This is a genomic window from Pseudomonas sp. 22072 (assembly GCF_052046095.1).
In the GTDB taxonomy this organism is placed as follows: Bacteria; Pseudomonadota; Gammaproteobacteria; order Pseudomonadales; family Pseudomonadaceae; genus Aquipseudomonas; species Aquipseudomonas paracarnis.
This window is the reverse complement of record NZ_JBQEQE010000030.1, coordinates 1-56,911: the sequence shown is the minus strand read 5'-3', so window position 1 is coordinate 56,911 and position 56,911 is coordinate 1. Positions and strand designations below refer to the sequence as shown.

Annotated in this window: 49 protein-coding genes; 28 read left to right on the top strand and 21 right to left on the bottom strand. The window is 61.7% G+C overall.

Translation table 11 applies throughout. The annotated features are described in order from the left end of the window. Positions 1 to 170 precede the first annotated feature (170 nt). Complete coding sequence (locus ACTJLA_RS23475; RefSeq protein ID WP_440842235.1) at positions 171 to 1,664, bottom strand: CoA-acylating methylmalonate-semialdehyde dehydrogenase; 1,494 nt, start codon at positions 1,662 to 1,664, stop codon at positions 171 to 173. Between the two features lie 39 nt (positions 1,665 to 1,703). Further along, positions 1,704 to 3,053 carry an aspartate aminotransferase family protein gene (locus ACTJLA_RS23470; protein WP_054918734.1) on the bottom strand — a complete coding sequence of 450 codons (1,350 nt, stop codon included), beginning with the start codon at positions 3,051 to 3,053 and terminating at the stop codon, positions 1,704 to 1,706. A gap of 126 nt (positions 3,054 to 3,179) precedes the next feature. Here ACTJLA_RS23470 and ACTJLA_RS23465 point away from each other — a divergent pair, with 126 nt between their 5' ends. The 6 genes from ACTJLA_RS23465 (at position 3,180) to ACTJLA_RS23440 (ending at position 9,237) form a co-directional block, all read left to right on the top strand. Continuing rightward, positions 3,180 to 4,100 carry a LysR family transcriptional regulator gene (locus ACTJLA_RS23465; protein WP_034125912.1) on the top strand — a complete coding sequence of 307 codons (921 nt, stop codon included), beginning with the start codon at positions 3,180 to 3,182 and terminating at the stop codon, positions 4,098 to 4,100. 88 nt (positions 4,101 to 4,188) lie between these two features. Further along, positions 4,189 to 5,583, top strand: coding sequence for a uracil-xanthine permease family protein (locus ACTJLA_RS23460; RefSeq protein ID WP_054918737.1), 1,395 nt, complete (start codon positions 4,189 to 4,191; stop codon positions 5,581 to 5,583). A gap of 87 nt (positions 5,584 to 5,670) precedes the next feature. Next, positions 5,671 to 6,330, top strand: coding sequence for a TetR/AcrR family transcriptional regulator (locus ACTJLA_RS23455; RefSeq protein WP_034125910.1), 660 nt, complete (start codon positions 5,671 to 5,673; stop codon positions 6,328 to 6,330). Positions 6,331 to 6,342: 12 nt separating this feature from the next. Further along, entirely contained in the window at positions 6,343 to 6,924 is a 582-nt protein-coding gene (locus ACTJLA_RS23450; RefSeq protein WP_236456060.1) for an IMPACT family protein, read from the top strand. Between the two features lie 56 nt (positions 6,925 to 6,980). Further along, positions 6,981 to 7,667, top strand: coding sequence for an SDR family oxidoreductase (locus ACTJLA_RS23445; RefSeq protein ID WP_047712496.1), 687 nt, complete (start codon positions 6,981 to 6,983; stop codon positions 7,665 to 7,667). Between the two features lie 211 nt (positions 7,668 to 7,878). Further along, positions 7,879 to 9,237 carry an 8-oxoguanine deaminase gene (locus tag ACTJLA_RS23440; protein ID WP_054918745.1) on the top strand — a complete coding sequence of 453 codons (1,359 nt, stop codon included), beginning with the start codon at positions 7,879 to 7,881 and terminating at the stop codon, positions 9,235 to 9,237. A 122-nt stretch (positions 9,238 to 9,359) separates the two neighbouring features. Here the strand turns inward: ACTJLA_RS23440 and ACTJLA_RS23435 are convergent, their stop codons facing one another. Then, positions 9,360 to 10,451, bottom strand: a complete 1,092-nt coding sequence (locus ACTJLA_RS23435; RefSeq protein WP_003188263.1) for a calcium:proton antiporter — start codon at positions 10,449 to 10,451, stop codon at positions 9,360 to 9,362. Between the two features lie 193 nt (positions 10,452 to 10,644). Here ACTJLA_RS23435 and ACTJLA_RS23430 point away from each other — a divergent pair, with 193 nt between their 5' ends. Beyond that, positions 10,645 to 11,598, top strand: coding sequence for an adenosine deaminase (locus ACTJLA_RS23430; RefSeq protein ID WP_314551670.1), 954 nt, complete (start codon positions 10,645 to 10,647; stop codon positions 11,596 to 11,598). A 126-nt stretch (positions 11,599 to 11,724) separates the two neighbouring features. Here ACTJLA_RS23430 and ACTJLA_RS23425 read toward each other — a convergent pair whose 3' ends face one another. From ACTJLA_RS23425 to ACTJLA_RS23415, 3 genes are all read right to left on the bottom strand, one after another. Next, on the bottom strand, positions 11,725 to 13,095 hold the full coding sequence (locus ACTJLA_RS23425) for an MFS transporter (RefSeq protein WP_054918747.1): 1,371 nt from the start codon (positions 13,093 to 13,095) through the stop codon (positions 11,725 to 11,727). 97 nt (positions 13,096 to 13,192) lie between these two features. Then, a complete protein-coding gene (locus tag ACTJLA_RS23420) occupies positions 13,193 to 13,879 on the bottom strand; it encodes an ArsR/SmtB family transcription factor (protein WP_054918749.1) in 687 nt (228 codons plus the stop codon). A gap of 134 nt (positions 13,880 to 14,013) precedes the next feature. Then, positions 14,014 to 14,943: a LysR family transcriptional regulator gene (locus ACTJLA_RS23415; protein ID WP_314551666.1), complete on the bottom strand. Its 930-nt coding sequence runs from the start codon at positions 14,941 to 14,943 to the stop codon at positions 14,014 to 14,016. A 117-nt stretch (positions 14,944 to 15,060) separates the two neighbouring features. Here ACTJLA_RS23415 and ACTJLA_RS23410 point away from each other — a divergent pair, with 117 nt between their 5' ends. The 3 genes from ACTJLA_RS23410 (at position 15,061) to ACTJLA_RS23400 (ending at position 16,831) form a co-directional block, all read left to right on the top strand. Next, positions 15,061 to 15,354, top strand: a complete 294-nt coding sequence (locus ACTJLA_RS23410) for a putative quinol monooxygenase (RefSeq protein WP_003188253.1) — start codon at positions 15,061 to 15,063, stop codon at positions 15,352 to 15,354. Positions 15,355 to 15,491: 137 nt separating this feature from the next. Beyond that, entirely contained in the window at positions 15,492 to 16,505 is a 1,014-nt protein-coding gene (locus ACTJLA_RS23405) for a zinc-binding alcohol dehydrogenase family protein (protein ID WP_236456000.1), read from the top strand. 146 nt (positions 16,506 to 16,651) lie between these two features. Then, positions 16,652 to 16,831: a hypothetical protein gene (locus tag ACTJLA_RS23400; protein WP_014716767.1), complete on the top strand. Its 180-nt coding sequence runs from the start codon at positions 16,652 to 16,654 to the stop codon at positions 16,829 to 16,831. Positions 16,832 to 16,839: 8 nt separating this feature from the next. Here the strand turns inward: ACTJLA_RS23400 and ACTJLA_RS23395 are convergent, their stop codons facing one another. Together ACTJLA_RS23395 and ACTJLA_RS23390 are read right to left on the bottom strand one after the other, a co-directional pair. Then, entirely contained in the window at positions 16,840 to 18,033 is a 1,194-nt protein-coding gene (locus ACTJLA_RS23395) for a multidrug effflux MFS transporter (protein WP_057977734.1), read from the bottom strand. An 86-nt stretch (positions 18,034 to 18,119) separates the two neighbouring features. Beyond that, the gene (locus ACTJLA_RS23390; RefSeq protein WP_054896417.1) at positions 18,120 to 18,317 is read right to left on the bottom strand and encodes a heavy-metal-associated domain-containing protein; all 198 of its coding nucleotides are present in this window, start codon (positions 18,315 to 18,317) and stop codon (positions 18,120 to 18,122) included. 147 nt (positions 18,318 to 18,464) lie between these two features. Here ACTJLA_RS23390 and ACTJLA_RS23385 point away from each other — a divergent pair, with 147 nt between their 5' ends. The 3 genes from ACTJLA_RS23385 to cueR all read left to right on the top strand — a co-directional run bounded on the left by ACTJLA_RS23385 (position 18,465) and on the right by cueR (position 21,649). Next, positions 18,465 to 18,845, top strand: a complete 381-nt coding sequence (locus tag ACTJLA_RS23385; protein ID WP_034125899.1) for a hypothetical protein — start codon at positions 18,465 to 18,467, stop codon at positions 18,843 to 18,845. A gap of 204 nt (positions 18,846 to 19,049) precedes the next feature. Beyond that, on the top strand, positions 19,050 to 21,251 hold the full coding sequence (locus ACTJLA_RS23380; protein WP_314551652.1) for a heavy metal translocating P-type ATPase: 2,202 nt from the start codon (positions 19,050 to 19,052) through the stop codon (positions 21,249 to 21,251). Further along, the gene (gene cueR, locus ACTJLA_RS23375) at positions 21,248 to 21,649 is read left to right on the top strand and encodes a Cu(I)-responsive transcriptional regulator (RefSeq protein WP_003188242.1); all 402 of its coding nucleotides are present in this window, start codon (positions 21,248 to 21,250) and stop codon (positions 21,647 to 21,649) included. Before ACTJLA_RS23380 ends, cueR begins: the two co-directional genes overlap by 4 nt. Before the next feature lie 134 nt (positions 21,650 to 21,783). Here cueR and ACTJLA_RS23370 read toward each other — a convergent pair whose 3' ends face one another. Further along, positions 21,784 to 22,683 carry a PA4780 family RIO1-like protein kinase gene (locus tag ACTJLA_RS23370; RefSeq protein ID WP_014716761.1) on the bottom strand — a complete coding sequence of 300 codons (900 nt, stop codon included), beginning with the start codon at positions 22,681 to 22,683 and terminating at the stop codon, positions 21,784 to 21,786. 134 nt (positions 22,684 to 22,817) lie between these two features. Beyond that, complete coding sequence (locus ACTJLA_RS23365; protein WP_200583575.1) at positions 22,818 to 24,095, bottom strand: acetyl-CoA C-acetyltransferase; 1,278 nt, start codon at positions 24,093 to 24,095, stop codon at positions 22,818 to 22,820. A gap of 113 nt (positions 24,096 to 24,208) precedes the next feature. On the opposite strand from ACTJLA_RS23365, the gene ACTJLA_RS23360 reads away from it, so the two are divergent. The 4 genes from ACTJLA_RS23360 (at position 24,209) to ACTJLA_RS23345 (ending at position 30,396) form a co-directional block, all read left to right on the top strand. Next, complete coding sequence (locus tag ACTJLA_RS23360) at positions 24,209 to 25,561, top strand: 3-oxoacyl-ACP reductase (RefSeq protein ID WP_054896414.1); 1,353 nt, start codon at positions 24,209 to 24,211, stop codon at positions 25,559 to 25,561. A gap of 2 nt (positions 25,562 to 25,563) precedes the next feature. Next, positions 25,564 to 26,412 carry a MaoC family dehydratase gene (locus tag ACTJLA_RS23355; protein ID WP_314551644.1) on the top strand — a complete coding sequence of 283 codons (849 nt, stop codon included), beginning with the start codon at positions 25,564 to 25,566 and terminating at the stop codon, positions 26,410 to 26,412. Positions 26,413 to 26,712: 300 nt separating this feature from the next. Continuing rightward, positions 26,713 to 28,527 (top strand): collagen-like triple helix repeat-containing protein, encoded by a 1,815-nt coding sequence (locus tag ACTJLA_RS23350; protein WP_440842227.1) that lies wholly within the window; start codon positions 26,713 to 26,715, stop codon positions 28,525 to 28,527. Between the two features lie 186 nt (positions 28,528 to 28,713). Further along, the gene (locus ACTJLA_RS23345) at positions 28,714 to 30,396 is read left to right on the top strand and encodes a ShlB/FhaC/HecB family hemolysin secretion/activation protein (RefSeq protein WP_072445967.1); all 1,683 of its coding nucleotides are present in this window, start codon (positions 28,714 to 28,716) and stop codon (positions 30,394 to 30,396) included. A 227-nt stretch (positions 30,397 to 30,623) separates the two neighbouring features. Here the strand turns inward: ACTJLA_RS23345 and ACTJLA_RS23340 are convergent, their stop codons facing one another. Beyond that, positions 30,624 to 31,028 (bottom strand): response regulator, encoded by a 405-nt coding sequence (locus ACTJLA_RS23340; RefSeq protein WP_034125891.1) that lies wholly within the window; start codon positions 31,026 to 31,028, stop codon positions 30,624 to 30,626. A gap of 53 nt (positions 31,029 to 31,081) precedes the next feature. Beyond that, the gene (locus ACTJLA_RS23335) at positions 31,082 to 31,279 is read right to left on the bottom strand and encodes a Flp family type IVb pilin (RefSeq protein ID WP_034125890.1); all 198 of its coding nucleotides are present in this window, start codon (positions 31,277 to 31,279) and stop codon (positions 31,082 to 31,084) included. Between the two features lie 337 nt (positions 31,280 to 31,616). On the opposite strand from ACTJLA_RS23335, the gene cpaB reads away from it, so the two are divergent. Genes cpaB through ACTJLA_RS23295 form a run of 8 tightly spaced genes read left to right on the top strand, consistent with a single transcriptional unit; the run spans position 31,617 to position 39,043 of the window. Beyond that, positions 31,617 to 32,561 carry a Flp pilus assembly protein CpaB gene (gene cpaB / locus ACTJLA_RS23330; RefSeq protein WP_314551635.1) on the top strand — a complete coding sequence of 315 codons (945 nt, stop codon included), beginning with the start codon at positions 31,617 to 31,619 and terminating at the stop codon, positions 32,559 to 32,561. Between the two features lie 19 nt (positions 32,562 to 32,580). Next, positions 32,581 to 33,786, top strand: a complete 1,206-nt coding sequence (locus ACTJLA_RS23325) for a type II and III secretion system protein family protein (protein WP_314551632.1) — start codon at positions 32,581 to 32,583, stop codon at positions 33,784 to 33,786. Further along, complete coding sequence (locus tag ACTJLA_RS23320; RefSeq protein ID WP_034125887.1) at positions 33,783 to 34,976, top strand: AAA family ATPase; 1,194 nt, start codon at positions 33,783 to 33,785, stop codon at positions 34,974 to 34,976. Before ACTJLA_RS23325 ends, ACTJLA_RS23320 begins: the two co-directional genes overlap by 4 nt. Next, positions 34,973 to 36,244, top strand: a complete 1,272-nt coding sequence (locus ACTJLA_RS23315; protein ID WP_054896410.1) for a CpaF family protein — start codon at positions 34,973 to 34,975, stop codon at positions 36,242 to 36,244. The genes ACTJLA_RS23320 and ACTJLA_RS23315 overlap by 4 nt, the downstream gene beginning before the upstream one ends. 9 nt (positions 36,245 to 36,253) lie before the next feature. After that, positions 36,254 to 37,135 (top strand): type II secretion system F family protein, encoded by an 882-nt coding sequence (locus ACTJLA_RS23310; RefSeq protein WP_034125885.1) that lies wholly within the window; start codon positions 36,254 to 36,256, stop codon positions 37,133 to 37,135. Between the two features lies 1 nt (position 37,136). Continuing rightward, entirely contained in the window at positions 37,137 to 38,024 is an 888-nt protein-coding gene (locus tag ACTJLA_RS23305) for a type II secretion system F family protein (protein ID WP_054896408.1), read from the top strand. A gap of 10 nt (positions 38,025 to 38,034) precedes the next feature. Beyond that, positions 38,035 to 38,760: a tetratricopeptide repeat protein gene (locus ACTJLA_RS23300; protein ID WP_096143487.1), complete on the top strand. Its 726-nt coding sequence runs from the start codon at positions 38,035 to 38,037 to the stop codon at positions 38,758 to 38,760. 10 nt (positions 38,761 to 38,770) lie between these two features. Then, positions 38,771 to 39,043 (top strand): DUF3613 domain-containing protein, encoded by a 273-nt coding sequence (locus tag ACTJLA_RS23295; RefSeq protein ID WP_034125882.1) that lies wholly within the window; start codon positions 38,771 to 38,773, stop codon positions 39,041 to 39,043. Between the two features lie 136 nt (positions 39,044 to 39,179). On the opposite strand, the gene ACTJLA_RS23290 is transcribed toward ACTJLA_RS23295, so the two are convergent. Together ACTJLA_RS23290 and ACTJLA_RS23285 are read right to left on the bottom strand one after the other, a co-directional pair. Next, complete coding sequence (locus ACTJLA_RS23290) at positions 39,180 to 39,965, bottom strand: response regulator transcription factor (protein WP_034125881.1); 786 nt, start codon at positions 39,963 to 39,965, stop codon at positions 39,180 to 39,182. Between the two features lie 71 nt (positions 39,966 to 40,036). Continuing rightward, entirely contained in the window at positions 40,037 to 40,540 is a 504-nt protein-coding gene (locus ACTJLA_RS23285) for a prepilin peptidase (RefSeq protein WP_054896406.1), read from the bottom strand. A gap of 71 nt (positions 40,541 to 40,611) precedes the next feature. On the opposite strand from ACTJLA_RS23285, the gene ACTJLA_RS23280 reads away from it, so the two are divergent. Both ACTJLA_RS23280 and ACTJLA_RS23275 read left to right on the top strand, forming a co-directional pair. Continuing rightward, positions 40,612 to 41,049 (top strand): TadE/TadG family type IV pilus assembly protein, encoded by a 438-nt coding sequence (locus ACTJLA_RS23280; protein ID WP_003188217.1) that lies wholly within the window; start codon positions 40,612 to 40,614, stop codon positions 41,047 to 41,049. After that, entirely contained in the window at positions 41,046 to 43,796 is a 2,751-nt protein-coding gene (locus tag ACTJLA_RS23275; protein ID WP_314551612.1) for a PAS domain-containing protein, read from the top strand. Before ACTJLA_RS23280 ends, ACTJLA_RS23275 begins: the two co-directional genes overlap by 4 nt. Before the next feature lie 487 nt (positions 43,797 to 44,283). Here ACTJLA_RS23275 and ACTJLA_RS23270 read toward each other — a convergent pair whose 3' ends face one another. The 6 genes from ACTJLA_RS23270 to pbpC form a co-directional block, all read right to left on the bottom strand. Next, a complete protein-coding gene (locus ACTJLA_RS23270) occupies positions 44,284 to 46,227 on the bottom strand; it encodes a pilus assembly protein TadG-related protein (protein WP_314551792.1) in 1,944 nt (647 codons plus the stop codon). A gap of 223 nt (positions 46,228 to 46,450) precedes the next feature. Continuing rightward, complete coding sequence (locus tag ACTJLA_RS23265) at positions 46,451 to 47,008, bottom strand: DUF4136 domain-containing protein (RefSeq protein ID WP_034126431.1); 558 nt, start codon at positions 47,006 to 47,008, stop codon at positions 46,451 to 46,453. A 43-nt stretch (positions 47,009 to 47,051) separates the two neighbouring features. Further along, positions 47,052 to 47,654: a DUF4136 domain-containing protein gene (locus tag ACTJLA_RS23260; protein WP_089042150.1), complete on the bottom strand. Its 603-nt coding sequence runs from the start codon at positions 47,652 to 47,654 to the stop codon at positions 47,052 to 47,054. 23 nt (positions 47,655 to 47,677) lie between these two features. Beyond that, a complete protein-coding gene (locus ACTJLA_RS23255) occupies positions 47,678 to 48,427 on the bottom strand; it encodes a methyltransferase (RefSeq protein ID WP_034126429.1) in 750 nt (249 codons plus the stop codon). Beyond that, positions 48,420 to 48,728: a MazG-like family protein gene (locus ACTJLA_RS23250; protein ID WP_003188211.1), complete on the bottom strand. Its 309-nt coding sequence runs from the start codon at positions 48,726 to 48,728 to the stop codon at positions 48,420 to 48,422. Before ACTJLA_RS23250 ends, ACTJLA_RS23255 begins: the two co-directional genes overlap by 8 nt. 144 nt (positions 48,729 to 48,872) lie before the next feature. Further along, positions 48,873 to 51,164, bottom strand: a complete 2,292-nt coding sequence (gene pbpC / locus ACTJLA_RS23245; protein ID WP_054918793.1) for a peptidoglycan glycosyltransferase PbpC — start codon at positions 51,162 to 51,164, stop codon at positions 48,873 to 48,875. Positions 51,165 to 51,409: 245 nt separating this feature from the next. Here pbpC and ACTJLA_RS23240 point away from each other — a divergent pair, with 245 nt between their 5' ends. Continuing rightward, positions 51,410 to 51,703, top strand: coding sequence for a hypothetical protein (locus tag ACTJLA_RS23240; protein ID WP_003188208.1), 294 nt, complete (start codon positions 51,410 to 51,412; stop codon positions 51,701 to 51,703). A 124-nt stretch (positions 51,704 to 51,827) separates the two neighbouring features. On the opposite strand, the gene ACTJLA_RS23235 is transcribed toward ACTJLA_RS23240, so the two are convergent. Next, positions 51,828 to 56,723, bottom strand: a complete 4,896-nt coding sequence (locus ACTJLA_RS23235) for an alpha-2-macroglobulin (protein ID WP_314551785.1) — start codon at positions 56,721 to 56,723, stop codon at positions 51,828 to 51,830. Between the last annotated feature and the right edge of the window lie 188 nt (positions 56,724 to 56,911).

Below are 56,911 nucleotides of genomic sequence, written 5' to 3'. Positions count from 1 at the left end.
TCATTGTTTACCAAGGAGTTTTCCGTTTCGACTGCGCCGGAAGTGGGGCGAATTATAGGCTTCCAGAATCTGCCGTCAACCTTCTTTTTCACATTTCTGTCATATAAGTCAAAAAAGCCCCAATAATGCAAAGGCCGGCCCCAAGGGGCCGGCCTTTTACCTACCGAGCCTTACAGGCTAGGGAAGGCGAATTGCGACGCTTCATGGCTGGCCCGTTGCGGCCAACGCTGGGTGATTGCCTTGCGACGGGTATAGAAACGCACCCCGTCCGGCCCATAGGCATGCAAGTCGCCAAACAGCGAACGCTTCCAGCCACCAAAGCTGTGATACGCAACCGGCACCGGCAGCGGCACGTTCACCCCCACCATGCCGACTTCAATCTCATCACAGAACAGGCGCGCCGCTTCACCGTCACGGGTGAAGATACAAGTACCGTTGCCGTATTCATGATCGTTGATCAGCTGCATCGCCGCTTCCAGGCTATCCACCCGCACTACGCACAGCACCGGCCCAAAGATCTCTTCTTTATAGATACGCATCTCAGGGGTGACGCGGTCAAACAAGCTGCCACCGAGGAAAAAACCTTGCTCATGCCCTGCAACACTCAAGCCACGGCCGTCAACGACCAGCTCAGCCCCCGCCGACACACCGTCCTCTATATAGCCACTGACTTTATCTCGCGCCTGCCCCGTCACCAACGGGCCCATATCCAGCCCGCAAGAAGTGCCCGCACCAATCTTCAACGCCTTGACCTGAGACGCCAGCTTGGCGATCAACGCATCCGCTACCTGGTCGCCCACGCACACAGCCACCGAGATCGCCATGCAACGCTCACCGCAGGAACCATAAGCCGCGCCCATCAGGGCACTCACAGCGTTATCCAGGTCTGCATCCGGCATCAGCACCGCGTGATTCTTCGCCCCACCCAGCGCCTGCACGCGCTTGCCGCGTTTGGTCGCTTCGGAATAGATGTACTCGGCAATCGGCGTCGAACCTACAAAGCTCAAGGCTTTGACTTCCGGCGCTTCGATCAATGCGTCCACCGCGCCCTTGTCGCCATGCACCACGCTGAGCACGCCTTTGGGCAATCCGGCTTCCTGCAACAGCTGCGCGATCAACAGCGTCGAACTCGGGTCGCGCTCTGAAGGTTTAAGGATGAAACAGTTACCGCAGACAATCGCCAGCGGGTACATCCACAACGGCACCATCGCCGGGAAGTTGAACGGGGTGATACCCGCCACTACGCCCAACGGCTGGAAGTCCGACCACGCATCAATGTTCGGCCCTACGTTGCGGCTGTATTCACCCTTGAGAATCTCCGGCGCCGAGCACGCGTACTCCACGTTCTCAATCCCACGCTTGAGTTCACCCGCGGCGTCTTCCAGGGTCTTGCCATGTTCTTCGCTGATCAACTGCGAGATCCGTGCTTCGTTCTGCTCCAGCAGTTGCTTGAAACGAAACATCACTTGGGCACGCTTGGCCGGCGGCGTATTGCGCCAAGCCGGAAACGCCGCCTTGGCTGAGTCAATCGCCTGTTGAATGGTTTCACGACTGGCCAAAGGCACCTGGTGAATCACCTGCCCGGTAGACGGGTTATAGACGTCGGCACTACGACCGCTGTCGTTGACCAGTTCACCGTTGATCAAATGCTGGATAAGGCTCATGCAGGGCTCCTGAAAAATTGTTCTATATAGAAGGAGAAATCAGTCGATCTTGTTCAGCACTTCGCCGACCGCGTCAAACAGACGGTCCAGGTCCTGCGGCTTGCTGTTGAAGGTTGGCCCGAACTGCAGGGTGTCGCCGCCAAAACGCACATAGAAACCGGCCTTCCACAACGCCATGCCGGCCTCGAATGGACGCACGATGGCATCTCCATCACGTGGGGAAATCTGAATCGCACCGGCCAGGCCGTAGTTGCGAATGTCGATCACATTCTTGCTGCCCTTCAAACCGTGCAGCGCATTCTCAAAGTGCGGCGCGACTTCGGCTACGCTCTGCACCAGGTTTTCTTTCTGCAACAGGTCCAATGCCGCCAAGCCCGCCGCGCAAGCTACCGGGTGCGCCGAGTAGGTGTAGCCGTGGGGGAATTCCACTGCGTATTCCGGCGTCGCCTGGTTCATGAAGGTCTGGTAGATCTCGCTGCTGGCAATCACCGCGCCCATCGGAATCGCGCCGTTGGTGACTTGCTTGGCAATGCACATCAGGTCCGGGGTCACGCCGAAGCTGTCGGCACCGAACATCGAGCCGGTGCGGCCAAAGCCCGTGATCACTTCGTCGAACACCAACAGGATATTGTGCTGGTCGCAAATTTCGCGCAGACGCTTGAGATACCCCTGCGGTGGCACCAATACCCCAGCGGAACCGGCCATAGGCTCGACAAATACGGCCGCAATGTTCGACGCGTCATGCAGCTCGATCAACTTGAGCAACTCATCGGCCAGCGCGATGCCGCCCAGCTCCGGCATACCCCGGGAGAAAGCGTTGCTGGCCAGCAAGGTGTGAGGCAGATGGTCAACATCCATCATCGCCTGGCCAAACAGCTTACGGTTACCGTTCACACCGCCCAGGCTGGTACCGGCAATGTTAACGCCGTGGTAACCACGGGCGCGACCAATCATCTTGGTCTTCGTGGCCTGGCCTTTCAGGCGCCAGTAGGCCCGCACCATCTTCACCGCCGTATCGGCACATTCAGAGCCCGAATCGGTGAAGAACACATGATTCAGGTTGCCTGGGGTCAGGTCGGTGATTTTTTCCGCCAACTGGAAGGACAACGGATGACCGTACTGGAAGCCTGGAGAGTAGTCCAAGGTGCCCAATTGCTTGGCGACCGCTTCCTGGATTTCCTTGCGCGTATGCCCGGCGCCACAGGTCCAAAGGCCCGACAACGAATCATAGACCTTGCGCCCCTTGTCATCGGTCAACCAGCTACCTTCGGCGGCCACGATCAGGCGTGGATCGCGCTGGAAGTTGCGGTTGGCGGTGTAAGGCATCCAGTGCGCATCCAGCTTCAATTGGCTGGCCAGGGACGATGGGGCGTTTTCGGGCATGTTCATCAGCAAAACCTCGCAGGGCAAAAGGCAGCGTCGGGATTGAAAAAGCGTTGTTGCAGCTAAATTGCCACGGGGATAAAGTCGGTGAAATCCAACTCTTCTAACCTTCAGTCAGGACTTCACTAAACTATGAGCAGCCGTCGTCCCGACCCTTTGGCCCAAGTCAGTGACTTCGATATTCGCCTGCTGCGCATCTTTCGCAGCGTAGTGGAGTGCGGCGGCTTCTCGGCAGCGGAAACCGTTCTCGGCATCGGGCGCTCGGCCATCAGCCAGCAGATGAGCGACCTTGAGCAACGACTCGGGCTACGGCTCTGCCAACGCGGCCGCGCCGGTTTTTCCCTGACGGAAGAAGGCCGCGAGGTCTATCAATCTGCCCTGCAACTGCTGAGTGCCCTGGAAAGTTTTCGCACCGAGGTCAACGGCCTGCACCAACATTTGCGCGGCGAGTTGATCATTGGCCTCACCGATAACCTTGTCACTCTGCCCCATATGCGCATCACCCACGCATTGGCGCAGTTGAAAGAACGCGGCCCGGACGTGCAGATCCAGATCCGCATGATCGCCCCCAATGAAGTGGAGCAAGGCGTACTCGACGGTCGCCTGCACGTCGGTGTGGTGCCCCAGGCCAGCGCACTGTCGGGCCTGGAATACCAGCCGTTGTACAGCGAACGTTCCTTGCTCTATTGCGCGGTCGGCCACCCGCTGTTTTACGCCGACAACAAGCAACTCGACGACGAGCGCGTCGACAGCCAGGACGCCATCGCCCCCACCTTCCGCTTACCTGCGGAAATCCAGGCCCATTACCAGGCGCTCAACTGCACCGCCAGTGCGTCAGACCGTGAAGGCATGGCGTTCCTGATCCTCACCGGGCGTTATATCGGCTACCTGCCCGATCACTACGCCAGCCTGTGGGTACAACAAGGCCGACTGCGTGCGCTGAAACCGGCTACACGTTTTTACGATTTGAGCCTGGCATCGGTCACGCGCAAGGGCCGTCGCCCTCATTTGGTGCTGGAAAGTTTCCTGGAAAGCCTGGCCGCCACCCGCTGATTCGGGCCTCGCGCAAAAAGCTGAGCATATGGACAGCTTTTTGCAAGGACTCAAGGACCTTGAACCGTCCGCCTTGAGTTGACCCGCCATGCCCCCAGAATCCTCCAGCCCCAGCGACCTGATCTACGGCCTCAACGACCGGCCGAAACCACTGCCCGCTTTCCTCGCGGCGCTGCAACATGTATTGGCGGCGTTCGTCGGCATCATCACGCCGCCTCTGATTATTGGCTCCACCCTCGGCCTCACCGCCCACTTGCCCTACCTGATCAGCATGGCGTTGATGGTTTCCGGCGTAGGCACCTTCATCCAGGCACGCAGGCCGTTTGGTATCGGTGCCGGCATGATCTGCCTGCAAGGCACCAGCTTTGCGTTTCTCGGCGCGGTGTTGTCTGCAGGCTTTCTGGTGAAACAACGCGGCGGCAGTCCGGAAGACATTCTGGCGATGATTTTCGGCGTGTGCTTCTTTGGCGCGGCGGTACAGATTGTATTGAGCCGCTTTATCGGCCAGCTGCGCCGCGTGATCACACCGCTGGTGACCGGCATTGTGATTACGCTGATCGGCATCAGCCTGATCAAAGTGGGTATCACCGACCTCGGCGGCGGTTTCAATGCACCGGACTTCGGCGCCCCCGCCAACCTGGCGCTGGGCCTGTTCGTGGTTTTGACGATCATCCTGCTCAACCGCTCGAACACGCCCTGGGTACGCCTGTCGGCCATCATCATCGGCCTGGCCCTGGGCAGCCTCGCGGCGTGGTTCAGCGGTAAACTTGTTCCCCAGGCTTTGCCTGACCTGCCATTGGTCAGCCTGCCTACACCATTCCGCTTTGGTTTCAACTTCGACTGGAGCGCCTTCCTGCCGATTGCGCTGATTTATCTGATCAGCAGCATCGAAACCGTCGGCGACCTCACCGCCAATTGCATGATTGCCCGCCAGCCTATCAGCGGCCCTTCTTATATAAGCCGGCTCAAGGGCGGCGTCCTCGGCGATGGGGTGAGCTGCATGATCGCCGCCACTTTCAGCGCTTTCCCCAACACCACGTTTGCGCAGAACAATGGTGTGATCCAGCTCACCGGCGTGGCCAGCCGTTACGTCGGTTTATACATCGGCGTGTTGCTGTTCTGTCTGGGCCTGTTTCCGCTGATTGGCGCCGTGCTGCAGCAAATCCCCAAGCCGGTGCTGGGCGGCGCGACCCTGGTGATGTTCGGCAGTGTGGCCGCGGCCGGCGTGCGCATTCTCGCCCAGGCACCGCTGGATCGACGCAGCATGCTGATTATCGCCACCTCGTTCGGTGTTGGCCTGGGTATCGCCGCGCAACCTAACCTGCTGCACCTGATGCCGACACTGGTGCAGAACCTGTTCGACTCCGCCATCACCAGCGGCGGTATCACCGCCATCCTCCTGTGCCTGTTACTGCCGGAGGCCAAGGCAAGTACCACCGCCGCAAACCACACCCCGGAACGCGACAGCCTGGAACCGCTTTGACGGTTTTATTGCATCAGGACTTGTCTGAGGCTTGAGGGTGGGTTATCTGTGCACACGTCGTCTCTATCGATCAGCACGGAAACCTCCATGAGCCTCGAAGTTCCTGCCCACAGCAACCACGGCGGTAAACCCGCCAGCCGCATTCGGCAAAAGAATGAACAAGCGATTCTCCAGGCTGCTGAAGATGAATTCGCGCGCCATGGCTACAAAGGCACCAGCATGAACACCATCGCTGCCAGCGCCGGGCTGCCCAAGGCCAACTTGCACTATTACTTCACCAACAAGCTGGGCCTGTACATCGCAGTGCTGAGCAACATCCTCGAACTCTGGGACAGCACCTTCAACGCGCTGACCGCCGAGGATGACCCAGCCGTGGCGCTCGCTCGTTACATCCGCACCAAGATGGAATTCTCGCGCCGCCAACCCCAAGCCTCGCGGATCTTCGCCATGGAGATCATCAGCGGTGGCGAATGCCTCACGGAATATTTCGGCCAGGACTATCGGGCCTGGTTCAGTGGCCGTGCCGCAGTGTTCCAGGCGTGGATCGACGCCGGCAAAATGGACCCCGTCGACCCCGTGCATCTGATCTTCCTGCTGTGGGGCAGCACCCAGCACTACGCTGACTTCGCCACCCAGATCTGCCGCGTCACCGGTCGCACCAAGCTGACCAAGCAGGACATGGAAGATGCCGGCACCAACCTGATCCATATCATTCTCAAAGGCTGCGGCATCAAGCCAGCCCTATAAACGAAGCGATTTATGTCTTTTACGCTCACCGGTTTTTGCGAGTTTCGTGAAGAAATACGCAAGAGCCGCTTTATCACCTTGGCGGCGCCGATTACCAGCCCGCAGGACGCCCAAGCGTTTTTCGAGCAACACAGCGACCTGAACGCCACGCACAACTGCTGGGCCTGGAAGCTGGGCGATCAATACCGCAGCAGCGATGACGGCGAACCCGGTGGCACCGCCGGGCGCCCGATCCTTGCGGCCATCGAGGCCCAGGGCTTTGATCAGGTGGCCGTATTGGTGATCCGCTGGTACGGCGGCATTCAACTGGGCACTGGTGGCTTGGCCCGTGCCTATGGCGGCGGGGCCAATAAATGCCTGCAAAATGCCGAGCGCATCGAGCTGATCAGCCGCGTACCTCTGAGCTGCGCCTGTGGCTTCTCCGAGCTGAACCTGGTGAAGCTGCGCGTCGCTGAACTCGGCGGGATTGTGGTGGAAGAAACCTTCACCGCCAACGGTGTAGAGCTGCAACTCGCCCTGGGGGAGGCGCACATCGACACCCTGCAAACCCAGCTCGCCGACCTGAGCCGTGGGCGCATCCTGCTCGAACGCTGAAACTGCTACTGTTATGCGCTGAACTCCATGAACCGCGATTTCAAAGGAAGCCTTTCATGTCTACGCCAAAAACCGCACTGATCATCGGCGCCTCGCGCGGGCTGGGCCTTGGCCTGGTCAAGCAACTGCTCCAGGACGGCTGGGACGTGACCGCCACCGTGCGCGATCCCAACAAGGCTGATGCCCTGAAAGCCGTGGGGCCGGTGCAGATCGAGAAGTTGGATATGGACGACCAGCAAGCCGTGATCGCCCTGGCCCAACGCCTGAAAGACCGCACCTTCGACCTGCTGTTCGTCAACGCCGGCGTCAAGGGTCCGGCCAACCAGGAGCCCGGCCACGCGACCCTGGCGGAAGTCGGCCAGTTGTTCTTCACCAACGCCGTGGCGCCAATCAACCTGGCCCAGCGCTTTGTCGGGCAGATCCGCAAAGACACCGGCGTGCTGGCCTTCATGAGTTCGGTACTGGGCAGCGTGACCATTCCCGACGGCTCGGACCTGGCGCTGTACAAGGCCAGCAAGGCCGCCCTCAATTCGATGACCAATAGCTTTATCACGCAACTGGGCGAGCCCAAGCCGACGGTGCTGTCGCTGCATCCAGGTTGGGTGAAGACCGACATGGGCGGCGAAAATGCCCACATCGACGTCGAGACCAGCGTGCGCGGCCTGGTGGACCAGGTAAATGCCTACACCGGCAAAGGCGGCCATCACTTCGTCGACTACAAGGGCGACACCATCACCTGGTAACCCCCCCAACTGTAGGAGCGAGCTTGCTCGCGAAGAACGCCCAAGCACTGCGTTAAACCAGACTGCCCGCGTCATCATTGACGATTTTCGCGAGCAAGCTCGCTCCCACAGAGGTAAACTGCCCACCTCGCCCTCCCCGGCGACCCTGGATCAGCAGACAGGGCAACACTGAGCTGGCAAACCTGAACCCATCATTCAGAGGAGCCGGCCAATGCCTGCGACCCGTATCTGGTTAAAAAACCCCCTCGCGATTTTCACTGCCAATGGCCTCGATGCCCGTGGCGGCCTGGTGCTGCAAGACGGTGTCATCACCGAAGTGCTGGCCCAAGGGCAAGCGCCTGCACAACCCTGCGCGCAGGTGTTCGATGCCCGCGAGCATGTGGTGCTGCCTGGGCTGATCAATACCCACCACCACTTCTATCAAACCCTGACCCGCGCCTGGGGCCCGGTGGTCAACCAGCCGCTGTTTCCCTGGCTGAAAACCCTGTACCCGGTATGGGCGCGGCTCACCCCGGAAAAGCTCGCCCTGGCCAGCAAAGTCGCCCTGGCCGAATTGCTGCTCTCGGGCTGCACCACTGCGGCCGATCACCACTACCTGTTCCCCGATGGTTTGGAAAACGCCATTGATGTGCAGGTAGGCAGCGTGCGTGAACTGGGGATGCGCGCCATGCTCACCCGCGGTTCCATGAGCCTGGGCGAAGCCGATGGCGGCCTGCCACCGCAGCAAACCGTGCAGCAAGGCCAGGTGATTCTCGAAGACAGCCAGCGCCTGATCCGCGAATATCACCAGCGCGGTGACGGTGCGCAGATCCAGATCGCCCTGGCGCCGTGCTCGCCGTTTTCCGTCACCCCCGAAATCATGCAAGCCAGCGCCGAGCTGGCCAACCAGCTGGACGTGCGCCTGCACACCCATTTGGCGGAAACCCTCGATGAGGAAGATTTCTGCCTGCAACGCTTCGGGCTGCGTACCGTGGATTACCTCGACAGCGTCGGCTGGCTCGGCCCACGCACCTGGCTGGCTCACGGCATTCACTTCAACCCGGACGAAATCGAGCGCCTGGGCGCAGCCGGCACCGGCATCTGCCATTGCCCAAGCTCGAATATGCGCCTGGCCTCCGGCATCTGCCCCACTCTGGACCTGCTTGCCGCCGGCGCCCCGATCGGCTTGGGCGTGGACGGCTCGGCCTCCAACGACGCTTCGAACATGATCCTTGAAGCCCGCCAGGCCCTGTACATCCAGCGCCTGCGCTACGGCGCGGAAAAGATCACCCCCGAAGGCGTATTGGGCTGGGCCACCAAGGGCTCGGCGCAGTTGCTGGGGCGCACAGACATTGGTGAGTTGGCCGTCGGCAAGCAGGCGGACCTGGCACTGTTCAAGCTCGATGAGCTGCGCTTCTCCGGCAGCCATGACCCCATTTCCGCACTGCTGCTGTGCGGCGCGGACCGGGCGGATCGAGTGATGGTTGGCGGCAAGTGGCGGGTGATCGACGGTCAAGTCGAAGGCCTGGACCTCAAGGGCTTGATCGCCGATCACAGCCAGGCCGCGCGCCATTTGATCGCGGGCACCTAAGCCAGGCGCCAATCAAAATGTGAGAGCGGGCTTCTGTGGCGAGGGAGCTTGCTCCCGCTGGGGTGCGTAGCGCCCCCAAAAACCGGCTCCCCCATTGGATCTGCGGCGCCTTTCAAATCGGGTTACAGCCCCAACAGCGACAGCATGATAAAGGTCGCAAACAACACAAAATGCGTCATCCCTTCTATCGCATTGGTTTCACCATCGTTGAGGTTGATCGCGCTGACGATCAGCGTGATAAACACCATCACCGTTTGCACCGGCGTCATCGCCATCTGGAACGGCTGCCCGGTGTAGAGCGCCATGGCTTCCATCACCGGCACCGTCAGGATCACCGTGGACAACGAAGCCCCCAGCGCGATGTTGACCACCGATTGCATGCGGTTGGCCAACGCGGCGCGCAATGCCGTGAGGATTTCCGGAGCGGCCGAGATAGCCGCCACCACAATCGCGGTAATCACTGGTGGTGCGCCTGTGCCTTCCAGGCCCAGGTCGAGGGTCTTGGACATCACCTCGGCCAGCGCGCCAATCACGATCACCCCAAACACCAGGGTCGCAATGGAAAACGTCAGGCTGACAGACGGCGCGTGCTCGTCTTCCGGCTGTTTCTTACGGCGTTTCTCCGGGTAGCTGTAGCTGAAGAAATAACTGTGCGGCCCCACCTGCATGCGCAGGAACAAGGTGTAAAGCACCACCATCGCGCCAATGGTGAAAGCCGAGTAAATTTTCCAGTCCGCTTCGGGGATAAATTCCGGTACCACCATCGACACCCCCATGGCGGTAAGAATCATCACACTGTAGGTGCGCGCTGAGTCATCGTTGTAGGACTGTTCGCCATGCTTGATGCCGCCCATCAGCGCGGCCAGGCCGAGGATACCGTTGATATCGAGCATCACCGCTGAGTAGATGGTGTCGCGCACCAGGGTGGGCGATGGCTCGTTACTCATCATGATCGCCAGGATCACCACTTCCACCAATACCGCGGCGAGGGTCAGGATCATGGTGCCGTAGGGGTCGCCGACTTTTTCCGCCAACTGTTCGGCGTGATGGGCCACGCGCATCGACGCCATCACGATAAACGCGATCAGCGCAAAGCCGGCCAGCAACGCAACCAGTTGGCCGCTGTGGAGCATCCAGTGCTCCAGCGGGTAGGCGGCGATGGCGGCAATCAGCGCCAGCAGCATGAATTTTTCTTGCTTGAGGGATGTGAGCATTCCGGGCCTTTTCGTACAGCGAATCAGTCATTGATGGGGTACAGACTGCGCCGAGCCGCTAACGTTTCGTTACACCTTAGTTCAGGCCGCCCTTGCGTGAGTGACAGAAATACTCTCCTGCTGGTCAGGTTTTGCCGATTATTTCAGCCGTGGCCTGTAGAATGCCGCCATTGCACCTGATGAGATTTTAAAAATGTACGATTGGCTCAACGCCCTGCCCAAGGCTGAATTGCACCTGCACCTGGAAGGCTCGCTGGAGCCTGAGTTGCTGTTCGCCCTGGCCGAGCGCAACAAGATTGCGCTGCCATGGAACGACGTCGAAACCCTGCGCAAAGCCTACGCCTTCAACAACCTGCAAGAGTTTCTCGACCTGTATTACAAGGGTGCCGATGTGCTGCGCACGTCCCAGGACTTCTACGACCTGACCTGGGCTTACCTGCTGCGCTGCAAGGCCCAGAACGTGATCCACACCGAACCCTTCTTCGACCCGCAAACCCACACCGACCGTGGCGTGCCGTTCGAAGTGGTGCTCAACGGCATCGCCGCTGCGCTTAAAGACGGCGAGCAGCAACTGGGCATCACCAGCGGTTTGATCCTCAGCTTCCTGCGCCACCTGAGCGAAGACGAAGCGCAGAAAACCCTCGACCAGGCGCTGCCGTTCCGTGACGCGTTCGTGGCCGTGGGCCTGGACAGCTCGGAAATGGGCCACCCACCGAGCAAGTTCCAGCGCGTGTTCGACCGTGCCCGTCACGAAGGCTTCCTGACCGTGGCCCACGCCGGTGAAGAAGGCCCGCCCGAGTACATCTGGGAAGCCATCGACCTGCTGAAAATCCAGCGCATCGACCACGGCGTGCGAGCCATTGAAGACGAGCGCTTGATGCAGCGCATCATCGACGAACAGATCCCGCTGACGGTATGCCCGCTGTCCAACACCAAGCTCTGCGTGTTCGACGACATGGCCCAGCACAACATCCTCGACATGCTCGAGCGTGGTGTAAAAGTCACCGTGAACTCGGACGACCCTGCCTACTTCGGCGGTTATGTCACCGAGAACTTCCACGTGCTGCACACCTCCCTGGGCATGACCCAGGACCAGGCCAAACGCCTGGCGCAGAACAGCCTGGATGCGCGGCTCGTGAAACCGTAACTGAATAGACTTGGACTCAACCTGTGGGAGCTGGCTTGCCTGCGATAGCGGTGTATCAGCCAGCCTCTTATTGCCTGACCTACCGCTATCGCGGGCAAGCCCGGCTCCCATATGGCCCCATCAGCTTCAAGCCTGGGTGAGTTCTTCCAGGGTCTTGCCCTTGGTCTCCATCCCGAACAGCCACACCACCAGCGCCGCCACCGCAAAGCACAGCGCGCCCAAGGCAAATACCCCGCCCTGCCCGGTTATCGGGAACACCAACCCGGTCACCAACGGCCCCAGCAACGAACCAACCCGCCCAATCGCCGACGCAAACCCCGAGCCGGTTGCACGTGCCGAGGTGGGATACAACTCCGGCGTGTAGGTGTACAGCACCGCCCACATGCCAAACAGGAAGAACTGCATCAACAACCCCGAGGTGATCAGCAGGCCCACGTTGCCGCCAAACACTGCGCTCTGCCCATACAGAAACGCCATCACCCCGCCGCCCAGCAGGGTCACCACGCACACAGGCTTGCGTCCCCAGCGCTCCACCAACCACGCGGCCATCAAAAAACCTGGGATTCCGCCCAGGGAAATGATCACCGTGTAATACACCGACTGAGTCACGGCAAAACCCGATTGCTGCAACAACGCACTCAACCACGACGTCAGCCCGTAGAACCCAAGCAGGGCGAAGAACCACACACTCCAGATCATCATCGTGCGTTGGCGGTACTGCGCCGACCACAGCTGCTGGAACGCGGAGAAAAACGTCCCCGGCGTACTCTCTACCCGTGGCAAAGCAACTGGCTCCGGCAAGTCGGCGCCGCCCAGGGAATCGCGCACCTTCTGCTCGATGCCAAGCAAGACCTTGTCCGCCGCCTCATGGCGCCCAGCCTGTTCCAGCCAACGCGGCGACTCCGGGATAAAGAAACGGATGGCCAGCACGAACACCGCCGGTACCGCCAGCACCAGGAAGATGTCGCGCCAGCCAATCACCGGCAACAAGAAGTAAGACAGTACGCCCGCAGCCACAAAGCCCAACGGCCAGAAACCATCCATCAAGGCGATATAGCGCCCGCGTCTTTTGGCGGGGATCAGCTCCGACAGCATCGACTGGGCAATGGGAAACTCCATGCCCATGCCAATGCCCAGCAGGATCCGAAACAACGTCAGCGTCTCCACCGTCTGGGCCGTGGAACACAAATAGCTCGCCAACCCCCAGAGGACGATGCTCCACTGAAACACCGGTTTGCGACCGAATCGATCAGCAAGCATCCCGGACAGCGAAGCGCCCACCACCATGCCGAAAAAACTCGAACTGGCCAGCAACCCGGCCTGGGCCGTGCTCAGGCCAAACTCGGTTTTGATCGAGCCCAACAGGAAGGTCATCATCGCCAGGTCCATGGAGTCAAAGAAAAACGCCAGGGCGATGATGATGAAAATGATTCGGTGGTAACCGCTGATGGGCAACCGTTCCAGGCGTTCCGCCGCGCTATAACCCTGCCTATCCATGCCACACCCCTCGTATGAAAAATCCCCCTTGCGAGTGTGCGGCATCGTTTGCGCCGGCTATTGCTGGATGCGACCTGACGACAGCTGAGAACGACGCCTACAGCTTGGCAATGCGAGCTATGTGCTCAAGCCCCAGGTCATTGACCGACAAGGCCCGTGACTCGTTGATCACGCTGATCCAGTTCGCCTGCAGAAACAGTTGCATCAAGCCCGCCCCCAACGCACCGCCCAGGTGGGGTTGTTGCTGGCTCCAGTCGAAACAGTCGCAGGCCAGCGGCGATGCCAATGCCTGGGTAAAAATGCCCAGCTGCGCCAATGCCTGCACGCCATTGGGCGTCACCTCTGTACGCGGCTCATGGCGCTCGATCCACCCGGCCTCAAGCATCCGTTGATACAACTGCGCCGCCAGCTCGCCGCCGAGGTGGCCATGGCACCAGCGGGCACGGCGCAGCAATGGCGGTGCGCGCAGCGCCGTTGGCAAAACATCAGGTGTGCTGCGGGCCGCGCTGGCCATAGTGGTGCTGGCCAGCGCATCAATGGCGGCACTGACATCGGCCGCCGCTACACGAAACAGGCGCTGGCCCCGCCGCGCCTCGATCCGCAACAGGCCGCTGCCGGACAGCCGCGCCAAATGTGCATTGGCTGACGCCGGCGACAGCCCGGCCAGCGTCGCCAGCTCTTCGGAAGTCTTCGCCGAACCGTCCATCAAGGCCCAGAGCATGGCCGTGCGTTTAGGCTCGGCGAGCAAGCTGGCGATCTGACTGATGCAAGGTGCTGCTCCCATGTATTCACTCCCTGTTAAACCATTTTTCTGCTGCGGTTGACGCCCAAGTATAGGTGCGCAGGCAGTAGGTTCCCCGGTGTCTGACGGTGCAAATCAGGACAAGATATGAGTGAAACTTCCGAGCGTGGCGCAGGCTATTGACGAGAAGCCATTCGTCCCGGTCGCTGGGCCGTCAATGTCGCACAACGGGACACGAGCATGTCCCGCAGCAGATTGATGGGTTTACTCAATTGCGCACGGTGGGCGCACAGCAGGTTGAGCGGGGTGCGCTCACCCTGCAGTTCCGGCAGGATCAGACGCAAGCGCCCGGCCAGCACATCGGTGCTCACATCCAGCCAGGACTTGTAGGCGATGCCCATGCCCGCCACCGCCCAGCGGCGCACCACATCGGCGTCATCGCTGAAGCGATCGCCGCTGACCGTCAGGCCCACATGGCGCTTGCCATCGTAAAAACCCCAGTGGTCGTGGACGCGGCTGCCGAGCATGTACAGCAGGCAATTGTGCTGGGCCAATTGCTCCAGATGGCGCGGCTCGCCATGCCGGGCGAGGTAACTGGGGGCGGCGCAGAGTACGCGAATATTGTCCGGAGCAATGGGCAGCGCAATCAGGCTGGAGTCTTCGGGTTCGCCGTAACGCAGGGCAATGTCCACGGGCTGGCGGAACAGGTCGGCGATGCGATCACCGAGCAACAGGCGCACGTTCAGTTGCGGATGCTCCCGCTGGAACGCATCCAGCCACGGCAACAGTTGGTTGCGGCCGAAATCCGAGGGTGCCGACAATTGCAGCACACCACTGACATGATCCTGGCCACTGGCCAATAGGCGCCGCCCTTCATCCAGCGCGCTCAGTGACGCCCGCGCGTACGCAAGGAAGCCCTCACCTTCGGCCGTCAGGCGCAGGCTGCGGGTGGAGCGCGCCAGCAAGCGCGTACCCAGTTGCTGTTCGATACGCTTGAGCGCGGCACTGGCCACCGCCGGTGACAGGTCCATGACCCGCGCCGCAGCCGACAGGCTACCCAAGTCGGCGGCCCGCACAAACAACTGCAAATCATCAAAACGCAGCATGCATTTCCGCTCATTATCAATATTTGGTTGAAACAGCCTGCTGTTTTAGCCGCTTTTATCGGCGTGGGAAATAGCCAATCATCTGCCCATCCCGTTAGCCCGTGCCCGGAGTCGACTATGTCCACCGCTTTTAATGTCATCGCCACGCTGATCGCCAAACCCGGCCAGCACGCCACCCTGGAAACCCTGCTGCGCGGCCTGCTGGAACCGACCCGCCTGGAAGCCGGTTGCGAGCAGTACGACCTGCACCAGGACCTGCAGCACCCCGAGACTTTCTACATGCTCGAGCGCTGGAGCGACGACGCTGCACTGGCCGACCACGACCAGAGCGCGCATATCCAGAGCTTTCGCGCCAAGGCCGCCGATGTGATCGAACACTTCGAACTCAAGCGCCTGAAATTTCTCGCCTGATCCCGCCTTTTTTGTAGGAACGAGCGTGCTCGCGAAAACCCCAACGACGAGGCGCGAAACCAGAAACACCGCGTCATCGTTAACGATCTTCGCGAGCAAGCTCGCTCCTACCTTGACCGTATTCACTTGGAGTCATCATGAAAGCCATCGCCTACTACGCCTCACTGCCGATCACCGATCCAGAATCCCTGCAAGACATCGAACTACCAGCCCCCGTGGCCGGCCCCCGTGACCTGTTGGTGGAAGTCAAAGCCATCTCGGTCAACCCGGTGGACACCAAGGTGCGCCAGAACGTCGCCCCGGAAAATGGCGCCGCCAAGGTGCTGGGTTGGGACGTGGCGGGTGTGGTCAAGGCGGTCGGCAGTGACGTGACGTTGTTCAAGGCCGGCGACAAGGTGTACTACGCCGGTTCCCTGGTACGCTCAGGCGGCAACAGCGAATTGCACACAGTTGATGAGCGCATCGTCGGCCATATGCCCCAAAGCCTGGGGTTTGCCGAAGCGGCCGCATTGCCGTTGACCGCTATCACTGCGTGGGAGCTGTTGTTCGAACGTTTGCAGGTGACTGAAGGCAAAGACGATCAAGGCCAGAGTCTGCTGATCGTCGGCGCTGCCGGTGGTGTGGGGTCGATCCTGACTCAGTTGGCCAACCAGCTCACCGCGTTGAAGGTCATCGGCACCGCCTCGCGCCCCGAGACTCACGCATGGGCCAAGGCCCTGGGAGCACACGTGGTGATCGACCACAGCCAGCCGCTGAGCGAAGTGTTGAAACAGGCCGGGCACGGGCAAGTGACCCACGTCGCCAGCCTGACCCAGACCGAGCAACACTTGGACCAACTGGTCGAAGCACTGCAACCCCAAGGCAAGCTGGCGTTGATCGACGATCCCAAGGCCCTCGATGTGAGCAAGCTCAAGCGCAAGAGCCTGTCGCTGCACTGGGAGTTCATGTACACCCGTTCGATGTTCGAAACGCCAGACATGATCGAGCAGCACAACCTGCTCAATCGCGTGGCCGAACTGATCGACGCCGGCACCCTGAAAACCACGGTGGGCGAGCACTTCGGCGTGATCAATGCGGCGAACCTGCGCCGCGCCCACGCTCTACTGGAAAGCGGCAAGGCCAAGGGCAAGATCGTGCTGGAAGGGTTCTGAAAAAACGGCTGTCAGTGTCGTCTGTTATCCACGTAGGTAACGGACGACACCATTAGTCCGAGAGTTGATCCTTGTCATATTTATGCGCCCGTTCAGGTTTATATTGGCCGCCTTTGCCACGATTCTTTTACGTGAGGAAGTCAGCAATGAAAATCCTGATAAAAGCGTTAGCAAAATCCCCAGGCAGCCAATGGCAAGTTCGTCTCGACGGCGAGGCCATCACCTTTCGCAGTGAAGCCGAGGCCCGCGCCTTCGCCGACACGCTGCAGGCCCGGATCCAGGCGCCCCATCGCTTCCCTCTCAACCAGCAACGTTCCGCTGGCTGAGCCCAACTTCAGACCTGCGCCTGTACGGCCCTTGCCCGTTGCAGGCGCTGGGTCGCCATGGCAATGGTCACCGCCAGCACCCCGCAGAGGCTGATGACCATGGCCATCGGCATCGCCGTGCCGTCGTGCAACACACCGACCAACGACGCCGCCCCTGCAGCCACACCGAACTGAATGCAACCGAGCAACGCCGATGCGCTGCCGGCCCGAGCCCCCTGCCCGCTCATGGCACAGGCCGAGGTATTCGGCAAAATGCAGCCCAGACTGGCGATACAGATAAACAGCGGCACCAATAACGGCCATAGTGCCTCAGTGCGCAACGCGGCAATTCCCAACAGCGTCAACGCCGCCGCCACGTACACCCACACGGTACGCGACAACAAAAACGCCGGGCCGCGCTTGGCGAGCAATCTTGCGTTCAGTTGCGCCACCAGGATAAAGCCCGCGGCGTTGGAGCCAAACAACCAGCCGTAATGCTCGGCCGGTACGCCATAGAGCTTGATAAACACGAAGGGGGAACCGGCGATGTAGGCAAACATCCCGGCAATCGAGATGCCGCCGGTCAAGGCATAGCCCAGGTACACCCGGTCTGACAGTAGCGAGCCGTAGCGGCGCAACGAGCCCGACAACGGCTGGCGCGGCTGATTGGCCGGGAAGGTTTCCGGCAACCCGACCGCCACGGCGATGGCCGCCATCACGCTGAACAACGACAACGCCAGGAAAATCGACTGCCAGCCCCACACGCCGACCATCAGGCCACCGGCCAACGGCGCCAGGATCGGGGCCAGGCCGGTCACCAGCATCAGTTGCGAATACACCTTGGCCGAACCCACGGCATCGCATTTGTCACTGACCACCGCCCGGGAAATCACCATGCCCGCACACCCGCCAAGGGCCTGCACGAAGCGTGCACCGATCAGCCATTCCAGGGACGGCGCATACGCACAAGCGAAAGACGCGAGGGTAAACAGGGTGACGCCGCTGAGCAACGGCACGCGCCGGCCAAAGCGGTCGGCCAGCGGCCCGTAGATCAATTGGCCAATAGCCAGGCCCGCGAAATACACCGCCAGGGTCAGCTGGATATGTTTTTCGTCAGTGGCGAAGGCCGAGGCCATTGCCGGAAATCCCGGCAGGTAAAAGTCGATCGCCAACGGCGCGAAGGCGCTCAAGGCGCCCAGAATCAGGATTATGCGAAGGTTCATCAGACACCCAAGTGAGTCGGCAGCTCGACAGTCTAGCCGCGCTTGGGTGCCATGAACATTACGTTAGGTGGCTAACGATCAGAAAATCACGCCAACTTGACGCTGTAGCCTTCCTCGGCAATCAGATCGATCACTTGGTCAGAGGACAGACTGCTTGCCACCCGCACTTCTTTAGCCTTCAAGTCGACCTCCACACTTGCTGCCGAATCCTTGCTCTGTACCGCCTGGGTCACCGCTTTAACGCAATGGCCACAGGTCATTCCTTCAACGCTGAATATTTGCATGACATGACTCCTTTGATGAGGTTGAGCCCAGTGTCGAGCTTGCCATGATGGCAAGGTCAAGTTCTCAGTATTTCTGCCGGGCTGGTATTCGGCGGCGGCGTCGTCCAAGCTTCAACCTCCCTAGCTGTGAACCATGGAGCATTCGCCATGCGCTGGTCGTTTTTTGCCCTTGCCGGCCTGATGAGCTTGCCTGCCGCTGCGCCCCAAGCCCTGGCAGCTGAAGATTATGCGGTGCTGATTATTTCCCGCGAACGCCTGGAAGTGCCGACCCACTGCGAGATCGGCCTGTATATCCAGGACCAACTGGCCGGGCGTCTGTTCCAGGAACAGGCCACCTCCTTCAACCTTCCCCCCGGCGATGTGTCGCTGCGCCTGAAAGTGTTGCCGAGTCAGGCCCCCGGCTGTCTGCCAGGCATGCTCGCGCCTCCCGCGCAGAACATCACCTTGAAAGCCGGTGATGTACGCAAATTACGCATTGCACTGGGCCCGGACGGTATGTACCTCAAAGCGGCGAAACTGGAATACTGAGTAACCCCACGATCGTTCCCACGCTCTGCGTGAGAACGCCTCATCGGACGCGCTGCGTCCCGGGTACAAGGCACTACTTCAACGCCAGGGTGACGCGGAGCGTCACGGGCTGTATTCCCACGCAGAGCGTGGGAACGATCGGGCTTGACCTTCCCCACAGGTTAAGGTTGATCCTAGTGGCAACTTCTTCTGGAGGACTGCCCCATGAATGGATCCACCACCTTTGACCTGCCCATCGGCGGCATGACCTGTGCCAGCTGTGCCGGGCGGGTCGAACGCGCGCTGGGCAAAGTGCCTGGCGTGCAACGTGTCAGCGTCAACCTGGCCAATGAGCGCGCGCACATCGAAGTACAGGGCCAGATGGACCCCAGCGTGTTGATCGCCGCCGTCGACAAAGCCGGCTACACCGCCAGCCTGCCCCAAAGCGAAACCGCTACCGACGCCGATCAGGCCCGGCGCCTGCGCCGCGAGCGCTGGTCGCTGGTGGCGGGCATTCTGCTGGCGCTGCCCTTGGTGCTGCCGATGCTGGTAGAACCCTTCGGCCTGCACTGGATGCTCCCCGCCTGGATACAGTTTGCCCTGGCCACGCCGGTGCAATTCATCCTGGGTGCGCGCTTCTATGTCGCCGCGTGGAAAGCCGTGCGCGCCGGCGCCGGCAATATGGACCTGCTGGTGGCGATCGGTACCAGTGCCGGCTACGGCTTGAGTATCTATGAATGGCTCACCGCCGCCCCAGGCGTGACGCCGCACTTGTACTTCGAAGCCTCGGCGGTGGTGATCGCCCTGGTGCTGCTGGGCAAATACCTGGAAAGCCGCGCCAAGCGCCAGACCGCCAGCGCCATCCGCGCCCTTGAAGCCTTGCGTCCGGAACGTGCGATTCGCGTGCAGGACGGCCGTGAAGAAGACGTCGCCATCAGTGCGTTGAAGCACGGCGACCTGGTGCTGGTCAAACCCGGCGAACGCTTCCCGGTGGACGGTGAGGTGGTGGAAGGCCAGAGCCATGCCGATGAAGCCCTGATCAGCGGCGAAAGCCTGCCGGTGCCCAAACAACCCGGCGACGCGGTCACCGGTGGCGCCATCAACGGTGAAGGCCGCCTGCTGGTGCGCACCCTGGCCCTGGGCGCGGAAAGCGTGCTGGCGCGCATCATCCGCCTGGTCGAAGACGCCCAGGCCGCCAAGGCACCGATTCAGAAACTGGTGGATAAAGTCAGCCAGGTGTTCGTGCCGGCCGTGCTGGTATTGGCGCTGATTACCGTAGTGGGCTGGTGGCTGTATGGCGCATCCCTGGAAACCGCCATCATCAATGCGGTGGCCGTATTGGTGATCGCCTGCCCTTGTGCCCTGGGCCTGGCCACACCGACCGCGATCATGGCCGGCACTGGCGTCGCCGCACGCCATGGCATTTTGATCAAGGACGCCGAAGCCCTGGAACGTGCCCACGCCGTGAGCGCCGTGGTGTTCGACAAAACCGGCACCCTCACCTCAGGCGCGCCCAACATTGCGCATTTGGCGGCCGTGGATGGTGACGAAGCCCTATTGTTGCAACAGGCCGGCGCCCTGCAACGCGGCAGTGAGCACCCACTGGCCAAAGCCGTGCTGGATGCTTGCCGCGAAAGAGGCTTGGACGTGGCCGATGTGAGCGCCAGCCAATCCCTGACCGGGCGCGGCATTGCCGGTACGCTCGACGGTCGGCCATTGGCGCTGGGTAATCGCCGCTTGCTGGAAGAGACCGGCCTGGACGCAGGCGATTTAGGCCCTCGTGCCAAGGAATGGGAAGCCGAAGGCCGCACCTTGTCCTGGCTGATCGAACAAGGCGCGCAACCCCGTGTGCTGGGGCTGTTTGCCTTTGGCGACACGCTCAAGCCCGGCGCGTTGCAAGCCGTGCAACAACTCAAGGCGCAGCACATCAGCAGCCACCTGATCACCGGCGATAACCACGGCAGTGCACGGGTGGTGGCCGAGGCCTTGGGCATCGACGATGTGCATGCCGAAGTACTGCCCGCCTATAAAGCCGCTGCCGTGGCCGAGCTGAAAAAAACCGGCGTGGTGGCCATGGTCGGCGACGGTATCAACGATGCACCAGCCCTGGCCGCTGCCGATATCGGCATCGCCATGGGCGGCGGCACCGACGTGGCCATGCACGCCGCCGGTATCACCTTGATGCGTGGCGACCCGCTCCTGGTGCCGGCCGCCCTGGAGATCAGCCGCAAGACCTACGCGAAAATTCGACAGAATCTGTTCTGGGCCTTTGTGTATAACTTGATCGGCATTCCCCTGGCCGCCTTCGGCCTGCTCAACCCGGTACTGGCTGGCGCTGCCATGGCCTTGTCCAGCGTCAGCGTAGTGAGTAATGCCCTGTTGTTGAAAACCTGGAAACCCAAGGAATTGGAGGATCAACGCCCATGAACATCGGCCAAGCCGCCCGCACCAGCGGGCTAAGTGCGAAGATGATTCGCTACTACGAATCCATTGGCCTGCTGAAAACCGCCCACCGCACCGACAGCGGCTACCGGGTGTACGGCCACGACGACCTGCACACCCTGACGTTCATCAAGCGCTCGCGAGACCTGGGGTTTTCACTGGAAGAAGTCGGCAAGTTGCTGACCCTGTGGGAGGACCGCCAGCGGGCCAGCGCCGACGTAAAAGCCCTGGCGCGCCAGCACATCGACGAGCTGAACCACAAGATTCGCGAGCTGGGGCAACTGCGCGATACCTTGCAGGACCTGATGGAGCACTGCCAGGGCGATCACCGGCCCGATTGCCCGATCCTCAAGGAGTTGGCAGCGGGCAACTGCTGCGCCTGACAGACAGCACAATGATCGTTCCCACGCTCCGCGTGGGAATGCCGCTTTCGACGCTCCGCGTCACGCTTTAGGACGCAGAGCGTCCAGGGATGCATTCCCACGCAGAGCGTGGGAACGATCAGCGTCGCTGTAAGTTACTGCATCCAAGGCGGCGGCGGTGGCTCGTCCGGCACTTTGCTTGGTGGCGCATCATCCGCCGCGCGAATCGCCTGGCGACGCTCTTCATCCAGCCGCGCCGCTTCGATTTCGCGGATCACACCGCCCACATCCGCCAGTTCTTCCGGTTCGTCGAACTCACCGGTCAATACACTGGCCGGGTGCAAGGTGCCGGCTTCATACAGCGCCCACATTTCCTTGGCGTACTTGGTTTTCTTCAACTCCGGGGCAAAACGCCCGAAGTAGGAAGCCATGTTGCCAACGTCGCGCTCCAGCATGCTGAACGCGTGGTTGTTACCCGCCGCATCCACCGCCTGGGGCAGGTCGATGATCACCGGGCCCGTAGGCGTGAGCAGTACGTTGAACTCGGAAAGGTCACCGTGCACCAGGCCGGTGCACAGCATCAGCACGATCTGGGAGATCAGGAAAGCGTGGTATTCGCGCGCCTGGTCCGGCTCCAGCACTACGTCATTCAGACGCGGCGCCGCATCGCCGTATTCGTCGGCCACCAGTTCCATCAACAGTACGCCTTCGAGAAAGTCGAACGGCTGGGGCACACGAACGCCCGCACCGGCCAGGCGAAACAGCGCCGCCACTTCCGCGTTCTGCCAGGCATCTTCGGTTTCTTTCTTGCCGAACTTGGAGCCCTTGGCCATGGCTCGTGCCTGGCGGCTGTTACGGACCTTACGGCCTTCCTGGTATTCGGATGCCTGACGAAAACTTCGTTTATTCGCCTCCTTGTAAACCTTGGCGCAACGCAATTCATTGCCGCAGCGCACCACATAAACAGCTGCTTCTTTACCACTCATCAGAGGGCGCAGCACTTCGTCGACCAGACCGTCTTCGATCAGGGGTTCAATGCGTTTAGGAGTCTTCATCAGCTTTTATTGTGGGTCCTGTATTACCAAACACGCGTGTGGCACTCGTTATACGGCAATCGGCTCGCCGGGGGGAGAGGCTACTGACCTCTGACCCCTTGAGAATGCATTCAATGGGCCAATTTTGTCGGCAATCAGCGTTCGATAATCGCCGTCACGCCTTGGCCACCGGCGGCACAAATGGAAATCAGCCCACGGCCCTTGCCCGCCGCATCCAACAATTTAGCCAAGTTGGCGACGATCCGCCCACCGGTGGCGGCAAACGGATGGCCCGCCGCCAGGGAACTGCCCTTGACGTTGAGCCGGCTGCGGTCGATCGACCCCAGCGGTGCGTCCAGGCCCAGGCGGGTCTTGCAATAGTCGGCGTCTTCCCAGGCCTTGAGCGTGCACAGCACTTGGGCGGCGAAGGCCTCGTGGATCTCGTAGTAATCAAAGTCCTGCAAGGTCAGGCCGTTGCGCGCCAGCAAGCGTGGCACCGCATACACCGGCGCCATCAACAGGCCCTCGGCGCCGTGGACGAAATCCACCGCCGCTGCTTCGCCATCGCGCAGGTAAGCCAGGATCGGCAGGCCGCGCTCCTTGGCCCACGCCTCGCTGCCCAGCAGCACCAGAGAGGCACCATCGGTCAGCGGCGTGGAGTTACCGGCGGTGAGCGTGCCCTTTTCGCTGCGCTCGAAGGCCGGCTTGAGGCTGGCGAGTTTTTCCAGGGTCAGGTCGGGGCGCAGGTTGTTGTCGCGGGTGAGGCCGAGAAAGGGCGTGAGCAAATCGTTGTGCCAGCCTTCGGCGTAGGCCGCCGCCATCTTCTGGTGGCTCTCCAGCGCAAGCTGGTCCTGCTCGGCACGAGGGATCTGCCAAGTCTGGGCCATCAGTTCGCAGTGCTGGCCCATGGACAGACCGGTACGCGGTTCGCCGTTGCGCGGCAGTTCCGGCTTGAGGTGATGAGGACGAAGTTGTAACAGGAGTTTTAATTTATCTGCCAGGGATTTGCTGCGGTTGGCTTGCAGCAGGATCTTGCGCAGCCCTTCATTCACACCAATCGGTGCATCCGAGGTGGTGTCCACCCCGCCGGCAATGCCGCATTCGATCTGGCCCAGGGCAATTTTATTGGCCACCAGCAGCGCCGCCTCAAGCCCCGTGCCGCAAGCTTGCTGAATGTCGTACGCAGGGGTTTGCGGTGACAGGCGCGAACCGAGCACGCATTCACGCGTCAGGTTGAAATCACGGGAATGCTTGAGCACCGCGCCGGCGGCCACTTCGCCCATGCGCAGGCCGTGCAGGTTGTAGCGCTCGATCAGGCCCTCCAGCGCGGCAGTCAGCATCGCCTGGTTGCTCGCCGTGGCGTAGGGGCCATTGGATCGGGCGAAAGGAATGCGATTACCGCCAATGATCGCTACACGGCGCAATTGAGTCATGGAAAGCTCCCTTGTGGTGGTGGGTGGAATCATCAAGCCTAGCCTAGGCTCAATCGAACGACTGCCACCCCAGGGTGGTCAACCTTTGAACCCCAGCCTTCGGAGAGCGTTCCATGTCTGACCGTTATATCGACTTCGCCAACTCAAGCCTCGGCCATCGCCTGGTCGCCGCCATTGGCCTGCCGTCACCGGTACGCCTGGAACGCTGGCAAGCCGGGCGCCTGCGCCCGGTCGAAGGTGCGCTGCTGCTGGGCGGTGGCGCATTGGCTACCCAGGTGCTGGCATTTGCCAACCGACTCACCGACGCCGTCTACAGCTACGGCGCCGAAGCCTCGACAGCACCCGCGTGGATTCCAGGACACGGCCCCAAGCTCAAGGCGGTGGTGTTCGATGCCAGCGGTTTGCAGCACACCGACCAGCTCAAGCAGCTGCGCGAATTCTTCCAACCACTGCTTAAAAACCTCGACCACAGTGCCCACTTGGTGATCCTTGGCCGGGCGCCGGAAAGCCTCAGCGATCCGTTCGCCGCCAGCGCCCAGCGCGCCCTGGAAGGGTTCAGCCGCTCTTTGGCCAAGGAGTTGCGCAGCGGTGGCGTGCTGCAGTTGCTGTACGTGGGCGACGGTGCCGAAGGCCAGTTGGAGGGCGCGCTGCGGTTTTTTCTCTCGCCCAAAAGCGCTTATATATCGGGCCAGGTGATTCGCCTGTCAGCTTGCGACACACCGGTGCAAGACTGGACGCGCCCCTTGGCCGGGCGCAAGGCGTTGGTTACCGGCGCCGCTCGAGGCATCGGTGCCTCCATCGCCGAAACCCTGGCCCGCGACGGCGCCGAGGTCATTCTGCTCGATGTGCCCCAGGCCAAGGCCGACCTTGAAGCCCTGGCCGCACGCCTGAATGCACGCACGGTGGCCCTGGATATCTGCGCCGAAGATGCCGCACGCCAACTGATCGAGCACCTGCCAGACGGGCTCGACATCCTGGTGCACAACGCCGGCATCACCCGCGACAAAACCCTGGCCAACATGACCCCGGAATACTGGGACGCAGTGCTGGCGGTCAACCTCAAGGCTGCGCAAGTGCTGACCAAGGCCCTGCTCGACAGCGGCACCCTGCAGGACAATGCACGGGTGGTGTTGCTGGCTTCCATCAGTGGCATCGCCGGCAATCGTGGGCAAACCAACTATGCCGCAAGCAAGGCCGGGTTGATCGGCCTGGCTCAAGCCTGGGCGCCGCTGTTGAAGGAGCGTGGGATCAGCATCAACGCCGTCGCGCCAGGGTTTATCGAAACCCAGATGACCGCGCATATTCCCTTCGCCCTGCGCGAGGCCGGGCGCCGCATGAGTTCCCTGGGCCAAGGTGGCTTGCCCCAGGACGTGGCCGAAGCCGTCGCCTGGCTGAGCCAGCCGGGTTCCGGCGCGGTCAGCGGGCAAGCGCTGCGGGTGTGTGGGCAAAGTCTTCTGGGAGCGTAAGCATGCAATGGCAAACGTTGGACAGCACCCCGCCCCTACTGCCGCTGTATTGGCGTGCGGCGCTCAAGCGCAAGATCACCGGCAGCTCACTGCCCGAACGTGGGTTGCGCTGCCGGATGAATATCAACCCCAGCGCCGTTGCCGCGTACCGCAAGGTGTGCGGTTTTGCTGACAGCCCGATGCTGCCGGCGACTTATCCGCATATCCTCGCGTTCGGCCTGCAACTGCAACTGCTGACGGACAAGAGCTTTCCGTTTCCGTTGCTGGGGTTGATCCACCTGCGCAATCGCATCCGTATTCATCGGCCGTTGGGTGGCGTGGATGACGTGAGTGTCGGTGTCTACGCACGCAATCTCAGCCCCCATCCCAAGGGGGCCACCTTTGACATCGTGACGGTTGTCGAGGATGCCCTTGGGCTCTTGTGGGAGGGCGAAAGCCAAATGCTATGTCGGGGCGTAAAGGTTGAAGGCGAAGCTGCGGACAGCGGATCGCAGACTCCAGGAACGCTCACCGAACTGACGCGCTGGAAAGCCCCCCCTGATATTGGCCGACGCTACGCCCGAGTGTCTGGCGACTACAACCCCATCCACCTCAGTACCCCGACCGCGAAGTTGTTCGGTTTTCCCCAGGCCATCGCCCACGGGTTATGGAACAAGGCGCGCACTCTCGCGGCGCTGGCAGAACACTTACCGGCCGCCAATATTGAAATCGACGTCGCGTTCATGAAACCGGTGCGCCTGCCCAGTGAAGTGATATTGATGAGCAGCGCGGCCGGTTCCAGCGGGACGTTGGAACTCAAAGGCGCTGGGGATATACAACATATGCTGGGGCAGTGGCAGCCGACTGCCTGAAAACCCTGATTAATTGTATATATACACCCTAAGTTATAGCGGACCTTACGAGGTCCGTCTTTATTTACAACACTTTGATTTTACTAATATAAAAATCCTGAAACACCCTTCCATTACACCTTTGGCATTAGTCATTAAGCCGACGATGGCCGGATGTATATAAATCGTTAATACCAAGTTGAGCGTTGCGTGAAAGAGTGCCCTCGCCTGAGATAGCCACACGGACAAACCTATCGTTATCCGAAGAAGTAACGAAGGTTTGAAACAACCAAGGTTGTACCAGGTGCAAGGAACTCAATCATGAAAACTCAAGTCGTGTTTTGGAAAGCAAGTACCGCGCTGGCCCTGATTCTGGCAATGAGCCTGGGCGGCTGCAGCAGCGGTGGTGGCGGGCATAAATCCAGCGTGGCGGCGTCATCGCCGGATGCAGGTGCAGGTGCAGGTGCCGGAGGCGGTACTGGTGGCGGTGATGGCGGTACAGGCGGTGGTACCGGTGGTGGCACAGGCGGCGGTGACGGCGGTACTGGCGGCGGAACCGGCGGTGGCACGGGCGGTGGTGACGGCGGAACTGGCGGTGGCACTGGCGGCGGCACCGGCGGCGGTACTGGCGGCGGTACTGGCGGTGGCACCGGCGGCGGTACTGGCGGTGGCACCGGCGGCGGTACTGGCGGCGGCACCGGCGGCGGCACTGGCGGCGGCACTGGCGGCGGCACCGGCGGCGGCACTGGCGGCGGCACTGGCGGCGGCACCGGCGGCGGCACTGGCGGCGGCACCGGCGGCGGTACTGGCGGCGGCACCGGTTCGACAACCACCCCACTGGTCACCGGCCAGATTGCCGGCACCCTTGGCACCACTGTGGGCAATGTCGGTACAGCGGTCGGTAACCTGGGTTCGACGTTGAATGGCGTACCCATCGTCGGCGCAACCGCTGGCGGCCTGGTCACCTCGGCAGGCACCGCTGTTAACAGCATCGGCACAGGTGTGACCACCGGCTTGGGCTCACTGGGCACCAACACCAACTCCCTGGGCACTACGGTGGCAGGCGTAGGTAATGGCGTGGCCGACCTGGGCGGCGGCCTCTCGACCACCGGCCAAACACTGTCAACCACTCTCGGCGGAATACCTGTGGTCGGCGGCGCGACAGGCGGAGTGGGTACTGCGGTAGGTGGCGTCGTAGATAAGGTCGGCACCACCGTCACCATGCTCGGCGATACCCTAAGTACGGCCAGCACCACCGGCCCGCTGGGTTCGTTGACCAACACCTTGGGCAGCAAAGTCGTGGTGCCTGTGGTGTCGCTGGTGGAAAACACCACCGGCAACCTGGGTAACGCAACCGGCCTGGGCACTCCACTCAATGGCGTACTGGATAAGGTCGGCTCGACCGTCACCAGCTTGGGTACTCAAGTCGCCAGCACGGGCGGCACGGGCAACCCGGTCACCAGCGTTGTCGGCACCGTGCTCACTGGCGTCGGTGGCACCCTGGATAAATCAGGTGGTTATGTCGCCCCAACCGGTGGCACCTCGGCTCCCGGCATTCCGGAACTGGTGGGTGGCCTGGTGGCTAACGTGGGTACCGGCCTGAACGTGGGCAATACCAACGGCACAGTCAGTGCAGCGGGTGTGACCGGTGGTGCAGTAGGCGGCACCGTTGCGTCGCTGGGCACTGTGCTGGGTGGCACAGGTGTAGCAAACACCGCAGCCACCGCACCGGTCGCCACCGTAGCGGCCAATGTCGGCGCAGCGCTCAACCCTGTGACCAGCGGCGTCACCAACCTGACCCAAACCATCGGCACCACGACCGGTGTGGGTGTTCCGGTCAATGGTTTGGTCACTCAAGTCGGCGGCGCTGTGAGCAGCGTGGGCACTAACTTGACGGCAGCCAATGCCAACCCGATCACCAACGCGGTAGGCACCACCGTCACAGCGGTCGGCGGCACCGTCGCCTCGGTGGGTGGCCTGGTAACCGGCGGCGCGACTGGCGGCACCAGCGGTGGTTTGCTCGGCGGCCTGAATATCGGCACCACCGCCACAGCAACCGGCACTGCCACCACCACGGGCGGCACTACGGCCACAGGCGGTCTGGGCGGTTTGTTGAATGGCCTGACCGGCAAATAGAAATGCACCTGGCCGATTAGACGGCCTCCCCTACAGCGCCTACGCTTGGTTGAGACGAGAGACCTTTAATAAGTCTCTCGTCTTTTTTATGGGCAGCGACACCTGTGATCAGTCGCCGCCCTCCCGAACCGAGTCCCAGAACCCGGCGGGCCCGAAGCGCTGCTGCAGTTGACCATGGAGTGTCCTATGCGCGTGTTGACCCCGTTGTTATTGCTCACCCTCAGTGCTTACGCCCAGGCCGAGACCCTTCCCAGCTTTCTTAACAGCAACGACACTGTCCGCACCCTGCCGGTACCCAACCTGCCCGCGGACGCCTACCGACCACCCACGTCGAAAACCCAAGTACCCGAGGCGCCGCCGACTGCAGGCCAGCCGCTGTTGATGGACACCAAGGTCACTATTCGAAAGTTGCAGATCGAAGGCGGAACGGTCTACCCGCTCGCCGAGACGGCGCAGGTGTATGCGCCGTTGATTGGACGTGAAACCAACCTTGCGCAACTGATTGAAGCGACCCGTGGCATCACCCGCCGTTATCAGGAGGATGGCTACCTGCTGTCCTACGCCTTCCTGCCGCAACAGAACTTCGAAAATGGCCTGGTCCGCGTGGTACTGGTGGAAGGCTACATCAAGGACTATCAACAAACCGGCGACATTGGTTCGGTGTCGGCCTACGTCGATAAACTCGCGCAAAAGCTCCTGGCCGAACGCCCACTGACTCGCAAGACCTTCGAGCGCTATACCACGCTGATGAGCCGCATCCCCGGCCTCAGCGTACAAGCGCAAGTACCGCCGCCAGGCACCACCGATGGCGCCACGCACATGCAGATCCAGGCCAGCCGCAAACCTTTCACCACCAGCATGAGCCTGGTGCAGAAAAGCCGTGGCGGCACGCAAGCGTTGCTGAGCGCCACCAGCAATTCCCAGACGTCCATGGGCGAGCAGCTCAGCATCAGCGGCCTGTTCCCACCCGGCGAGGACAAAGAGCATTACTACCGCGTGGACTACAACCAATTCATCAATGCCGAAGGCACCCAACTGGCGCTCGCCGCCGAGCGCTATCGCGCCGACCCCAGCAGCAGCGTGCAACTGGACGGCGGTTTCGAACTCAAGCCGCACCAGTCCATCGACCGCTACTCCATCGGCCTGAGCCACCCGTTCATTGCCTCCCCGACCGAGTCCTTCACCCTGGGCACACGCCTGTACGCGGTCGACCAGACTACGCGCTATAAACTGGTGGGTTACCCGCTGCGTTTCGACATCGAATCCAACCTGCGCGCCCTGGCCTTCGAAGGTGATTGGCGCAAAGCCGACGCGCGACGCCTACGCATCATCAGCGGTGGCCTGTACCAGGGCATCGATGGTCTGGGCGCCAAGGCCCGCAGTGACCTGGACGTGGCTAAACCCGACCTCGACTTCTTCCGCCTGCGCCTCTCCGGCGTGCAAAGTGACAAGTTCTTCGACAACTGGCAAGGCGTACTTTCCGGCGCGCTGTACTGGAGCAACAACACCCTGCCCGACAGCGAACGCGCCACCTTCGGGGGGCAAAATTTCGGCCGCGGCTACCCGGACGACCAAGGCTCGGGCGACAAAGGCTGGGGGGTGGCGTACGAGGTCAACTACAGCTTCAACCGCGCCGGCAACTGGGTGAAAATCCTGCAACCCTACGTAGTGGTCGATCGCGCCAAATCCTGGTTCAACGACCTGCCGGTCAAGGCCAACGACATGTCGTCGGCGGCGGTAGGTTTACGCTTTGGCGACAACAAGTATTACAACATCGCGCTGGAAGCGGCCAAGCCAATGTCGGATATCGCCCTGGACAGCTTCAATCGCAGGCCTCGGTATACGCTGAGCTTCAGTTATCAACTGTGACGAGGGCACCTGTAATCAATGTGGGAGCTGGCTTGCCTGCGATGGCGCTCTTCGGGTCGACCATTTAATTGGGTTGGAATGAGTACATATCTCGGTCTGCCATACCGCCTTCGCGAGCAAGCCAGCTCCCACAGTTGGGTTTCGGAGTGTCAGGCAGTTAGTCGCTGACTGTTCGGCCATCATCGCAGGCAAGCCAGCTCCCACATTTAATAAGCGGTGCAGGTCCGTTACCGACCAGGTGTAGAGAGGGGAAACAGGCTGTTGAGGGTATCGAGCAAGCGCACCAGGTAGATCGGCTTGCGAAACAAGTCCAGCACCTGCAAGCGCAGCATATCGCTGACATCGTCCATTTCTGCATGGCCAGACATCACGATCACAGGCAAATGCGAGCGTGAGGTATGTTCGCGCAGGCGCTTGATCAAGGAGATACCACTTTCCTCGGGCATGCGCAGATCGGTGATGACCAGAGCGATATCAGGGTGAAGTGTCAATTCTTGCAAGGCGAAGGTGACGGAGGTCGCGGTGAAACAGACGAACCCCTCGTTTTCGAGGGATTCGGCCAACTCCACCAGCGCATCCTCCTCGTCGTCCACCAATAGGATTTGTTGGCGGGATGACGAAGGGTGGGTCATGGGCGGTACCTGATAAAAAGAATCACCGGAACGAAAGAATACTGCAATGACGGCTAAGTCGCCGCTGGCAGCGCATCGGACACTTGCTCGAAGATGCCTTTTATCTTATCGCCAAGCCCAGTACCAATACCGACGATCACCAACGCAACTATCGCGACGATAATCACATATTCAATAGCCGACGCCCCATCTCTGCGACGCAGGAATAACTGAGCGTGAACATAAAATTTCAAGAACAGGTCAAGGATCATGTTGAGATCTCCTTCATGCGCCACAAAGCGCCGATACAGCTGGCCCGCACAATGATTGCCGTGTGCCACTAGAGCATTGTCAACAAATTTAACACTCACAACTGTAAGAATGAATTAATCATAAAGTATTAGTGGCTCCATGCGCCCTGCAAGTCCGTTGTTTAAAGGCCCGATTCTAAAAACATCGATAAATTTTTCGTTCGGTAATGGCATTTCGTCCTAGCTGAGCTACCTTCAAATAGCCAAATCGTTAGTTGTTCATCACAGCCCAGTTGCGAATTTAACTCGTTTGGATTAACGGGAATAAAAGTAGTGCAACAGGATAGGGAGCGCCGTCATGAACAGTCGCATCAGCATGGTCCTGGCTGGCTTGCTGCTTATCGGAGCCCTGGTGGCAGGGTATTGGGGCCTGGTGCTCAGCCGTCCACCGGCACCTGCCGTAGCACCCTCGCCACAACCTGTCATTTCCGTGGAAAAAACCGTTGCAGTCGTGGAAGACCAGACCCGCCAGCCCGTCGTGGTACTGGTGCACGCGGTTGCGCCTTTTGTGCCCCTCACCGCTGCCGATGTAGCCGTGGAAAAACTGCGCACCGTGCCGGCAGGCAGCCTGACCAGCGTTGACCAGGCCATCGGTCGTACGCCTTTGCGGGCCCTGGGTGCCGGCACCTGGCTCAATGATGAAAGCTTCACCGCCGGCGGCCCCCTGGCCCGCATGATTCGTGCGGATGAACGCGCGCTCGCCGTCGCCGTCGACGAGGTCATCGGTGCCGGTGGCCAGTTGAGCCCCGGCGACTACGTGGATGTCTTGTTGTTCTTGCGCCAGGACAATGCCAATGCCGAGCAATCGGCGCAGGTGGTCATCCCGGCGATTCGCCTGCTCAGCGTCGGCGACCAACTGGGTTTGGCCAACGACGGCAGCCCGGCAGTACCGCCACCCGCCACCGCCGAAGAACGCGCCCAGGCGGCTCAACGTCGCACCGCCGCGCGCAGTGTGGTGCTGGCGGTGCCCGAACAATTGCTGAGTCGGCTGATGCTCGCTTCCCAAGCCGGCACGCTGCGCCTGGCCGTGCGCAGTGCCGACGAACAATTGCTCAGCCGCTACTGGGCCGGTGAAAGCGACACCCCGGACAAGGTGCAAAGCGCCAACCGCGACCTCTACCAATTCACCCAATTGGCCCTCAGCGGCCCGCCGAAAAAAATCACCCCCGCGGTGGCCCTCACCGGCCAGCGTCAGGGTATCGAAGTGATTCGCGGCGCGGCGGCAGCACAACCTACCCCCTGATTGAACAAGGATGCCTTGAATGAGCCAACGCTACGCTCAATTGGCCTTGGCCTTGATGCTGCCGTGCCTGCCCCTGGGCATGGCGATGGGCGCATCGGGCAGCTGCAACGCCCTGGGCCAATTGCCCGCCGTGATCGAGGTAGGCGAAGGCTTGCAGACCGAGCTGCAGTCGCCGGTAGCGATTACGCGCCTGGCTATCGGCGACCCGAAAATTGCCGATGTGCGGGTCAACGGCGACCGCCATTTCCTGCTCACTGGCGTCGGCAGCGGCGCTACCAGCCTGATGGTGTGGACCGGCTGCTCGACCGCGCCGCGCCAGAGCATGGTGTTCGTCAAGGGCAAGGCTACTTCGGCGCTCACCAGCCAATCGCTGTCGCCCTCCGAAGACCCGACGCTGCCCAGCCAGGTGCAGACCGATATTCGTTTTGTCGAGGTCAGCCGCACCAAGCTCAAGGAAGCCAGCACCAAGATCCTGGGCATGGGTAAAAACTTCTTCCTCGGCAGCCCCGACTTGCTGTCCCCGTCAGAGGGCATTTTCAAATTGCCGGTGAGTGCCGACAACTTCAACATCGGGTTTGGCGGTGGCCGGGTCAAGGCACTGATCAACGCCCTGGAAAGCAGCGGTTTCGCCTATACCCTGGCGCGCCCGAGCCTGGTGGCCATGAGCGGCCAGAGCGCGACCTTCCTGGCCGGCGGCGAAGTGCCGATTCCGGTGCCCAGTGCCGGCAGCGATACCATCACCATCGAATACAAGGAGTTCGGTATTCGCCTGACCCTCACGCCCACGGTCATCGACCACAACCGCATCGCCCTGAAAGTCGCCCCGGAAGTCAGCGAGCTGGATTACAGCAACGCGATCCGAATCCAGAATATCCAGGTGCCGGCCCTGACCGTCCGGCGCACCGACACCAGTGTGTCACTGGCCGACGGTGAAAGCTTTGTGATCAGCGGCCTGATCAGCAGCACCAACCGCTCCACCATCGCCAAGCTCCCGGGCCTGGGCGATATCCCGATCCTTGGTGCGTTTTTCCGCGACTCCAATATCCAGAGCGAAGAGAAAGAACTGCTGATGATTGTCACGCCGCATCTGGTCCAGCCACTGGCTGCCAATGCGCAGTTGCCGTCGCTGCCCGGCGAAAAACTGCGCACCTATGATCCGAACTGGTTCCGCCTGTTCTTCCTGGAAAACGGCAACTTCGACCGTCGCAGTGGACTTTCCCAATGAGCGATAGCCTGAGCCAGACCTTCCTGGCAATCACCCGTAACAGCACCGACCTGGAATGGCTCCAGGGTGCCCTGGCCCCTCTTGGCCAAGTGATCAACGTGGGCGGCGGCAGCCTGGATGAATTGCTGGCACTGGTGGACGTGACCTTCGCCAACCTGGTGTTCGTGGGCCTGGACCGCGAGCACCTGGTAGCCCAGAGCGCCTTGATCGAAGGCGCCCTGGAAGCCAAGCCGATGTTGGCGGTGGTGGCCTTGGGCGACGGCATGGACAACCAGTTGGTACTCAACGCCATGCGTGCCGGCGCTCGGGATTTTGTCGCCTATGGTTCACGCTCCAGCGAAGTGGCCGGGCTGGTGCGGCGCCTGAGCAAGCGCTTGCCGCCCAGCGCGCCGAACGCCCATCTGGGCGGCCTCACCGTGCTCTACGGTGCCCAGGGCAATACCGATGGCGCCCTGCTGGCGAGCCACCTGGCGATGGTGGTGCAAAAGAGCGGCCAGCAGACGCTGATGCTCGACCTCGGCCTGCCCAGGGGCGACAGCCTGGCGCTGCTGGGCCTGGACAGCACCTTCAATTTCGGCGACGCCTTGCGCCACCTGCGACGCCTGGACGCCACCCTGATCAACAGCGCGTTCACCAGCACCGACGACGGCCTGCGGATCCTCGCCTACGCCGCCAGCGATGACCCCTTGGAAATGACCAGCGCCGCCGAGCTGTACATGTTGCTCAGCGCCTTGCGCCAGCACTTCCAGCACATCGTGGTCAACCTCACCGGGCAAGCGGACAGCGAAGCCCTGCGCACCTTTGTCAGCCACTGCGACAAGCTGCTGTGGTGCACCGACCAGTGCGTACTCGACTGTCGGCGCAACCTGGCGATGCTGAACCTGTGGCGCGAAAAAGGCATGAAGCTCGACCATGCCAAGCTGCTCGTCGATCGCTACGTCAAAGGCTGCGCCCCCGGCACCGAAGCCCTGGAAAAAAGCTTTGGCCTGGAGTGCATCGCCGTGCTGCCCCTGAGCCCCGAAGTGCGCCTGAACGCCAAGAACCAAGGGCAAAGCCTGTTCACCCTGGCCCCCCGCGAAGCCTTGACCCAAGCCCTGCGCCACCTGGGCGAGCGCCTGGCCAAACGCACCGAAGGACTGGATAAACCTTCGACGCGCTGGTTCGAACGCCTGCTGGGAGCGAGTCGATGAACGGCGAAAAACTCTTCGGCGCACCGGCCCGTGGAAGTGCCGCGCACAACGATCACGACGGCCTGAAACTGGTGCTGCATCGCTACATCATCGATGCCATCGAAGAATCGGGCCAGAACCTGCTGGAAGGCTCGCGCCAATCCCTGGCGCAATTTGTCATCGACAAAGTGGCCGAATACATCACGCGCATGCACCTGGCGATTTCGCGCTATGAGATGGAGCGCTTGGCCGAGGAAATCGTCGATGAGCTGACCGGCTTCGGCCCGCTGGAAGTACTGCTGCGCGATGTGTCGATCACCGAGATACTGGTCAACGGCCCGCACAGGGTGTTTATCGAGCGTGACGGAGTACTCCACCAGAGCGACCTGCGCTTTATCGACGCGCACCATGTAGAACGCGTGATGCAGCGCATTCTCGCGCCCCTTGGAAGGCGCCTGGATGAGTCGTCGCCGATGGTCGATGCGCGCTTGCCGGATGGCAGCCGGGTCAATGCGATCATCCCGCCGATTGCCCTGGACGGCCCGTGCCTGTCGATCCGTAAATTTCGCAAGGACATGCTCAAGAGCAGCGACCTGGTGGCGATGCAAACCATCGACCACAACATCTTCGAGTTCTTCCAGGAGGCGGTGGGCAAGCGCTGCAATATCCTGATCAGTGGCGGCACCGGCACCGGCAAGACCACGCTGCTCAATATCCTCAGCCAATTGATCAACCCCCACGAACGCCTGGTCACCATCGAAGACGTCGCCGAGCTGCAACTGGGCCACCCCCACGTGGTGCGCCTGGAAACCCGTCCGCCCAATGCCGAGGGGCATGGCGAGGTCAAGGCCAGCGACCTGATTCGCAACGCCCTGCGGATGCGCCCGGACCGCATCATCCTTGGCGAGATCCGTGGCGTCGAAGTGCTCGACGTGATGACGGCCATGAACACCGGCCATGACGGTTCCATGAGCACCGTGCACGCCAACAATGCCCAGGACGCGTTGCTGCGCCTGGAAACCCTGGTGGGCCTGACCGGCCGGGTGGTGGCGGAGAAAACCCTGCGGCAGATGATCTGTGCCGCACTGGATGTGGTGGTGCAACTGACGCGCCTGCCCGATGGGCGCCGTTGCGTCAGCGAGGTGGTGGAAGTGGTGGGGGTGCGCGACGACGTGTATGTCACCAACACCCTGTTCCGCCTCGACCGCCGTACCGGTTTCGGCTTTCTGCGCGAAGCGCTCAACCCGGCCGGCGACAAGTTGCGGCGCGAATCGGCATTGCCGTTGTAGAGAGGGCTCATGACCGGACTTGTCTTGCTGCTCATTTGCATCCTGCTGATCAGCCTGTCCGTCTGGCTGTTCCAGCGAGGGTTGCGCCAGGCCGGCACCGACCGGGTGCTGGAGCGGCTCAGCGACGGCCAGCCGGTGCCCCAGGAGCCGAACGGCAGCTGGGTCGCGCTGGAGCGCATGTTCCAGCGCGCCGGCCTGGGCAAGCCCACCGACCGCCTGGGTTTGTGGCTGAGCGGCTGGGCGCTGGGCATGTTGCTGGGCTATCTGCTGGCCGGCGGGCTGGGACTGTTGGCCATGCTGATCCTGCCGCCGCTGCTGCTGCGGGTGTATATCGCCTGGCGCTACCAACGGCGAGTGCAGCGCATGGTCGAACAATTACCGCAGCTGCTGGACCACAGCGTGCGCAGCCTCAAGTCTGGGCGCACCCTGGCGGACGCTGTGCTGGGCGCGATCGACAGCACCGAAGCGCCGCTCAAGCAGGCCATGAGCCGCATCCAGCGCAACGTGCAAATGGGCGTGAGCCTGCCGGAGTCGGTCAGCGACTTTGCCGAGTTTTACGAGCGCGATGAATTCCGCCTGTTTGCTCTTGGCCTGAAGGTCAACCACCGCTACGGCGGCAACGCCAGCGAGCTGCTGGAAAACCTGATCAAGATGATCCGCGAGCGCGAACAGGGTGCGCGCCAACTCAAGGCCATGACTGGCGAAACGCGCATGACCGCCTATGTGCTGGCGGGTTTGCCTATCGTCATGGTCGGCTACTTCCTGATGGTCAACCCGGGCTACCTGATGAGCATGTGGAATGACGGAACCGGGCGCCACCTGCTGCTGGCCGCGGTGGCGCTCGACATCACGGGCACCTTCGTCATGTGGCGCATGTTGCGGAGTATTTGAGATGGCCATCCTGATTTGCATCCTGTTGTCGCTCGCCGCCGTCGCCTTGATCGTCGGCAACCTGCTAGAGCAAAGGCGCCGACAACGCCTGGTCAGCCAACGCCTGCAAGGTCAACTGACCCGCGAGGACAAACTCGGCAGCCTGATGCGCCAGTTGGGCGCCAGCACCGTGGCCCAGCGCTCGGTCAGCCTGGACAACGAAACCCAGACCCTGCTCAACCGAGTCGGTTGGCGTAAAGCCAACCAGCGCTCCATGTTTGCCGCTTTCCAGATCGGCGTGCCCATCGTGTTGCTGGGCTTGACCCTGCTCGGCCAACAGCTGCTGTTTCCCCATGCCGGCTCACCCTGGATTGCCCCGGCGATTGCCCTAGGCATCGGTTACTTGCTGCCCAAACGCATCCTCGCCCTCAGTGCGAAATACCGCCAGGAGCGTATCGCTCGGGAAATCTCCACCTTCATTCCGTTACTGCGCATCCTGTTCGAATCCGGCATGGCAGTTGAGCAATCGCTGCGGGTGTTGAGCACCGAAGCCCAGCGCTTGCTGCCAGACCTGACCCATGAACTGCGCCTGATCCTGGCAAGGGTCGACTCGGGCCTGGAACTGTCCGAAGAGCTGGGCAAGACCGCACGCCTGTTGGCCGTGGATGAGTTCACCGACACCTGCATCATCCTTCAGCAGTTGATCCACCAGGGCGGCGGCGCGATGAAATCCTTGCTGGCCCTCAAGCAGTTGCTTGACGACCGCCGCCTGACCCGCCTGCAGGAATACATCTCGAAGATGTCCGCGAAGATGTCCGTGGTGATGATGGTGTTCCTGTTTCCCGCCTTGCTGATCGTGCTGGGGGGGCCGGCCATGATCGCCATCTCCCGAGCCTTGAATAACTTTTGAGGAGCCTGCCATGAAACCACTGATCGTCGCCTTGAGCCTGCTGATGCTGGGCGGCTGTGCCAGCAACGGCCAGGTTCCGTGGGCCGGGTTGCTGGCGCCGGGCAGTTGCCCCAAGCCCAGCTCGGACCAGGAGCTGTCGCTGAACCTGGCCGATGACATGGCCAACGAAGGCAAGCTGCACGCCAGCCTTGCCAACCTGCAGAACCTGCCCAGCGCCCTGCCCCAGGTTCGTCAGCGCCAGGCCCGTGCCTATCGCTTGCTAGGCCGTCCCGACGCCGAGCCGTTGTACCGCAGCCTGCTGGGCACCTGCCTGGCCGCCGACGGTGAGCACGGCCTGGGGCAACTGGCGTCGGCCAAGGGCGACAACGGCCAGGCCATGGCTCACCTGCAACGCGCAGCACGGCTGGCGCCCACCGACGAAAAAATCCGCAACGACCTGGGCGTGGTGTACCTCGATCAACGGCGCCTTGAAGACGCGCGCTTTGAATTCATGACCGCCATCGAACTCAAGCAGAGCGATCAATTGGCGGCGGTCAACCTGGTGACCTTGCTGATCTATCAGGACAACTGGGAGCAAGCCGCGAAAGTGGTCGGCCAACTCGGGTTGAGCCCTGATCAGGTGACCCGAGCCCAGGCACGGGCGCAACACCTCAAGGACGCTGGCACGGCACCGCAGCGCCCAGTCAAAGATCAGGTAGCGGCGGTCAACGATACGCTGCCGGCCTCTGTGAAATAAGGAGTCGATGATGAAATTCCAATACCTCGCCGGCCTTGCATGCCTGGCCCTGCCCCTCCTCGCTTCGGCCATCGAAGCGGGGCCGTCTTCACCCCGGCAGGCCGAAACGGAAAACTGGATGGCACTGCAACTGAGCGGGCGCGCAGCCTCGGCCAACCCCCAGAAAACCACGCCGGCAGAACGCGAACAGGCGCTCAAGCGCTGGCTGGACAGCAACAAGCACCCGATTCCGGAGTTCTTTGATCAGAAAATAGGCGGCACTGCGCAAAGTGGAAGCAAGTAAAGCTACTGTGGCGAGCAAGCTTGCTTGCGCTGGGGAGCGAAGCGCCCCCAAGAAAAGCCGACTCCAGCTGCGCTGTCGAGCGGGAGCAAGCTCCCTCGCCACAGAAAGATGGCTCCTGCAAGGTTTGCTTGGGCCTTTAGTGCGCAGTCACCCGCTGGCGCATCGCCGAGTTGCTCGGTGACAACGCCAGCGCCAACTGCGTGCGGTTGTGCATATGGGTCAGGCGCAGCACCTGGGACACGTACAGCTTCACCGTGTTCTCGGTAATCCCCAATTCACAGGCAATCTGGTAGTTGGTCTGGCCCTTGCCCACCAGGCGAGCCACATCCAGCTGGCGCGGTGACAGCTGATTGAAAATCGCCGGGATCTCCAACGGCCCGGCTTCATCGGCCGATGGGTCCCCGTCATGGTCCTGGAGCGTCGGGTTGCGACGCACTTTGTCCAAGTCCATATACAAGTCATTGATCGACTCGGACAGGTACTGCAACTTCTGGTTGAGCGTGCCCAGCTGCAGGTCTTTTTGCCGTTCCTCCAACGCCGCTTCCTGGCGCTTGAGGCCTTCGAGCAATTCATCGAGGTTGATCGGCTTCTGGTAGTAATCGGCGATGCCCGCACGCAGGGCTTTGATCACATCCTGTTTGTCGGCACGACCGGTGAGCATGATCGCTTCGAACGCACGATGTTTGCCGGCGATCCGTTGCAGCGCCTGGACCAGTTCGATGCCGTCCATGTCCGGCATATGCAGGTCACACAGCACTAAACCAATCTGAAGGTCTTCGCCAAAACGCTGGACCGCTTGCTGGCTGGACTCGCACGGGACACAACGGTACCCGCTGCTTTCAAGAAATTCACAGAGTTCCTCCACGATCAATGGTTGATCGTCGACAACGAGCACTTTTACTGCAGACGTAAGCTTGTTCACGCGCTACTCCATGCCTGGCAAGCCAAATGATGACCTATCCTTTCTGACGAAAACTCCTACACAACTACTCATTAAACGTAGACGTACTTTCCGACTATGTACATAGCATTAATCAACTCGTGCGACTGATGGATCCAAAACCAGCTGCCGGCAAAACCTGTCAAAACGAAGGGCGCAAAGGGCTGTTTTGTTGACGCTTGCCCTGCCCGCTCAACGCGATTTGAGCTAAGCCATTGATGCATAAGTGTCCAGGCCACCATGACGATGCCGGCACCGATCAACGCCCCCAACAGGTAGTCGATATTGGAGGCCAGCCCCAAGGCGGCTAGCAACTTCACATCCCCCGCGCCAAAGCGGCCCAACGCGTAGCCCGGCAAGGTCAGTACCAGTGCCAAAGCCAAGGCCAGGCCGCCCTCGCTGCGGGGCGCGCCCAGCCAGGTCGACCCCGCCCACAGCAGGTAGATCAACGCCAGCAGGCCTACGCCCAGGGTCAGCGTATTGGAAATTTGGCGCTGGCGAATATCCTGCACAGCACATACGCCCAACCACAGCACAATCACTAGCGTCTGGATCACGTAAAAAACATCCCTTTTGGCTGAATGATTCTATGCTGATATCAAGTACTCGACTCAGGGTAGACGCAGTCATGAAATCGAGCCTCCCGAGAAAGCAAAAAGGCGCTGCGGCGATCGAGTTTGCCTTGGTCTTCGTGATTTTCTTTGCAGTGTTCTACGGCATGCTCAGCTACAGCTTGCCGCTGCTGTTGATGCAGTCATTTCACCAAGCGGCAGCCGAAGGGGTCCGCCGCAGTGTGTCCCTGGACCCCAGCACCGCAGGCTATTCGGCCCTGGTGGTGCAACGCGCCAAGGATGCCGCCCAGGCCCAATTGAACTGGATCCCCGGCTCATTGAAATTCTTGCCCGGCTATATCACCGCCACCTACACCAATAATTTGCTGACAGTGAAGATCACCTACCCCTCGGCCAATATCAAAGCGGTCTTGCCGGCCCTGGTATTGCCCGGGGTGGGCACCGTACCCAACCTGCCCACCAACCTCACTGCTACCTCGAGCCTTCAGTTTTGACGACGGGGGATAAATTGTTCGCACGCCTGCGCGGGCGCACCAGCGCCCTGGCCTTGGACGCGCCAGCAGCACCCGCGTCGGGCCTGCAAGTGCAACTGGACAACCTGGGTGGGGTGCTGAACATCTCGGGCACCTTGAAGCCTTTACTTGCCCAGCATCTTGCCAACGCGCCCAACCCCCCCTTGCAGACCTTGCTGTGTGCCGACAGCGCGCGGAGTGTCGAGGGCACGCCGCAGGAGTGGCAACGACACGGCCTGGACCTCGACTTCCAGGGCGCTGCTGGCCAGGTCCTGCATACCCGCGGCTGGATCGAGCCGGAGGGCGACGGCTGGGCCCTGCACCTGCTGGACATCACTGACCTGCTGGCCGACCGAGTACGGGTGCAGCAACGCGAACAGAACCACCAACTCGCCGCCCTGATGAGCGAACAGCTGCGCGTGTGCAGCCCCAACCGCCTGCCCGAGGTGTTCAGCGAACACCTGCGCAGCGTGGCCCAGCGTTGGCGCATCCCCTGCGTCGCCATGGCACTGCTCGACGAAGATGATCAAGGCTGGCGCATCTACAGTCACTACGCCGCTCACGACGCCCCGGCCTTGTGGCAGACCGGGCAACACCTGGGCACCAGCCTGGACAGCATCAACGGCAACACACCACTTAGCCTGGACATTGCCCAGGGGCGCAGCGACAACCCGCGCCTGCACAGTGTATTTGGCAATGCCGACGGCTTCCTGGTGCCGTACCGCGACAGCCATGGCGCCGCCGCGTGGCTGCTGTGTGGCTTCTATAACGGCCAGGCACACCACACCGGCGAGCGTGACTGGCTGAACCTGTGCGCAGCACTCGCCGCGCCGCTGCTGGGCCGTCTGCGCGAACAGCGTCACCACCAGCAACTGGAACGGGTAGAAGCCCTGCAAGGCCTGCTCGGCACTGGCTGGTGGGAACTGTTGCCCGCTACCCAGGAAATCCAACTGGCGCCACAATTGCTGCGCAACCTGAGCCTGGACGACGGCCCCACCCGCCAACCCCTCGGTACCTGGCTCGAGCTCATCCACCCCGCCGACCGTCAGGCCCTCGACAGCCGCCTGCAAGACCTGCAAGCCCTGGGCAAGCCACTGCTGACCAACGTGCGCCTGCAACGCACCGAGTCCGAGCAGTCGCCCCTGTGGTACCGCATACAAGGCCAAGTGCTGGGAGCCGGCAATGAACGGCGCTGGGTCGGCTTCATGCTCGACATCAGCGACATTCAGAACCAGCAACTGCAAGCTGCCGCCGCCCATGCGCGCCTGGACAACCTGATCGCCAGCTCACCGGCCGTCATCTATGTGCAGCGCTACGTCAACGGCGCGCTGCACCCAGCGTTTTTCAGCGCCAGCCTGTTGCCGCTGCTGGGCTGGACCTTGGCCGATTGCAACCACGACACCCTGGCGGCGCTGATCCACCCCGACGACCGAGAACGCTACTTCGAACGCACCCGCCAACTGCTGCGCGAAGGCAACGTGCGCAGCCGCTACCGCCTGCGCGACAAGCAAGGCAACTACCACTGGCTGCTCGACGAAGCCAAGCTTTTGCGCGACGACCTCGGCTTGCCGGTGGAAGCCGTGGGCCTTTGGCTGGACGTCACCGAGGCGACCCTGGCCGCCGAGCAGGTGCGCCAAAGTGAAGAGCGCTACCGCATCCTGGTGGAAGACTCGCCAGCGATGATCTGTCGCTACCGTCCCGACCTGATCCTCACCTTTGGCAACACGCCGCTGGCCAATTACCTGGAATGCCGGCCCGACCAATTGCCAGGCATCGACTTGGGCCAGTGGCTGTCGGATGAACAGCGCGCCGCCTTTATGCAACGCATTCAGCAACTGACCCCGGAATTCCCGGTGAGCACCGCGGAAATCAGCCTGCAACTGCCGGGGCGCGAACATGCCTGGTGGGTGTGGTCGGACCGTGGCGTCTTCGATGAACAAGGCGCTCTGATCGAAGTGCAGGCCGTGGGCCGCGACAACACCGAAGTACGCCGCTCCCAGCAGCAACTGACCCAAAGCGCGAAAATGGCCACCCTCGGCGAAATGGCCACCGGCCTGGCCCATGAGATCAACCAGCCGCTGAACGTGATGCACATGGCCATCACCAATGTGCTCAAGCGCCTGGGCAATGGCGATGTGCAAATCGACTACCTCACGGAAAAACTGCAGCGTATCGACGCCCAGGTGCAACGCGCGGCACGGGTGGTCGACCATATGCGCGTGTTCGGCCGCCGCTCGGAAATCGAGCAGCAACCGTTCGACCCCGCGCAGGCGCTGGAGGGCACCCTGTCCCTGCTCAGCGAAGGCCTGCGTGGCAAAGGTGTAGAGGTGCGCATCAGCCCTGCGGACTTCTCGGTGCAGGTCAAAGGCTATGTCGACCAGCTGGAACAGGTGCTGATCAACCTGATGGTCAATGCCCGCGACGCATTACTCAGCCGGCGAGAAAAAGACCCTGCCCTGCGCCCCTGGATTGCCCTGCACAGCGAGCACGACAGCCGCCATGTGCGTATCTGGGTCGAAGACAACGCCGGCGGGATCGACCCGCGCCTGTTGGAGCGGATTTTCGAACCGTTCTTTACCACCAAGCCAATCGGCGTCGGCACCGGATTGGGGCTCTCGGTGAGCTATGGGATTGTGGAAAACATGGGTGGGCGCCTGAGCGTCACCAACGGCGAGGCCGGCGCGAAATTCTGCGTCGAGTTACCCATCGCGCAAAACTCAATCAGCTAACCACGATGCGAAGCGAGCCGCTCTTGCTCTTGCTCTTGCTTTTGATCTGCTTGTGATCTTGATCTTAAGCGCCCCGTTAAACCACGCTGGCCGGAATTCGACAGTGATTTGGGGGGTAAACCGGCAGGGATGCCGGTTTAGCCGCCCCGCGCCATGGATGGCGCGTGGCGGCGCCCCCCCAAATCACTGGCGGATTGCGGGCACACCGAGCCTAAGCGAGGTGCCGAGTGGTGGGGCAAGAGCCTTTTGCTTACTTTTGGGCTCTTTTCAAAAGTGAGCCGCTGTAAAAGCGGAACCCTAAGTGGCCGTTACCGCAGGAATGGATATGTACTCGGTATACTTGTGTCGGCTGTCAGGCCGCTATCGCAGGCAAGCCAGCTCCCACATTTGGAACGCGGGGTGTCAGCCAGATAGGCGTCGGCTGTCAGGCCGCCATCCCAGACAAGCCCCCACATTTGGAACGCGGTGCATCAGATAGACCAACAGGCTAAATCACCAGAGAAGCCCGGCCCATATGGCAAGAGAGATTGGCACCGACTTCGGCATTGCCCAGGTTGATGCCCAAGGCGCTGAGCAAGGTGTTGACGACAGGGTCGAGAATCGGTGACAGCACATTCTGGATCAGCCCCACCACCGCCGTGGTAATGGTCGCCAACAGCCCGGCAACCCCAGCCAACGCGCCACTGGAGACACTGCCGCTGGGCGGTGCGTAAGTCACCTGCAAGCCATTAAGGGTCGCCGCCAGGCTGCCGACGATATTGGCGGTGCCCGGCGCGAACTTGTAGGTGGGCGGCGCATTCATCTCGGCCACCGGCGCAAACACCATCGTGCTGGTTTGCGCGGCAATGGTGGAGTTGGCTTTCAACAGCAAACCACCCCCCACATTGGGTGTACGGTTGGGGCTGCACAGCAGCGTCAGGACCACACAGTAGCGCTGGCCAAAATCGATCAGCCTGACCGGCTGCACATCGACTGCTGCGGAGGAAGAAAAAGCCGCCACCGGATCCACTGTACCGACCGCCAGGGTCGCCAGGGACGTAGTGGTTTTCACCGTCAAGGATTTGGAGGCCGGCGAGTCGCAATTGAAATCCGTGACATTGGTTTGCGCACTGCCGGCTTCGATGTAAATGGCCAGCGATGTGGTGACATCGACGTCAGCCACATTACAGGCCACCAGGCACAACACACCGCCAACCACCGCCGGCAGGTTGAGGTTCAACAAGCCCTTGACCACCTGGGACACCGGCGTGCCCAGGCCCGTCAATATGGACGCCACGCCAGAGACCGCCTTGATGATCGGCGCCTGCACGGTCACCAACGTGCGCACTTGCGCGGTGCGTACAAAAATCTGATCGGTCGGCGGGGTATTCTGCAAGCCCTTCTTGGCCAACACAGGATTGCCAATGGCCGACAGCTGCGGCGGTTCGATGACCTTGGTCTGGATCGACACATTGCCCACCAGCGGAATCGCGACCTGCGCCGCCGCACTCACCGCATTCTTGCTGCTGGACAACTGCGCCACCGCTTCCAACAGTTGAAACAATTGCACGTTGCTATTCAGCGCCGCCGTCGGCGTGCCGGTGGCGATGTCAATCAGGTCACCCACGGTCAACAGCTTGCTGTTGGGCGCAATGGCTTGAATCGAAATCACGTCATTGACGACCGCTGTGACCGCCGCACCGTTTTTCTGCAAAACCTTCACAGCAGCGTCGATCAGTTGAGTAGCCGAGACTGCGGTACTGAGCAAGGCATCGTAGTCACCGGCCTTCACGTTCAGGTTAATCGCCAGTTGGTCCAAATAACTGAGCAGGTTGACGTTGGTCTGCAGCAAGCCGTTCCAACCCGCCGCCGTGAGCGAAAGGTTGCCGCCGAGCAGGTTGCCGATGACCAGGTTGAGCAGCGGGGATTTGCCTGAATCGACGCTGGCCAGGCTGCTGCGGATCGACAGCTGCGCCACGGGCGGTGGTGTCGCCGCGACGGCGGTGGCGCTCAAGTTGATTTGCGGGGTAATCGGCGCACCACTGAACAGGTTCCACAGCCCATTGGCAACGCTGGTCATCACAGTGCGGGAAGCCACCACGCGGATAGCGTCGCTCTTGGTGGCATCAGCGGTAAACACACGGGTGTTCAGAGCATTGGTCGCCAGGGTGCCGCATGTCACCGCCAGGGTGCTGCCATTACCGACCACAAAACCGTTGCGCGCCGCATTTTGCGTGGCATAGGCGTTTGCGGTGGTGTTGGTACCGCATTGGCCACCGAGACTGGCTGCCTCCAACGCCGAGGTATCGGCGACGGATTGCAGCTTGCGCTTTTCCAAATACAAGCGCCCGCTGTCGACCGCCAGCAACGTAAACACCAAGGCCAAGGCCAAAGTGCCTGCCGCCATCAAGCCAATTGCACCACGCTGTCTGGAGCCGAATCGGGGAGACATCGAAGCACTCCTGCGCTAACTCTCCGTTGCACTGGAGTGTAGACAAGGCTTCGGCAGGTTGCTGGCAACTCGCCACATTGGCGACTGGCGGAGATGCCCTGATACGCCCTGATACTGTAGGAGCGAGCTTGCTCGCGAAAAACCTACAGACGCCGCGTTGATTCAGGAAGTACGCGTTATCGTTGACGTTTTTCGCGAGCAAGCTCGCTCCTACAGTGAGCGATCAGCGCGGCGGGTAGTTGGAAAGGATCTTGGTCACGGTGCTGCGGATGGCTTTGTTGCGTTCCTCGGGGTTCGGCGTGCTGGCCATCATCTGTTCGTCGCTGCCGCGCCACACCAGCTTGCCGTCCTTGCCGTCGAGCAGGTCGATCTGGATGGTCGCCACTTTGTAGGTAATGTTGCGCGTTTCGTTGTACATCGGCGCGCCCCAGTAACCATTCCACGGGCCGCCCCAGGCACCGCCATAGTTGGTGGTGACTTGCTGCTGGCGGTCTTCGACGATCAGGTAGGCCTGTACATTCAGGTCAGCCTTGGTACCCGCCGCCGCAGGACGCAAACCGCGCTGATCCAGCTGTTCGCCCACGGCCTGGCGGATGCGTTGCTCGGTGAGGTCGCTCTTGATCCTCGGGTCATCGGGACGGTACTGCAACGCTGGGTCTTTCCAGGCCCAATTACGGTAGGCGCCGAAGTCTCGGCTGGCGTCGAAATCGTGGTTGACCTGGTTGCTCTGGCAACCGCCCAGCAACATGACAACAGCAAGCGCAGCGATGCGACGAAGCATGGTGTTCTCCAAAAACAACGTGGGCCTGTAATGAGAATAGCTGCTAACTGGGCGGATAGGCAGCCATTGCCTTCTGCATCGCCTTGCGCAAGCTATCGGCGCGTTCGCTCAGGCTGCCCTGGCTGGTGGTTTCGGCACTGGTGCTCCACACCGGCTGGCGGGTGCGCGCATCGAACAGGCTGATACGCGCCACGGCCACTGTCACTTCATAGGTGCGCACCACGGGCACGCTGTTGTACATGCCGTAACCGTTGCCATAGCGGTTATAGCCGCCGTAGCCGTAACCATAATCGTCCTGGACCTGGCGCAGGCGTTTTTCCAGGCGTACATCGGCGCTCACAAGCAGGTCGGGCGCACGCCTGTCATGCAAGGGGCGCAAGCCGCGCTGATCGAGGGCGCCGCTGACCGCCTCGGCAATCTGTGCCGAATCGGCCCAGGCCGTGCCCGCCGGCAACTGACCGTTGAGCCAACCCCAGCTGCGGTAGGCGCCATAGTCGCGCACCGGCGCGGGGTAGGCGCTGGCATCAAAGGTAGTAGCCGCCTGGGCGGGCGCCGGCGGCATCGGTGCCGAACTGGCCACGTAAGGATTGGGGCTCGAGCACGCCCCAAGGCCTAGAGACAACAGGATTAAACCGAGACGACGCATGTCGACCTCCCACGCTGGGCCGCTTAAACCGGGCGGCAGATCCAGTGCAAATATCGCCCAAGCCCGGCAAAGCTTGGGTGACGACGGTGAGCGAGCTCCATCTCCAACAAGTCCTCCAGGTTGGCGCGAGCCTGGAATTCCACCGGCATATAGTCGTGGAACACCCGCACGCCACTTTGGCTTTCGACCTGCCACAGCCCTTCGAGTTGCGCCGCCAACTCCCGTGGGTCCAGGGGTTGTTGCGGCGTCAGGCTCTGCTTTTCGCCGGCCATGTCGTTCTTGCGCATTTTGCGGAAGTGGCCTTTGAGCAGATTGCGGTAGATCAACGCATCACGGTTGTAGAACGCCAGGGACAACCAGCCACCCGGCAGCGTCAGTTGGTGCAGTACCGGCAGGATAGCGTGGGGCTCGGCCAACCACTCCAGCACGGCATGACACAGCACCAGATCGTAAGGCTCGGTGAGTTGGCCGAGCAAGTCCTGCCACGGTGCATGAATAAAGGTCGCGCTTTGGCCCGCGTCGGCGAAGCGCTGGCGCGCACCTTCAAGCATCGGCGCAGCGGGTTCGGCCAAGGTTACCTCGTGGCCCTGCTCGGCCAGCCACAGCGACATGTGCCCCAGGCCTGCGCCGATATCCAATACGCGCAACGGCCGCTGCGGCAAGGCTTGCACCAGGTCGGCCTGGAGCACCGCCAGGCGAATCGCGCCCTTGGCACCGCCGTAGATTTTTTCGGCAAAGCGCGTGGCCAACTGGTCGAAATGACGATCACTCATGGGCAAACCGCCGTTCGCTATCGGCCAGTTTGGCGCGCACCACTTCGTTCATATCCAGCCCCAGCTCACTGCACAGCAACAGCAGGTACAGGACAATATCGCCGACCTCCTGGCCCGCATGGGCGAGTTTATCGGCGGGCAGTTGGCGGGATTGGTCTTCGGTGAGCCATTGGAAGATTTCCACCAGCTCGGCCATTTCCACGCTGGCAGCCATGGCCAGGTTTTTCGGGCTGTGGAACTGCTTCCAGTCGTTGGTATCGCGGATGCGGTGCAGGCGTTCGGTGAGGTGTTCGAGGTTCATGCGGGGGCTCCTGAATGGGTATAGCTTACCCGATCATTCCCACGCTCTGCGTGGGAATGCTTCCAGTGACGCTCCGCGTCGCCTGCGCGGATGACGGGACGCGGAGCGTCCCAGGCGGCGTTCCCACGCAGAGCGTGGGAACGATCAGTCGACAACGCTGAACTCGAGCCTGGCGGTTTGGCCGGCTTCATCCAATACGCTGAGCTGATAGCGGCCCAGCCGTTCAAAACTGGCATTGATGCTGTCCTGGTTCGCGCTGTCGCCCAACGGCGCACCGTTGAGAAACCACCAACGCCGGCCACTGCCGCCCAGGGCGGAGATGTTCAGGCGCAAGGCTTGTTGACTGGCAGCGGGCAGGCGCAGTTGGTCGCCTTCGCGTACGCCCACGATGGACAACGGCGATGAAGCGGCCAGCGCCGGCGGAGGGCAATCCGGGTCAGGCGCAGGAATGCGCGCTTCCCGGCGTTCAATCCTTGGCAACCAGGGCTCCAGCGGCGCCGGCCACAGCGCGATGTTTTTGGGGGTTGCGCCAGGGCAATGGGCATCGACCCTCAAACCCTTGGGGTTAACCCAGATGCTTTCCATCAAGCCCACGCTCAAGGGTTGATCCAATGCCTGCAAGGTCGGCGGCGTGGTGTTGTCCAGGGTCCAGGCAAAACGCTGGCGGCGGCAATTGGGGTCGCTGCGGCTCATGGGCTGGCCCAGCGGCCAACAAATCGCTGCCACGCCGATATTGGCAGGCACCGGTTTGACTGGCGCACTGATGCCGCGCTGGCTGTCGCGGTTGGTCAGCACGTCATGCACCTGCAACATCAACGGTGCTGCCGACGCCAGGCCGAACTGCCCCGGTACCGGCGTGCCATCGGGCCGGCCGATCCATACGCCAATCAGGTAACGCGGGCCCACGCCAATCGCCCAGGCATCGCGAAAGCCATAACTGGTGCCGGTTTTCCATGCCAGCACCGGCCGTTGGACCAGCTCGGCACGCGGGTCGCGGTCGGGCCGCGCTTGGCCGCTGAGGATGCGCCGCACAATCCATGCGGCGCCGGGCGACAGCAACGGCCGCTCCCTGAGCGTATCGTCCGGCTGTAACCGCAGGCTGGCGCTCTTGCCATCGCGGGCCAGGGCGCTGTAACCACTCACCAGATCTTCCAGACGACTGCCCGCACCGCCGAGGATCAGCGCCAGGTTCGGCTCGGCCAATGCCGGCAACGCCAACGGCATGCCACCGATGCGCATCTGCGCGGCAAAGCGCTTGGGCCCGTAGGCTTCCAGCAGCTGCACCGCCGGCAGGTTCAACGAACTGGACAACGCGGTGCTCGCCGGTACCGCCCCGGTAAAGCCCATGGAAAAGTTGCCAGGGCGGTAATCGCCATAGCGCCGAGGCACGTCCTGCAACAGCGATTCGGAGTGAATCAGGCCGTCATCCAACGCCATCCCGTAGAGAAAAGGCTTCAAGGTGGAACCGGGCGAACGCAGCGCGCTGATCATGTCCACATGACCAAAGCGTTTGGTGTCGTTGATATCCACCGACCCCAGGTAAGCGCGCACCGCCATGCTTTCTTCTTCCACCACCAGGATGGCTGCCGAGGTGTGCTCCGGCAGGCGTGCGCGCCAGCCCAACAGCAGGTCTTCGAGACGGCGTTGCAAGGTGGCATCCAGCGTGGTGCGAATCAGTGGCGGGCTGTCGGGGCGATTCAGGCGACGTGCGAGCAAGGGCGCCAGGCTCGGTTCCAGGCGTGGGGCGAGCAACAGGGGTTCTTCCAAGGCTTCATCCACCGCCGACTGCGGCCATACCTGAAACTCGGCCAGGCGGCGCAGCACTTTGTCCCGGGCCTGCTGGGCGCGCTGCGGATGACGGTCCGGGCGCAAACGACTCGGCGCCTGGGGCAATACCGCGAGCAACGCGGCTTCGGCGTGAGTCAGTTGTGATGGCGACTTGCCCAGGTACGCCCAACTCGCTGCCGCCACGCCCTGCAGCGTACCGCCGAAGGGCGCGCGATTCAGGTACAGGTTGAGGATTTCGTCCTTGGACAGGTGCCACTCCAACTGCGCGGTACGCCACAGCTGGCGTAACTTGCCGTGCAGGGTGCGTGAGTGTGGGTCGAGCAGGCGCGCAACCTGCATCGACAAGGTGCTGCCGCCGGACACCACTCGCGCGCCGCTCAGGTTTTGCCAGGTCGCACGCACCAGCGCCAACGGGTTTACGCCGGGGTGTTGGTAGAACCAACGGTCTTCATAGGTGAGCAGCGCGTCGAGATAATACGGCGACACTTCGCGGGTCTGTACCGGGTAGCGCCATACGCCATTGGCATCGGCAAATCGCCACAGCGGCGTGCCATCTTCGGCCAGCACCACCCGCGCCAGGTCGTCCTGGGGCAGGGGCAAGGGCCAGATGCGATCGGCGCCCCACAGCAGCGCTATTACTAACGCCACACAACCCAAAGCCCAGCGCAATAACTGTGGGAGCGGACTTGCTCGCGAAAGCGGTGGGTCAGTTGGCAGAGATGTCACAGGCACGCCGCCTTCGCGAGCAAGCCCGCTCCCACATTGGGCCGCGTACATCCGCAGGTGATTAAACTAAAACTCAAACGGGCAAACCTCTATGCTTGCAGGGAACTCGCCTGCGTTATCGACAACCAAAGGCACAGTTACGCCCACCTTCTCATCAGGACACGCACATGCAGGTAGAAAGCTTTTTCGAATGGTTGGGCCAGGCGCTCGGTTCCGTCATCCGTTTTATCGTCGACGGGCTCAGCGGTTTGTTCGGGGCCTTGACCCACGCCGGCGGCAACTTTATCGACGGCCTGTCACGCACCTTGGGCATGGACACCTCGATCATCAGCATCATCACTCTGATCGTCGGGTTGCTCTTCCTGTACTCGGCGGTACGCGCCTTTATGCGGGCCTCGATTATCGTGGGAATCATCTGGCTGATGCTGGGGCTTTGGCTACTCAGTTGGGTCGTGCACTGATATTTCGATCCTCTCCTGTAGGAGCGAGCTTGCTCGCGAAAAACTCAAAGGCGCCGCGTTGATTCAGGAAACACGCGTTCTCGTNTGACGTTTTTCGCGAGCAAGCTCGCTCCTACAGTGTCTTTCAGCGGCCCTTGATCACCATATCCACCGGCGTCTCGCCCACCGCCTGCCAGTTCGGCCGATACATCGACTCCACTTGCGGCGGCGGCACGCGGTAGGTTCCCGGTGTCACCGCACGCGCCAGGTACAACAAGTGCGTGGTGCCATAGCCATCCAGATTCATGGCCGCCACATAGCGATCATCCCTGAACTCCTGATGCTTGAGCGATGCGTTCTGCATCGACTCGCGCCACTCCTTCACCTGGCTACTGGCGTTCTCCAGGCTCGCTGCGCTTTGTGCCAGGTTCTGGTTTTCCAGTTCCAGGCCGGCGGGCAGCAAGTCCACCACCAAGGCATCCGGCACGCGTTGCTTGGCACTGACGGCCAGGTGCACCAGCACCAGGTCGCCGCTGTTGAGGCTGCGCAAATTCAACGGCTGGCCATTCATGCCCAGGTATTCGCGGCGAATACTCAGGTTCTCGCCACCCGGGGCAGGCGGCACTTGTGGGTAACCCGAGATTGTCAGTTGCTGGTAGACCGGCACATCGCTTTGATTGGTCAGGCTCAAATTGCCGGAAAGCAGCTTGCCTTCCAGGTTGAGCGTCGACTGTTGGTTGTTCAGCTCATGCTCCCCGTCGCTGCCATCCAACAGCACCTTCCACGCCGATTCGGGCTGGGCGAAACCCAGCCGCCCGGCCAGGAACAACGAGTTGCGCTCCTGGGTCGACAGATAGGGGCTGGCCGCCAACTGGTCCGACAAGGTAAACAGGCGCTCTTCACGCGTGCCCTTGGCCAAGTCATTTTCCTCCAGCAACGCCAGAATCATCGCTTGATCGCGCAACGGGCTGCCGTAGTCGGCCAGCCACTCCTTGGCACTGCGCTGCGCCGCCAAACCGGCGAGCAAGGCTTGATCGGCACGCGGCTGGTCGCCCATTTTCTGCAGGGCGATGGCCAACTGCACCAACGGCAAGCCGGAGCGTGCGTCGCTGCGCCGTTCGAACAGACTGCGCAACGCACCCAACGGCGCCTGCTGACTGCGCGCCAGCACCATACCGGCGTAGGCCTGTACGGCGAAACGCGTGTGCTCGGCGTTGTCGCTGTAATCCACCTCGATCAGGTTACGTTCCTGCACATACCGCAGCAGGCGCTCGCTGGCCTTCTTCAAGGCTTCAGGCGGTACTGCAAAACCCTGGTCGCGGGCGCGCAGCAGGAAGTCGGTGATATACGCAGTCAGCCAATATTCTTCCTCGCCATCAGCGCCCCACAAACCGAAGCTGCCGTTGTAGCGCTGCATGCCCAGCAGGCGCTCGATGCCCAACTCGATCTTGCGCTTGCGCTCGGCATCCGGCTCGCCCTTGATGCTCAGGCGCTTGAGCAGCGCGTCGTCGGCGTACAGCGACGGGTACAAGCCACTGGCGGTTTGTTCCAGGCAACCATAGGGGTACGCCTTGAGCGCACTGATCTGCGCGCCCAGGTTCAACGGCGGCCGGCTCGACAGGCTCAACAGCGCCTCACGCCCCGAGGCATCGAACTGATCCAGCGCACCCGCCGGCAAGCTCCACGGCTGATCCTTGATCACGGCGCGGTAATGCTTGAGCAAGGCCGGGTACGCCGGGCGTACGCCCAGGGTCCACTCACGGCTGAACGGCGGCAGGTTTTCCCCCGGCAGGTCCAGGCCATTGACCGTAACCTTGACCCTGCCCTGACCGAAACCGCCCCAGGCTTTTACCGGAATGCGCAGGGTGGTGCGCTGGCCTTGCTTGAGTTCAACCGATTGCGTGTCGCTGTTGACCAGTTCCAACGGCCCTTGCGTCGTTAATTGCACATCGAGTTTCTGCGCCTTGCCCGACAGGTTTGAGAGGTCCAGGGCCAGGGTGGTCTGGTCGCCCCCGGCCAGGAAGCGCGGCGCCGACAACTCGGCAATCAGCGGGGCGGCGATCACCGTCTTGCCTTCGGCCATGCCGTAGCGATCATCGCTCCAGGCTTGGGCCATCAGGCGCAGTTCGCCGTTGAAGTCGGGGATATTGACGCTGACTTCGCCCTCGCCTTTGTCGTTCAGCGTCACCGGGGCGCTTTGCAGGGCGACGATGGTTACGCTGGTGTCCGGGCGTTTGCCGCCTTTGGCCAACGCCGCGTCGCCACCAAATGCCAGGCTGGCCAGGCGCCCTTGGCCGGCTTCAATCAACTGGCCGTAGATGTCGAATTGGTCGACGCCATAGGCTTTGCGGCCAAACAGGCTGGCGTACGGATCGGGCGTTGGAAATTCGGTGATATTGAGGATGCCCACGTCCACTGCCGCAAGCAGTACGTGCACCTTTTGAGGCACACTGCCATCGGCGTTTTTGGCGGCGATCTTTACCGTCAGCGGTTGTTTGGGGCGCATTTTTTCAGGTGCAGTGAGGGTCAGGCCGAGTTTGCGCTGGGTGCGATCCAGCGGCAGGTGCAGCAAGCCCACGGCGCGTTTAGGCGTGATATTGGCTTTGCGCTCGCCGGGACGAATCACCAGGGCGCTCACATACAGATCGTGGCTCGACCATTTAGGGTCGAGCTTCACCGCAAAGCTTTTGCCTTCGGCCGGCACGTCGATTTCCTGCCACCACAGCGGGCCTTCGGCAGACTCCACCAACAGGTAGCCTTTACCGGCAGCCGGTGGCGTGACGGTGACGTTGGCGGTGTCGCCATCGCCATAGGCGGGTTTGTCCAACGCTAGCTTGACCTGGTCGGGGCGCACGGCGCCGCCTTCGGTGTTGTCCTGGGCCTGGTAGCCGGCCCAGAAACGCAGGCTGCTGACCAGCCCGGTCTGCGGGTCTTCGACCTCCACGCGGTAAGGGCCCCACTCCACCTGGAAGCTGACCTTGGCGGTGTCGCCCGCCTTGATGTTCAGGCTCTGCTCATCGAGGTTGAGGAATTTCTCGTTGAAGTGGTAGCTCCAGCCGTCATTCTCCGAGTAGTTCCAGTAGTAGTCGCGGCGCTCACGCACCAGGCGCACCTTGAGGTCTTGCGCGGCCAGTTTCTGACCGTCCTGGTTGGCCACCAGCACTTCGAATTCCACCGGGCCATCGCCGTTGGTTTCCTTGCCGTCAAACAGGCCACGCAGGCCCGGCAATTGCTCGGCCGGCCAGATCGGCTGCACCAGGCGCCGGGTGATCGGCCGACCGCCGGACTCCTGCAGGCTGGCTTGCACAATCAGTTGCAACGGCGACTTGGCCTCGGCCCACTTGCTTTCCAGGGTCAGCGCTTGCTCGCCATTGGCGTCGAGTACGCTTTCGTCCAGTTCGAAATCCTGGCTCAGCTCTTCTTCAGTGACGGAACCGAACTGGTAGCCCGGCAGGGATTTGACCGCCTCGCGCAGTGGCCGCACGTACACCTGGCCACTGACGCGGTTACCGGAGGCGGGCGCGCCGTAGAGGTAACGACCGTTGACCTGGATGACCGGGTTATCCGCCGGGCTCAACGCCGTGTCACTGCCCTTGAGTTCCAGCGCCAGGCGTTCGGGCAGGAAGTCTTCGACGAGAAATTCATAGAGTTGCGGCTTGCCGTCACCGAGGTCGAACACCAACTGCCAGCGCCCGGTCGGCGCCTCGCCAGCCAGCTGCAACGGGTATTGATACAGGCCCGACGCGTCGGCCTCCCACACGAACTTGCGGCTCACCTGTTCATCCGGGCGCCGCACTTCGACGCTCACCGGCTGAGGCTTCACCGCCTTGCCATCCTTGTCACGCAACAGCGCGTTGAGCAGCACGGTTTCGCCGGGGCGATACAAATCACGCGGGCCGAACACAAAGAACTGCAACGGGTGGGACGGTTGCCCGCCGATATCGAACTCCGCCAAATCCAGCGCGGCGCTGTCCAGGCGCAGCAGGCTGGTTTGCTCGCCCTGCTTGGCCAGTAACACCTGGGCTTTTTTCGGCAGCGGCAACTCGGCGTGGCCACCGTCTTCGGTCTTGCCCTGGCCGAGCACGCGGCCTTCGGCATCGAGGATTTCCAGTTCGACGCCGTTGAGTGCCTTGCCGCCTTCCAGGGCCTGGGTAAACACATCCAGGCGATTGGCGTAGCGGTGCACCGACAGGCCGATATCACTCAAGGTGAACAGGGTGGCCGGTTGCGAATAGTTGTAGGTGCCCGAAGCGCGCATCACCGCGAGGTAAACGCCCGGCTGCTGCAACTGCTTGAGGCCGGCAATCGGTAGCAACAGGGTTTCGCGGGTATTGCGCGCCGGGTTCAGGTCGAAACGCCCGCCGTACACCAGTTCGGCCATTGGCAGCAGTTCACGGGACTCATAGCTTTGCAGGCTGGTATTACGCCCCCACTGCGCCAGGAACGACGGCAGGGATTCGGGTTTGATCCGAAAGAATTCCACGTCGATCTTGTCGACATTCAACGCGATCACCGGCAGGCCCTCGGCCAGGCGCGTCGGCAACAGGGTGCCACGGCTGGCGAAGCCGACGGTGGCTTGCAGGTCGCGGGTTTCCAGGCGGGCGCTGTATTCGGCGGCGAGGGTGTTGCCGTTGACCGCCTTCACCCCTGCGTCCACGGTCAGCACCAGTTTGCGCTGCGGTTCAAGGTGGCGCAGGCGCAATTCCATCAGGTTATCGGACAGTTCCCAGGCGCCATCGACCTTGCCGGACTTGCTGTCTACCAGGTGCAGCTTGTCGGCGAATTTCTGATCGGGGTCCAGCGGAATGGAAAAACTCACCGACAGCGTGCTGGCCCCATCCAACTGCACCTCGGACACATCCACCACGCTCAGCTCACGCCCGGCATAGCGTTGCTTCAACACTGCCACGTCCACCGCCGCTTTCACCGGCTTCGGCGCTGCCGCCACGGTGGGCGCAGGCGGTGCAGCGGGTTTATCGGAAGAATCGCAAGCGCTCAGCAGGGCCAGCGCGCAGGCCAGGAACAGTCCTTTGTTAAGCATGGGGCACTCATAGTCAGAGGGAACCGAGGGGTGAACTATATATCAGCGCCGACCAAGCTGCTGCGGCGCCGGTCACATTGACCGACGGAGGGGCGGTTGGTTCTAGGTGGGCATGAAGCCAAGCCAAATCCCACAGCCACTGGAGATCAAACGGTGGGAGCTGGCTTGCCTGCGATAGCGATCTTTCA

Coding starts and splice junctions, on each gene's coding strand:
- ACTJLA_RS23475 (WP_440842235.1), bottom strand. CDS start 1,664: ATGAGCCTTATCCAGCATTTGATCAACGGTGAACTGGTCAACGACAGC.
- ACTJLA_RS23470 (WP_054918734.1), bottom strand. CDS start 3,053: ATGAACATGCCCGAAAACGCCCCATCGTCCCTGGCCAGCCAATTGAAG.
- ACTJLA_RS23465 (WP_034125912.1), top strand. CDS start 3,180: ATGAGCAGCCGTCGTCCCGACCCTTTGGCCCAAGTCAGTGACTTCGAT.
- ACTJLA_RS23460 (WP_054918737.1), top strand. CDS start 4,189: ATGCCCCCAGAATCCTCCAGCCCCAGCGACCTGATCTACGGCCTCAAC.
- ACTJLA_RS23455 (WP_034125910.1), top strand. CDS start 5,671: ATGAGCCTCGAAGTTCCTGCCCACAGCAACCACGGCGGTAAACCCGCC.
- ACTJLA_RS23450 (WP_236456060.1), top strand. CDS start 6,343: ATGTCTTTTACGCTCACCGGTTTTTGCGAGTTTCGTGAAGAAATACGC.
- ACTJLA_RS23445 (WP_047712496.1), top strand. CDS start 6,981: ATGTCTACGCCAAAAACCGCACTGATCATCGGCGCCTCGCGCGGGCTG.
- ACTJLA_RS23440 (WP_054918745.1), top strand. CDS start 7,879: ATGCCTGCGACCCGTATCTGGTTAAAAAACCCCCTCGCGATTTTCACT.
- ACTJLA_RS23435 (WP_003188263.1), bottom strand. CDS start 10,451: ATGCTCACATCCCTCAAGCAAGAAAAATTCATGCTGCTGGCGCTGATT.
- ACTJLA_RS23430 (WP_314551670.1), top strand. CDS start 10,645: ATGTACGATTGGCTCAACGCCCTGCCCAAGGCTGAATTGCACCTGCAC.
- ACTJLA_RS23425 (WP_054918747.1), bottom strand. CDS start 13,095: ATGGATAGGCAGGGTTATAGCGCGGCGGAACGCCTGGAACGGTTGCCC.
- ACTJLA_RS23420 (WP_054918749.1), bottom strand. CDS start 13,879: ATGGGAGCAGCACCTTGCATCAGTCAGATCGCCAGCTTGCTCGCCGAG.
- ACTJLA_RS23415 (WP_314551666.1), bottom strand. CDS start 14,943: ATGCTGCGTTTTGATGATTTGCAGTTGTTTGTGCGGGCCGCCGACTTG.
- ACTJLA_RS23410 (WP_003188253.1), top strand. CDS start 15,061: ATGTCCACCGCTTTTAATGTCATCGCCACGCTGATCGCCAAACCCGGC.
- ACTJLA_RS23405 (WP_236456000.1), top strand. CDS start 15,492: ATGAAAGCCATCGCCTACTACGCCTCACTGCCGATCACCGATCCAGAA.
- ACTJLA_RS23400 (WP_014716767.1), top strand. CDS start 16,652: ATGAAAATCCTGATAAAAGCGTTAGCAAAATCCCCAGGCAGCCAATGG.
- ACTJLA_RS23395 (WP_057977734.1), bottom strand. CDS start 18,033: ATGAACCTTCGCATAATCCTGATTCTGGGCGCCTTGAGCGCCTTCGCG.
- ACTJLA_RS23390 (WP_054896417.1), bottom strand. CDS start 18,317: ATGCAAATATTCAGCGTTGAAGGAATGACCTGTGGCCATTGCGTTAAA.
- ACTJLA_RS23385 (WP_034125899.1), top strand. CDS start 18,465: ATGCGCTGGTCGTTTTTTGCCCTTGCCGGCCTGATGAGCTTGCCTGCC.
- ACTJLA_RS23380 (WP_314551652.1), top strand. CDS start 19,050: ATGAATGGATCCACCACCTTTGACCTGCCCATCGGCGGCATGACCTGT.
- cueR (WP_003188242.1), top strand. CDS start 21,248: ATGAACATCGGCCAAGCCGCCCGCACCAGCGGGCTAAGTGCGAAGATG.
- ACTJLA_RS23370 (WP_014716761.1), bottom strand. CDS start 22,683: ATGAAGACTCCTAAACGCATTGAACCCCTGATCGAAGACGGTCTGGTC.
- ACTJLA_RS23365 (WP_200583575.1), bottom strand. CDS start 24,095: ATGACTCAATTGCGCCGTGTAGCGATCATTGGCGGTAATCGCATTCCT.
- ACTJLA_RS23360 (WP_054896414.1), top strand. CDS start 24,209: ATGTCTGACCGTTATATCGACTTCGCCAACTCAAGCCTCGGCCATCGC.
- ACTJLA_RS23355 (WP_314551644.1), top strand. CDS start 25,564: ATGCAATGGCAAACGTTGGACAGCACCCCGCCCCTACTGCCGCTGTAT.
- ACTJLA_RS23350 (WP_440842227.1), top strand. CDS start 26,713: ATGAAAACTCAAGTCGTGTTTTGGAAAGCAAGTACCGCGCTGGCCCTG.
- ACTJLA_RS23345 (WP_072445967.1), top strand. CDS start 28,714: ATGCGCGTGTTGACCCCGTTGTTATTGCTCACCCTCAGTGCTTACGCC.
- ACTJLA_RS23340 (WP_034125891.1), bottom strand. CDS start 31,028: ATGACCCACCCTTCGTCATCCCGCCAACAAATCCTATTGGTGGACGAC.
- ACTJLA_RS23335 (WP_034125890.1), bottom strand. CDS start 31,279: ATGATCCTTGACCTGTTCTTGAAATTTTATGTTCACGCTCAGTTATTC.
- cpaB (WP_314551635.1), top strand. CDS start 31,617: ATGAACAGTCGCATCAGCATGGTCCTGGCTGGCTTGCTGCTTATCGGA.
- ACTJLA_RS23325 (WP_314551632.1), top strand. CDS start 32,581: ATGAGCCAACGCTACGCTCAATTGGCCTTGGCCTTGATGCTGCCGTGC.
- ACTJLA_RS23320 (WP_034125887.1), top strand. CDS start 33,783: ATGAGCGATAGCCTGAGCCAGACCTTCCTGGCAATCACCCGTAACAGC.
- ACTJLA_RS23315 (WP_054896410.1), top strand. CDS start 34,973: ATGAACGGCGAAAAACTCTTCGGCGCACCGGCCCGTGGAAGTGCCGCG.
- ACTJLA_RS23310 (WP_034125885.1), top strand. CDS start 36,254: ATGACCGGACTTGTCTTGCTGCTCATTTGCATCCTGCTGATCAGCCTG.
- ACTJLA_RS23305 (WP_054896408.1), top strand. CDS start 37,137: ATGGCCATCCTGATTTGCATCCTGTTGTCGCTCGCCGCCGTCGCCTTG.
- ACTJLA_RS23300 (WP_096143487.1), top strand. CDS start 38,035: ATGAAACCACTGATCGTCGCCTTGAGCCTGCTGATGCTGGGCGGCTGT.
- ACTJLA_RS23295 (WP_034125882.1), top strand. CDS start 38,771: ATGAAATTCCAATACCTCGCCGGCCTTGCATGCCTGGCCCTGCCCCTC.
- ACTJLA_RS23280 (WP_003188217.1), top strand. CDS start 40,612: ATGAAATCGAGCCTCCCGAGAAAGCAAAAAGGCGCTGCGGCGATCGAG.
- ACTJLA_RS23270 (WP_314551792.1), bottom strand. CDS start 46,227: ATGTCTCCCCGATTCGGCTCCAGACAGCGTGGTGCAATTGGCTTGATG.
- ACTJLA_RS23265 (WP_034126431.1), bottom strand. CDS start 47,008: ATGCTTCGTCGCATCGCTGCGCTTGCTGTTGTCATGTTGCTGGGCGGT.
- ACTJLA_RS23260 (WP_089042150.1), bottom strand. CDS start 47,654: ATGCGTCGTCTCGGTTTAATCCTGTTGTCTCTAGGCCTTGGGGCGTGC.
- ACTJLA_RS23255 (WP_034126429.1), bottom strand. CDS start 48,427: ATGAGTGATCGTCATTTCGACCAGTTGGCCACGCGCTTTGCCGAAAAA.
- ACTJLA_RS23250 (WP_003188211.1), bottom strand. CDS start 48,728: ATGAACCTCGAACACCTCACCGAACGCCTGCACCGCATCCGCGATACC.
- ACTJLA_RS23240 (WP_003188208.1), top strand. CDS start 51,410: ATGCAGGTAGAAAGCTTTTTCGAATGGTTGGGCCAGGCGCTCGGTTCC.
- ACTJLA_RS23235 (WP_314551785.1), bottom strand. CDS start 56,723: ATGCTTAACAAAGGACTGTTCCTGGCCTGCGCGCTGGCCCTGCTGAGC.